General features: G+C 37.9%; 62 protein-coding genes and 1 riboswitch (1 of these 63 cut by a window edge). Of the genes, 38 read left to right on the plus strand and 24 right to left on the minus strand.

The features are described 5' to 3' along the window. Nucleotides 1-527: 527 nt before the first annotated feature. Nucleotides 528-607, plus strand: a riboswitch (cyclic di-GMP riboswitch). A 43-nt stretch (nt 608-650) separates the two neighbouring features. Further along, nucleotides 651-1,670: a DUF5667 domain-containing protein gene (locus IWB18_RS04750; protein ID WP_195682467.1), complete on the plus strand. Its 1,020-nt coding sequence runs from the start codon at nt 651-653 to the stop codon at nt 1,668-1,670. A gap of 64 nt (nt 1,671-1,734) precedes the next feature. Here IWB18_RS04750 and IWB18_RS04755 read toward each other — a convergent pair whose 3' ends face one another. Beyond that, complete coding sequence (locus tag IWB18_RS04755; protein ID WP_195682468.1) at nt 1,735-2,481, minus strand: TIGR03915 family putative DNA repair protein; 747 nt, start codon at nt 2,479-2,481, stop codon at nt 1,735-1,737. A gap of 4 nt (nt 2,482-2,485) precedes the next feature. Then, a complete protein-coding gene (locus tag IWB18_RS04760) occupies nt 2,486-3,721 on the minus strand; it encodes a putative DNA modification/repair radical SAM protein (RefSeq protein WP_195682469.1) in 1,236 nt (411 codons plus the stop codon). A 188-nt stretch (nt 3,722-3,909) separates the two neighbouring features. Here IWB18_RS04760 and IWB18_RS04765 point away from each other — a divergent pair, with 188 nt between their 5' ends. Then, nucleotides 3,910-4,155, plus strand: a complete 246-nt coding sequence (locus IWB18_RS04765; protein WP_195682470.1) for a GlsB/YeaQ/YmgE family stress response membrane protein — start codon at nt 3,910-3,912, stop codon at nt 4,153-4,155. Between the two features lie 11 nt (nt 4,156-4,166). Here IWB18_RS04765 and IWB18_RS04770 read toward each other — a convergent pair whose 3' ends face one another. Further along, entirely contained in the window at nt 4,167-4,832 is a 666-nt protein-coding gene (locus IWB18_RS04770) for a TetR/AcrR family transcriptional regulator (protein ID WP_195682471.1), read from the minus strand. Between the two features lie 170 nt (nt 4,833-5,002). Here IWB18_RS04770 and IWB18_RS04775 point away from each other — a divergent pair, with 170 nt between their 5' ends. The 5 genes from IWB18_RS04775 to IWB18_RS04790 all read left to right on the plus strand — a co-directional run bounded on the left by IWB18_RS04775 (nt 5,003) and on the right by IWB18_RS04790 (nt 9,630). Beyond that, nucleotides 5,003-6,163: a uroporphyrinogen decarboxylase family protein gene (locus IWB18_RS04775; protein WP_195682472.1), complete on the plus strand. Its 1,161-nt coding sequence runs from the start codon at nt 5,003-5,005 to the stop codon at nt 6,161-6,163. Nucleotides 6,164-6,174: 11 nt separating this feature from the next. After that, nucleotides 6,175-6,297 carry a hypothetical protein gene (locus IWB18_RS12580; protein ID WP_269747905.1) on the plus strand — a complete coding sequence of 41 codons (123 nt, stop codon included), beginning with the start codon at nt 6,175-6,177 and terminating at the stop codon, nt 6,295-6,297. 189 nt (nt 6,298-6,486) lie between these two features. Next, on the plus strand, nt 6,487-7,284 hold the full coding sequence (locus tag IWB18_RS04780; protein ID WP_195682473.1) for a MerR family transcriptional regulator: 798 nt from the start codon (nt 6,487-6,489) through the stop codon (nt 7,282-7,284). A gap of 87 nt (nt 7,285-7,371) precedes the next feature. Continuing rightward, complete coding sequence (locus IWB18_RS04785) at nt 7,372-9,279, plus strand: FAD-binding protein (protein ID WP_195682474.1); 1,908 nt, start codon at nt 7,372-7,374, stop codon at nt 9,277-9,279. Nucleotides 9,280-9,288: 9 nt separating this feature from the next. After that, nucleotides 9,289-9,630: an FMN-binding protein gene (locus tag IWB18_RS04790; RefSeq protein ID WP_195682475.1), complete on the plus strand. Its 342-nt coding sequence runs from the start codon at nt 9,289-9,291 to the stop codon at nt 9,628-9,630. Nucleotides 9,631-9,711: 81 nt separating this feature from the next. On the opposite strand, the gene IWB18_RS04795 is transcribed toward IWB18_RS04790, so the two are convergent. Together IWB18_RS04795 and IWB18_RS12585 are read right to left on the minus strand one after the other, a co-directional pair. Beyond that, complete coding sequence (locus IWB18_RS04795; protein WP_195682476.1) at nt 9,712-10,239, minus strand: flavodoxin domain-containing protein; 528 nt, start codon at nt 10,237-10,239, stop codon at nt 9,712-9,714. A gap of 61 nt (nt 10,240-10,300) precedes the next feature. Next, nucleotides 10,301-10,435 (minus strand): TetR/AcrR family transcriptional regulator, encoded by a 135-nt coding sequence (locus IWB18_RS12585; protein WP_195682477.1) that lies wholly within the window; start codon nt 10,433-10,435, stop codon nt 10,301-10,303. Between the two features lie 305 nt (nt 10,436-10,740). Here IWB18_RS12585 and IWB18_RS04805 point away from each other — a divergent pair, with 305 nt between their 5' ends. Beyond that, entirely contained in the window at nt 10,741-11,580 is an 840-nt protein-coding gene (locus IWB18_RS04805) for a formate/nitrite transporter family protein (protein ID WP_195682478.1), read from the plus strand. Between the two features lie 73 nt (nt 11,581-11,653). Here IWB18_RS04805 and IWB18_RS04810 read toward each other — a convergent pair whose 3' ends face one another. The 4 genes from IWB18_RS04810 to IWB18_RS04825 form a co-directional block, all read right to left on the minus strand. After that, nucleotides 11,654-12,004 (minus strand): hypothetical protein, encoded by a 351-nt coding sequence (locus IWB18_RS04810; protein ID WP_195682479.1) that lies wholly within the window; start codon nt 12,002-12,004, stop codon nt 11,654-11,656. Between the two features lie 136 nt (nt 12,005-12,140). Beyond that, the gene (gene tig, locus IWB18_RS04815; RefSeq protein ID WP_195682480.1) at nt 12,141-13,232 is read right to left on the minus strand and encodes a trigger factor; all 1,092 of its coding nucleotides are present in this window, start codon (nt 13,230-13,232) and stop codon (nt 12,141-12,143) included. Between the two features lie 118 nt (nt 13,233-13,350). Beyond that, the gene (locus tag IWB18_RS04820; protein WP_195682481.1) at nt 13,351-13,581 is read right to left on the minus strand and encodes a hypothetical protein; all 231 of its coding nucleotides are present in this window, start codon (nt 13,579-13,581) and stop codon (nt 13,351-13,353) included. A 158-nt stretch (nt 13,582-13,739) separates the two neighbouring features. Continuing rightward, nucleotides 13,740-14,174 carry a universal stress protein gene (locus IWB18_RS04825; protein WP_195682482.1) on the minus strand — a complete coding sequence of 145 codons (435 nt, stop codon included), beginning with the start codon at nt 14,172-14,174 and terminating at the stop codon, nt 13,740-13,742. Nucleotides 14,175-14,497: 323 nt separating this feature from the next. On the opposite strand from IWB18_RS04825, the gene IWB18_RS04830 reads away from it, so the two are divergent. From IWB18_RS04830 to IWB18_RS04860, 7 genes are all read left to right on the plus strand, one after another. After that, nucleotides 14,498-14,716, plus strand: a complete 219-nt coding sequence (locus IWB18_RS04830; protein ID WP_195682483.1) for a YdbC family protein — start codon at nt 14,498-14,500, stop codon at nt 14,714-14,716. Between the two features lie 80 nt (nt 14,717-14,796). Beyond that, entirely contained in the window at nt 14,797-15,978 is a 1,182-nt protein-coding gene (locus IWB18_RS04835) for a mechanosensitive ion channel family protein (protein ID WP_195682484.1), read from the plus strand. 380 nt (nt 15,979-16,358) lie between these two features. Further along, on the plus strand, nt 16,359-17,996 hold the full coding sequence (locus IWB18_RS04840) for a peptide ABC transporter substrate-binding protein (RefSeq protein WP_195682485.1): 1,638 nt from the start codon (nt 16,359-16,361) through the stop codon (nt 17,994-17,996). Nucleotides 17,997-18,153: 157 nt separating this feature from the next. Beyond that, entirely contained in the window at nt 18,154-19,083 is a 930-nt protein-coding gene (locus IWB18_RS04845; protein WP_195682486.1) for an ABC transporter permease, read from the plus strand. Further along, nucleotides 19,083-20,027 carry an ABC transporter permease gene (locus IWB18_RS04850; RefSeq protein WP_195682487.1) on the plus strand — a complete coding sequence of 315 codons (945 nt, stop codon included), beginning with the start codon at nt 19,083-19,085 and terminating at the stop codon, nt 20,025-20,027. Before IWB18_RS04845 ends, IWB18_RS04850 begins: the two co-directional genes overlap by 1 nt. A gap of 17 nt (nt 20,028-20,044) precedes the next feature. Then, nucleotides 20,045-21,046, plus strand: coding sequence for an ABC transporter ATP-binding protein (locus IWB18_RS04855; protein WP_195682488.1), 1,002 nt, complete (start codon nt 20,045-20,047; stop codon nt 21,044-21,046). After that, nucleotides 21,046-22,011, plus strand: a complete 966-nt coding sequence (locus IWB18_RS04860) for an ABC transporter ATP-binding protein (RefSeq protein WP_195682489.1) — start codon at nt 21,046-21,048, stop codon at nt 22,009-22,011. Before IWB18_RS04855 ends, IWB18_RS04860 begins: the two co-directional genes overlap by 1 nt. Nucleotides 22,012-22,170: 159 nt before the next feature. On the opposite strand, the gene IWB18_RS04865 is transcribed toward IWB18_RS04860, so the two are convergent. After that, nucleotides 22,171-23,631 carry a 4Fe-4S binding protein gene (locus IWB18_RS04865; RefSeq protein WP_195682490.1) on the minus strand — a complete coding sequence of 487 codons (1,461 nt, stop codon included), beginning with the start codon at nt 23,629-23,631 and terminating at the stop codon, nt 22,171-22,173. 187 nt (nt 23,632-23,818) lie between these two features. On the opposite strand from IWB18_RS04865, the gene selD reads away from it, so the two are divergent. From selD to IWB18_RS04890, 5 genes are read left to right on the plus strand one after another with little or no spacing between them, the layout of a single operon-like run. Then, nucleotides 23,819-24,838: a selenide, water dikinase SelD gene (selD, locus tag IWB18_RS04870; protein WP_195682491.1), complete on the plus strand. Its 1,020-nt coding sequence runs from the start codon at nt 23,819-23,821 to the stop codon at nt 24,836-24,838. An 11-nt stretch (nt 24,839-24,849) separates the two neighbouring features. Beyond that, complete coding sequence (gene yedF / locus IWB18_RS04875; protein WP_195682492.1) at nt 24,850-25,464, plus strand: sulfurtransferase-like selenium metabolism protein YedF; 615 nt, start codon at nt 24,850-24,852, stop codon at nt 25,462-25,464. Nucleotides 25,465-25,485: 21 nt separating this feature from the next. Next, entirely contained in the window at nt 25,486-26,628 is a 1,143-nt protein-coding gene (locus tag IWB18_RS04880) for an aminotransferase class V-fold PLP-dependent enzyme (RefSeq protein ID WP_195682493.1), read from the plus strand. Continuing rightward, nucleotides 26,625-26,861, plus strand: a complete 237-nt coding sequence (locus IWB18_RS04885) for a DUF3343 domain-containing protein (protein WP_195682494.1) — start codon at nt 26,625-26,627, stop codon at nt 26,859-26,861. The genes IWB18_RS04880 and IWB18_RS04885 overlap by 4 nt, the downstream gene beginning before the upstream one ends. Nucleotides 26,862-26,878: 17 nt before the next feature. Beyond that, nucleotides 26,879-27,364: a GNAT family N-acetyltransferase gene (locus IWB18_RS04890; protein ID WP_195682495.1), complete on the plus strand. Its 486-nt coding sequence runs from the start codon at nt 26,879-26,881 to the stop codon at nt 27,362-27,364. Between the two features lie 20 nt (nt 27,365-27,384). Here the strand turns inward: IWB18_RS04890 and IWB18_RS04895 are convergent, their stop codons facing one another. The 7 genes from IWB18_RS04895 to IWB18_RS04925 all read right to left on the minus strand — a co-directional run bounded on the left by IWB18_RS04895 (nt 27,385) and on the right by IWB18_RS04925 (nt 34,591). After that, nucleotides 27,385-28,569: a pyridoxal phosphate-dependent aminotransferase gene (locus tag IWB18_RS04895; RefSeq protein WP_195682496.1), complete on the minus strand. Its 1,185-nt coding sequence runs from the start codon at nt 28,567-28,569 to the stop codon at nt 27,385-27,387. A gap of 44 nt (nt 28,570-28,613) precedes the next feature. Beyond that, nucleotides 28,614-29,033 (minus strand): ACT domain-containing protein, encoded by a 420-nt coding sequence (locus IWB18_RS04900; RefSeq protein WP_195682497.1) that lies wholly within the window; start codon nt 29,031-29,033, stop codon nt 28,614-28,616. Then, on the minus strand, nt 29,033-30,343 hold the full coding sequence (locus tag IWB18_RS04905; protein ID WP_195682498.1) for a phenylacetate--CoA ligase family protein: 1,311 nt from the start codon (nt 30,341-30,343) through the stop codon (nt 29,033-29,035). The genes IWB18_RS04900 and IWB18_RS04905 overlap by 1 nt, the downstream gene beginning before the upstream one ends. 2 nt (nt 30,344-30,345) lie before the next feature. Beyond that, entirely contained in the window at nt 30,346-30,942 is a 597-nt protein-coding gene (locus IWB18_RS04910; RefSeq protein ID WP_195682499.1) for an indolepyruvate oxidoreductase subunit beta, read from the minus strand. Beyond that, a complete protein-coding gene (iorA, locus tag IWB18_RS04915; protein WP_195682500.1) occupies nt 30,942-32,675 on the minus strand; it encodes an indolepyruvate ferredoxin oxidoreductase subunit alpha in 1,734 nt (577 codons plus the stop codon). The genes IWB18_RS04910 and iorA overlap by 1 nt, the downstream gene beginning before the upstream one ends. Before the next feature lie 28 nt (nt 32,676-32,703). Beyond that, nucleotides 32,704-33,996 carry a phenylacetate--CoA ligase family protein gene (locus IWB18_RS04920; protein WP_195682501.1) on the minus strand — a complete coding sequence of 431 codons (1,293 nt, stop codon included), beginning with the start codon at nt 33,994-33,996 and terminating at the stop codon, nt 32,704-32,706. Between the two features lie 133 nt (nt 33,997-34,129). After that, nucleotides 34,130-34,591, minus strand: a complete 462-nt coding sequence (locus tag IWB18_RS04925) for an acyl-CoA thioesterase (RefSeq protein ID WP_195682502.1) — start codon at nt 34,589-34,591, stop codon at nt 34,130-34,132. 187 nt (nt 34,592-34,778) lie between these two features. On the opposite strand from IWB18_RS04925, the gene IWB18_RS04930 reads away from it, so the two are divergent. The 3 genes from IWB18_RS04930 (at nt 34,779) to IWB18_RS04940 (ending at nt 35,933) form a co-directional block, all read left to right on the plus strand. After that, a complete protein-coding gene (locus IWB18_RS04930; protein WP_195682503.1) occupies nt 34,779-34,991 on the plus strand; it encodes a hypothetical protein in 213 nt (70 codons plus the stop codon). 2 nt (nt 34,992-34,993) lie between these two features. Further along, nucleotides 34,994-35,179, plus strand: coding sequence for a CooT family nickel-binding protein (locus IWB18_RS04935; RefSeq protein ID WP_195682504.1), 186 nt, complete (start codon nt 34,994-34,996; stop codon nt 35,177-35,179). A gap of 268 nt (nt 35,180-35,447) precedes the next feature. Further along, nucleotides 35,448-35,933 (plus strand): hypothetical protein, encoded by a 486-nt coding sequence (locus IWB18_RS04940; protein ID WP_195682505.1) that lies wholly within the window; start codon nt 35,448-35,450, stop codon nt 35,931-35,933. Here the strand turns inward: IWB18_RS04940 and IWB18_RS04945 are convergent. The 4 genes from IWB18_RS04945 to IWB18_RS04960 are packed head-to-tail and all read right to left on the minus strand — an operon-like array spanning nt 35,914 to nt 38,620. Next, a complete protein-coding gene (locus IWB18_RS04945) occupies nt 35,914-36,090 on the minus strand; it encodes a (Fe-S)-binding protein (protein ID WP_225877766.1) in 177 nt (58 codons plus the stop codon). The two genes, IWB18_RS04940 and IWB18_RS04945, sit on opposite strands and share 20 nt — an antisense overlap. A 52-nt stretch (nt 36,091-36,142) precedes the next feature. Beyond that, nucleotides 36,143-37,354, minus strand: a complete 1,212-nt coding sequence (locus tag IWB18_RS04950) for an acetoin utilization protein AcuC (protein WP_195682506.1) — start codon at nt 37,352-37,354, stop codon at nt 36,143-36,145. Beyond that, entirely contained in the window at nt 37,339-37,968 is a 630-nt protein-coding gene (locus tag IWB18_RS04955) for a CBS and ACT domain-containing protein (protein WP_195682507.1), read from the minus strand. Before IWB18_RS04955 ends, IWB18_RS04950 begins: the two co-directional genes overlap by 16 nt. A gap of 19 nt (nt 37,969-37,987) precedes the next feature. After that, on the minus strand, nt 37,988-38,620 hold the full coding sequence (locus tag IWB18_RS04960; RefSeq protein ID WP_195682508.1) for a GNAT family N-acetyltransferase: 633 nt from the start codon (nt 38,618-38,620) through the stop codon (nt 37,988-37,990). A gap of 170 nt (nt 38,621-38,790) precedes the next feature. Between IWB18_RS04960 and acsA the strand changes: the two genes are divergently transcribed. From acsA to IWB18_RS04975, 3 genes are all read left to right on the plus strand, one after another. Then, nucleotides 38,791-40,515: an acetate--CoA ligase gene (gene acsA, locus IWB18_RS04965; protein WP_195682509.1), complete on the plus strand. Its 1,725-nt coding sequence runs from the start codon at nt 38,791-38,793 to the stop codon at nt 40,513-40,515. A 133-nt stretch (nt 40,516-40,648) separates the two neighbouring features. Beyond that, entirely contained in the window at nt 40,649-42,346 is a 1,698-nt protein-coding gene (locus tag IWB18_RS04970) for a 2-oxoacid:acceptor oxidoreductase subunit alpha (RefSeq protein ID WP_195682510.1), read from the plus strand. Continuing rightward, the gene (locus tag IWB18_RS04975) at nt 42,343-43,194 is read left to right on the plus strand and encodes a thiamine pyrophosphate-dependent enzyme (protein ID WP_195682511.1); all 852 of its coding nucleotides are present in this window, start codon (nt 42,343-42,345) and stop codon (nt 43,192-43,194) included. The genes IWB18_RS04970 and IWB18_RS04975 overlap by 4 nt, the downstream gene beginning before the upstream one ends. Nucleotides 43,195-43,232: 38 nt before the next feature. Here IWB18_RS04975 and IWB18_RS04980 read toward each other — a convergent pair whose 3' ends face one another. Next, nucleotides 43,233-44,816, minus strand: a complete 1,584-nt coding sequence (locus IWB18_RS04980) for an ABC-F family ATP-binding cassette domain-containing protein (RefSeq protein ID WP_195682512.1) — start codon at nt 44,814-44,816, stop codon at nt 43,233-43,235. A 215-nt stretch (nt 44,817-45,031) separates the two neighbouring features. Between IWB18_RS04980 and IWB18_RS04985 the strand changes: the two genes are divergently transcribed. From IWB18_RS04985 to IWB18_RS04995, 3 genes are read left to right on the plus strand one after another with little or no spacing between them, the layout of a single operon-like run. Further along, nucleotides 45,032-45,250, plus strand: coding sequence for a FeoA family protein (locus tag IWB18_RS04985; RefSeq protein ID WP_195682513.1), 219 nt, complete (start codon nt 45,032-45,034; stop codon nt 45,248-45,250). 24 nt (nt 45,251-45,274) lie between these two features. Then, nucleotides 45,275-47,284 (plus strand): ferrous iron transport protein B, encoded by a 2,010-nt coding sequence (feoB, locus tag IWB18_RS04990; protein WP_225877767.1) that lies wholly within the window; start codon nt 45,275-45,277, stop codon nt 47,282-47,284. A gap of 12 nt (nt 47,285-47,296) precedes the next feature. Continuing rightward, nucleotides 47,297-47,437: a FeoB-associated Cys-rich membrane protein gene (locus tag IWB18_RS04995; RefSeq protein WP_195682515.1), complete on the plus strand. Its 141-nt coding sequence runs from the start codon at nt 47,297-47,299 to the stop codon at nt 47,435-47,437. Between the two features lie 70 nt (nt 47,438-47,507). Here IWB18_RS04995 and IWB18_RS05000 read toward each other — a convergent pair whose 3' ends face one another. Continuing rightward, nucleotides 47,508-47,762 (minus strand): hypothetical protein, encoded by a 255-nt coding sequence (locus IWB18_RS05000; RefSeq protein ID WP_195682516.1) that lies wholly within the window; start codon nt 47,760-47,762, stop codon nt 47,508-47,510. Between the two features lie 117 nt (nt 47,763-47,879). Here IWB18_RS05000 and uvrC point away from each other — a divergent pair, with 117 nt between their 5' ends. The 6 genes from uvrC to IWB18_RS05030 are packed head-to-tail and all read left to right on the plus strand — an operon-like array spanning nt 47,880 to nt 53,645. After that, nucleotides 47,880-49,745 carry an excinuclease ABC subunit UvrC gene (gene uvrC, locus IWB18_RS05005; protein ID WP_195682517.1) on the plus strand — a complete coding sequence of 622 codons (1,866 nt, stop codon included), beginning with the start codon at nt 47,880-47,882 and terminating at the stop codon, nt 49,743-49,745. Continuing rightward, nucleotides 49,735-50,535, plus strand: a complete 801-nt coding sequence (locus IWB18_RS05010; protein ID WP_195682518.1) for a Cof-type HAD-IIB family hydrolase — start codon at nt 49,735-49,737, stop codon at nt 50,533-50,535. Before uvrC ends, IWB18_RS05010 begins: the two co-directional genes overlap by 11 nt. 3 nt (nt 50,536-50,538) lie before the next feature. Next, nucleotides 50,539-51,462 (plus strand): HPr(Ser) kinase/phosphatase, encoded by a 924-nt coding sequence (gene hprK / locus IWB18_RS05015; protein ID WP_195682519.1) that lies wholly within the window; start codon nt 50,539-50,541, stop codon nt 51,460-51,462. Continuing rightward, nucleotides 51,443-52,231 carry a phosphatase gene (locus IWB18_RS05020; protein ID WP_207740752.1) on the plus strand — a complete coding sequence of 263 codons (789 nt, stop codon included), beginning with the start codon at nt 51,443-51,445 and terminating at the stop codon, nt 52,229-52,231. The genes hprK and IWB18_RS05020 overlap by 20 nt, the downstream gene beginning before the upstream one ends. 13 nt (nt 52,232-52,244) lie before the next feature. After that, nucleotides 52,245-52,766 (plus strand): peptidylprolyl isomerase, encoded by a 522-nt coding sequence (locus IWB18_RS05025; protein WP_195682520.1) that lies wholly within the window; start codon nt 52,245-52,247, stop codon nt 52,764-52,766. Nucleotides 52,767-52,778: 12 nt separating this feature from the next. Then, entirely contained in the window at nt 52,779-53,645 is an 867-nt protein-coding gene (locus IWB18_RS05030) for a DegV family protein (RefSeq protein WP_195682521.1), read from the plus strand. 78 nt (nt 53,646-53,723) lie between these two features. Here the strand turns inward: IWB18_RS05030 and IWB18_RS05035 are convergent, their stop codons facing one another. Then, complete coding sequence (locus tag IWB18_RS05035) at nt 53,724-54,560, minus strand: DegV family protein (RefSeq protein WP_195682522.1); 837 nt, start codon at nt 54,558-54,560, stop codon at nt 53,724-53,726. Between the two features lie 148 nt (nt 54,561-54,708). On the opposite strand from IWB18_RS05035, the gene IWB18_RS05040 reads away from it, so the two are divergent. The 3 genes from IWB18_RS05040 to IWB18_RS05050 form a co-directional block, all read left to right on the plus strand. Further along, complete coding sequence (locus IWB18_RS05040; RefSeq protein ID WP_195682523.1) at nt 54,709-56,037, plus strand: glucose-6-phosphate isomerase; 1,329 nt, start codon at nt 54,709-54,711, stop codon at nt 56,035-56,037. A 125-nt stretch (nt 56,038-56,162) separates the two neighbouring features. Then, nucleotides 56,163-56,696 carry a hypothetical protein gene (locus tag IWB18_RS05045; protein ID WP_195682524.1) on the plus strand — a complete coding sequence of 178 codons (534 nt, stop codon included), beginning with the start codon at nt 56,163-56,165 and terminating at the stop codon, nt 56,694-56,696. Nucleotides 56,697-56,707: 11 nt separating this feature from the next. Next, nucleotides 56,708-57,217: the 5' portion of a response regulator transcription factor gene (locus IWB18_RS05050; RefSeq protein ID WP_195682525.1), read on the plus strand. Its footprint extends 183 nt past the window's final position; the window shows 510 of its 693 coding nt (coding positions 1-510); its start codon is at nt 56,708-56,710; its stop codon lies beyond the right edge, outside the window.

The raw sequence follows: 57,217 nt of genomic DNA on the forward strand, positions 1-57,217 counted from the left end.
CTATGAGAGAAGTGTACGGCATTAAAGAATAATCAATGTTGGTTCCTAGCCGGAACCGTTGGAACCGCTGTCCGGAGCCATTGGCACTAGGCTCCGGACAGCCTGGTTTCTTTTAGTGGAATATTCATCGCCACCAGGGAATAGTTCTTATCAAAGAGCAATTTGGAGCTACGAGATGCCATCAAAAATATTTATTGAAACATGGGTTTGTTCTTGGCGACTCGGCTATATTATAAATGTGGATCTCTGTTGCCCGCTATCTGTTTAGCTATTTTTGCGGGGAGTACAATTTCCACTCTGCATAGTGAAAATTGTAGCCTCTTATTATTTTTGGGTGAAATGCTGTCAAATTGGTCATCGATGTCTAATTTGAGGAATCATAGCCTTTTAGATATTCCGTGGTATTAAGCCGTTTTGCAAGAAAGAGGTTATATAAAAAAATCTGGAAAGTCAATTTTGAATTTGAAAAAAATGAACTGATCATATATTTAATCGATGCAATATGATATACTGAATTTGCAAGTTCTCAACGATAATAGCATACTTATCGAAAGGTAAGGACGCAAAGCCAAGGGCCTAAACAAATGTATGGTAGCCGGTTGCCGAAGGAGAATTCTTTTTATTCTCCAAAATATTGAAAGGAGAATTACATGAAAAAGAAGATCAAAGTTTTGTTTTTAGCAATTTTAATAAGTTGCTTGATTGTTGATCCAGCATTTGCTTCTGATCTAACAATTGAAAAAGACATTGAAGCTGGAATTACACCTGACAGTATCTTTTATACTTTCGATCAGCTAGTGGAAGACTTACAAGTTGCTCTATCTTCCAGTCCAGAAAACGATGCACAATTACTTCTGCAATTTGCTCAAGAACGATTGTCTGAAGCTAAAGTTATGGAATTGGAAGAGAAGGACGAATATATAGAAGAGGCTTTGGAAGATTATCTTGAAAAGTTTGAAGAGGCTCAGGAATTGATTGCTGAATCCTTGGTGTCTTTACCTCAAGACGATGTAAAAATCGAAGAACTGTATACTGAACTTGAAGAAGCGGCAGTAGTAGAAAACGAAGAAATAAGCGACGATTTGGAAGAAGATTTGGATAATGCTTATTTAGTTGCAAATGTAATAAGAGGACTGGAAATAGAAAAAGTTACTGCCATAAGAGAGTTGGGCTTGGGTTATGGTCAAATAGCACAAGCGTTTGCTTTATCTGAATATTCAGGATTAAGTGTTGAAGAAATTGCTGCTCACTTTACAAGTGAAGATATTGGTTTTGGTGATGTTGCTAAGCTGATCGGCTATCATCCAGCAGAAATAAATAAGGATAAAAAAAGTGATAGAGCAGAACAAGAAGACGTAGTAGAAGATCAAGCAGAAATTAAAGAAGACCAAGTAGAAATTAAAGAAGACCAAGTAGAAATTAAAGAAGACCAAGCAGAAATATTTGATAATTTAGACGCAAAAGAAAAAATTCAAGTCGAAAAAATAAAAGTTGAAGAAGAAAAAATAAAAGCACAAGATAAGAAGATTGAAAATCAAGAAAAGAAGGTCAATAATGACAAAGATAAACTTGATTTAGGAAGCAAGAATAACGTTAAGGACAACAGAAAAGTCGTAGAAAAAGACGATTATAGTAATGATGTTGAAGAAAACGATGAAAACGTGGAGTAGTTTTGATTTTAATGAATAAATTGCACCGAAGTTGATAATTGGTATTTCAGAGCAAAAAGAACTGCTAAGGCAGTTCTTTTTGATTTTCCATTTCAACAAGGTCTTTTCTGTACTTGAGAGGAATAAACTTTTGTTGAAGTTTAGGATTGATCCTTGATTCGATTGCAATAGTTTTAACGTATTTTTTCCAAAGTAAAATGAAAGGATCTTCAGGCAAGTCTTTTTCTTGCATGCTCTTAGAATAAGGTATCAGAAGGCTGTCGCCATCGTGTGCGATCAATGCCAGATTTCGTCTTTCATCATGGATTATAATTTTCTCGTTTCGAAATCTGTCTGTGAAATGGTCACTGATTGCAGGTAAGATAAAGTATTCAGGATGAATTTTTGCATAAAGAGTGTATCCAATTTGGCGAAAACGAACAAATCCTTCGTAGCGATGGACTTCACGTTTTACTTTTAGCACAAGAGATTCGAAAGGATAGACCCGATCATGAGAATGAGCATCTTTGAATTTTGCTCCTTCACGAAAACACAAGTCTACAAATGACAACGTAATATCTTCCCAACCATATACTTGTGATAAATAACTGTAGTAGACGTCTTTTGAGGTTTGCAATCCCAGGTGACGATATAGCTTTTTATACATATATTCGGCTTCTTTTTCATTGGTTTTTATTGTTTTGCAGGTAGAGCTCCAACCCATTTGGTAAAAACCGGATTCGGCAATAGTTGATGCCGGTTCATGAGCGAAATGACAATACAGGCAGGTAAGGAATCCTTCAAAGGTGCCGTCGTAAAGATAATCGGTCATCTAATCACCCCCAAATACTGATTTGTTGCACAGCAGGTTTATCTGCTAATACTTTTCTTAGTACGTCTGCTTCTAATTTTTGGCCGTAATATTTTCCTTTCGCCAATACAAAATGTTGTGCTTTTTTTAGCACGCATCCCGTTCTCTTTAGTCCTTCAAAATCCAATGATCGTACCCGACGTTCAGCAATAATTTTTTTTGCCGAAATATCACCGATTCCTGGAACTCGAATCAACATGGAGTAAGGTGCTCTATTTATTTCCAAGGGAAAATACTCCAAGTGCCCCAAAGCCCAGGATAGTTTAGGATCCATTTCAATATCCATATTTTCATTTGCATTTGAAAAAAGTTCCGAAACGGTAAAACCGTAAAACCGAAGCAACCAGTCTGCTTGATAAAGTCTGTGTTCCCTCAACATCGGAGGTTTAGCCCATAAGGAAGGAAGATTAGGACCTTCGTTTACAGGAACATAAGCTGAATAATAAACTCTTTTTAATTGATATTGAGAGTAAAGTTTTTCACTAACGGACAGGATTTTGCGGTCTGTATCCGGAGTAGCGCCGATGATCACCTGTGTGGACTGACCTGCAGGCACAAATTTAGGTGTGTGTGTTAAATATTTTCTATCATCTCTATTATAAATAATGTCCCGGCTGATTTGCTTAATTGGGTTGAGAATCTTATCAAGGTCTTTTTGCGGGGCTAGAAGTGATAACGACCGCTTTGAAGGCAATTCCATATTTACGCTCATTCTGTCAGCCAGCAGACCGCACCTTTGAACCAGATCTTCTTGTGAACCAGGTATAACTTTTATGTGTATGTACCCATTGAAATTATGAACATTGCGTAAAAGATGCAACACTTGATACATTCTTTCCATAGTTTGATCTGCGCTTTTTTCTATTGCGCTACTGAGAAACAGCCCTTCTATATAATTTCTTCGGTAAAACTCCATTGTCAAAGAGGCGATTTCTTCCGGTGATAAACTTGCTCTGGGAATGTCGTTTTCCGCACGATTGACACAATAAGCGCAATTGTATATGCAATTGTTGGTCATAAGAAGTTTCATCAAAGAGATGCACCGTCCGTCAGCCGCCCATGTATGGCATATCCCAAAGGATTGAGAATTTCCAAGCCCGTTGTTTTTGTTTTTTCGAGAGACTCCGCTTGATGAACAGGAAACGTCATATTTTGCACCATCAGCCAGCAAAGTCAGCCTTTCATACATATCAGATTTCATTTCTTTCACCTCATCATAAATATAGCACAAATGCTAAAACAACACAAACATATGTTCGCGTTTAAAGAAAAATTGATTGATCAATATTGCTTATATTTCGAAATATTTTGATTATTTGTATAAAATTATGGGAATTATTCTTATGTGGGTTATTTAAATCTGTAATAACTTTTTAAGGAGGAGAATAAATGAATTTTTTTGGATGGATAATATTTGGTGCGATTGCAGGCTGGTTGACGACAAAACTCCGAAAAGACAGAAAGGGAGGACTTTTTCGCAATATTATAATTGGTGTTATCGGTGCTAATGTCGGAGGATTTTTGTTTGAACAATTCGGTTTTACAGGTGTTACAGGATTCAATCTGTGGAGCATGTTCGTTGCAGTCATTGGAGCAATGATATTGCTTGCCGTTGTTAATGCGTTGACTGGATGATTTTTAATGTTTCAAGACTGCTCGCATTTACCGAGGCTTATGGGATCAAAATCGGAGATGATATCGAGCATCTTATTTTCAAGGATAAAATCTTCAATTTCATTTTCAGTAATGGATAGTCTGAATCCTTCAATGATTTCGAGATTCAGTAGTTTGTGAATTGCTTGCCTGACCTTCAAGACCTTGTTGATGCACAACCTGGTCATCATTAGATCAACGCTGATAAGAATATATAGATCAGCAAGATGAGATTTGTTGCGCAAGTCTACAACCAAGCCGAACATTTCAGTATAGACTTTGGGCACAACAGATTTTGCAGATTCTAGAAATGTATCGGACTCATCCGTAATAAACTCCAAGTAAAATTTGGAAAATTTATCAAAGCTCGTCAGAATGAGATAATGGTAGGACCACCACAATAATTTGTTTGTGTGGTGGTTCTTTTTATCGATGGAAATATTATGTGAAAGTACCATTTCAACCAGAAGTTCAAAATAATTTTTTATAATTATACTGGCCAGGGAAGATTTGCTGGTATAGTGGTATATAACCTGAGTATGAGAAATTCCACTTTCTTGTCCAATCATCCGCATGGAAGTATTTCTGTAACCATGTTCCATGAACAAAATGGTAGATGATTCAATTATTCTTGACTTTAATTCTTCTATTCGGTCCAAACGATCACCCTCAGTAAATTTAATCTAAGTTAATTATAAAGCAAATATATCAGTTTTAAAGAATAAATTCAATATAATAAAAAAGAATTCATTGACAATATTATAAAGAAGAATTATTATATAACATATAATCCAACCATGGTTGGAAATAATCAAAGAGGAGAATCAAAATGGGAGATTCTTATGAAGAAAGAGTTGCAAGGATTTATGATGCACTGAATCACAAAGAACCGGATGTGGTACCTTCACTTGCATGTATGGGAACGTTTACGATAGGGTTCAATAATTGTACTGTAGAGCAGGTTGAGAATGATTGGCAATTATCTGTAGAGAATTTTTTGAATACGCAAAAGGATTTGTATGCTGATGCAGTTTACACAGCCGGAGTAGTGTTTGACTCGAAATTTGCGAAAGCCATAGGTAGCCCTGCGCACTTTGTTTCTGCTGACAAAGAAACGATTCAACATCATCAACAGATCCCAATGGCTGCTGACGAATACGATAAATTGATTGCTGATCCTGAAGGATTTATGATGAATGTTTTGCTTCCAAGAACTGCAAAAAGGCTTAGCGGAGCGTATCCTGAAAAGAAAAAGGCTATCCTTGAATTCATGAGCCACCTTAATGATAAATTAGCTGAATGGACAACAATCGGTCAGAGGCTTAAAGAGGAATACAATAGACCGATCATGGCTCCCGTGGTCAATGCATACCCGCCCCTCGATTTTATTTTTGATTATTTTAGAGGTTTTGAAGGTACAGCAGTTGACATGAGAAGGCAGCCTGAAAAGCTCGTTGAAGCCTGTGAAGCAGTGTTGCCATTCATGTGGAAAAATATGGGAATACCTGATGATGCTACCAGAGTTCCTGAGTTTCCACCTTTTGCGACGATGTTTCACATTCCCACTTTCTTAAGTCCGAAACAATTTGAAAAGTTCTTTCTTCCAACATATCAAAAAATGGTGGATAGAATTTATGAATGTGGCGGTAAAATGATTATGTTTCTGGAAGGTACCTGGGATAATAAAGCTGAATGGCTTAACTCCTTGCCTAAAGATTTCGCATTTGGGATTTGCGAAGCTGATGACATTTTTAAAATGAAAAAATTGGTAGGCGACAATATATGCATTGTCGGTGGCATGCCACTGGATAAATTGAAGTACGGTACCGTCCAGGAAAACGTAGATTATGCCAAATATCTGGTGGATGAATTGGCTCCAGGTGGAGGATACATATTCAGTTCGAGCAGAGAACTTTTGACTAAGACCGATGTAAACTGGGAGAATTACAAAGCAGCTTATAAAACTGTACACGAGTACGGTAAAAAATAGGAGGATAGAAGATGGAAGATAAAACAGTATTGGAAGTCATAAAGGAAATCGAAGAAAATGAGTTAAAAGATTTGCCACCTGAGCAAAGAGAAGCATATATACATGCAATGAAGTTTTTTATGTTGGCGATTTAACAATAAAAAGATAAGTGCAGAACCTGTTGTTGAAATATGACAACAGGTTCTTTTGATTGCCTTAAACCATGTTTAACCTAATACTAGTTTGAGAAATATTATTTATTTCTGAATGTGAATATTGACTTAATCTAAAATTTAGTGTAGGTTTATTGTTAAATAATTATCTAAACAATTAGAGGTGTATAAATGTATAAAATCAGTGAATTTGCTCAAATGACAGGTTTGGCGCCATCGAAAATCAGGTTTTATGAAAAAAATGGTTTGCTCAAAGTTCGTAAGGACAATAGTGGCTATCGATATTTCACAGCAAAGGATGCATTTAGGGTCAACGCTTTTAGAGTGCTTCTTCAATATGGTTTTACTGTCGAAATGTCAATCGAAATGCTTGATGAAAAGCAAAGTGAGGTTTGGTTTGTTGAGAATTTGAAGTTGCAGACAGAGGAGATAAAAAAAGAAATTGAATTGTGCACATGTAGATTGGATCGACTCAATAACGTAATCAACTTGCTAGAGGGAGGTTCGGACAGTAAACTTGAGATAATTTTTATGCCGGATTTTTTGCTCGTTTATGCCTCAGATGGACTTGATTTCAGTATTTCGAAAAAAAATGAGCGAACATTGTCAAAATTTGCTGATCTTCTTTCACTTACAAGTTATGCAAGAATTTTTAAAAAAGAAGAATTCTTGAACCAAAAAACAAAATTGCATCCCAGTTACGCATTTGCCATCCAAGCTTTAAAGGAAGAATATCTGGGAGATTACGATAAAAATCAAGTTGAATATTTGAGTCTTGGAAGGTGTGTCCGGTATCTACGCAAAACTAACAGAAAAAATAGTGAAAAAGCGCACTCTTTTGAAGAGCTGTTCGATTTTCTTGAGAAACATAATTTAGTAATTCGGGGTGATATAATGTTATTGCCAACTTTTCTGAATTTGGATGATGATGAACGAGATTTTGAGATATTATATATACCAATAAGATAAAATCACGTCTTGACCTTAAACAATGTTCATACTTTAGAATGATTTTATAACTACTTGTTATAAATATCACATTTTGGAGGGGAAGTAATGAACAAGAAAGTGAAAAGAAGTTTAAGTGTGCTCATTGTTTTTTTTATGGTAATGGGTTTACTTGCAGGTTGTGGTCAATCAGATACCACGGCAGATGTATCGTATAGTCCTGGGACTTATACAGCTGAGGTTTATGGATATCTTTCATACCTGACAGTTGAGACTACGTTCAATGACTCGGAGATCACCGATGTAAAGGTTGTTGAGCAAAGTGAAACTCCTGAACTGTTCACACTGGTTGAGAACCAGGTTCCAGGTGCAATTGTTGAAAATCAAAGTTTGGGTATCGATACTGTTTCTGGTGCGACAATATCTAGCATGGCAATAATCAATGCCGTCTCAGAGTGTGTCGATCAAGCGGGTGGAGATGCTTCTGTACTAAGAGCTAATAAAATTGAAAAACAACCTGGCGAAGCTGAAGAATACACAACAGATGTTGTCATAATTGGAATGGGAGCTTCAGGATTTATGGCAGCCCACAATGCGGCCATCAATGGTGCGGATGTTATGGCCATAGAAAAAGGTGCCAGTGTTGCTGTATCTAATGGTGTCAAAGTTTCTGGGCCTTTTGCGGTAGACACGCCTGTTTTGCAGGCACAAGATTCAAAGTTGACTGTGGATAAAGCATTTTATCATATGATGGATTATTCACACTGGTCAGTAAATGCCGCTTTAGTTAAAAGAAGCCTTGAAACTTCAAGTGAAGCTGTTACTCAGTTGATGGATATGGGATATGAATTCAAGGAAGCAGATTTCCGATTCGAAACACCTTTTAAAGGAGAATATGGTGGATTCCATTTGATATTAAATCCTCTAGAGGAAAGAGTAAATATTTGGGAGAGTACTCTTGAAAAAGATGGAGTGGAAGTATTATATAATACAGTTGGAGAGAAGCTAATTACTGATGGCGATATGGTAGTAGGGGTAGAAGCTACTAAAAAAGATGGAACTAAGGTGACTATCAATGCAGAAGCGGTAATATTGGCTACCGGAGGTTTTGTTGGTAATAAAGAAATGATTGAGAAATATTTTTCTGGTGCAGAAATAAATCCTGCCGGAGGAAGTTTGAGTACTGGTGATGGAATAAATATGGCACTGGAGGTAGGTGCTGTCATGGATAAAACTTTTGGTATCTGTGGAAGTGAATACGGTGGTACTAATACTAAAGCAAGTAGAAGTGCAAAACAAGACAAATACGACCAAAACACAGCATTTAAATTTGGGGTTTACGGCGGATTATACGTAGATGCTCAAGGTGAAAGGTTTATGAATGAAGGGCAAATGGTAGATTATCCAATGTCATTTGGAAGTGAATCAATAATAAGAAATAGTCCTTATTATGCCATAGTCGATCAAAAATTTGTCGATGCAATGAAAACCCAAGGATTATACGAGTATACTAGAGAAAAAGGTGCTCCTGACGATTGGACAATAGGAAATTACTATAAAGGAAAAATTTTAACCAATTTGGATGCAGATTTAGAAGAAGGTATCAAAGAAGGCTGGATATACAAAGCAGACACGATCGAGGAACTCGCAGAGTATTTTGATACGCCTAATCTTGCGAAAACAGTGGAAACATATAATTCATTTGTAGAGGGTGGAAAAGATCTTCTTTTTGATAAAAATCCAATGTACTTGTCTGAAATAGGTGAGGCGCCTTATTACATAATTGAAAATGAATTTAGCGGTTGGAGTACAATCGGAGGAATTCGTGTGGATGCCTCTTTAAGAGCTCTAAATGATGATAACAAACCGATACCAGGGCTATATGTTATTGGGGCCGATGCAGGAAGTTTATTCTCTACTCCTTATTATGACATACCCGGATCTTTTTATGGTTTAGCCATAGATTCTGGAACAATTGCGGGCAAAGAAACGGCAGCCTATGTTTTAGAAAATTAAGGTGACAACATGAAAAAATTAATGTTAATAATGTTAATTCTAATATCAACTTTGTCTTTCGGCGCATGCTCGGGCAGCAAATATGATGATGGGAAATACACCGCAGAGTCATTTGGAAACGGCGGAGATATTTTGATAGAAGCTAACATCGAAAACGGAAAAATTACAGATATTAAGGTATTGGAAAATGATGAAACACCAGCTATGTTGAAAGCAGTGGAAGAGACTTTGATCCCACAAATAATTTCAAAACAAGGTGTGGAAGAAGTAGATACAGTTTCAGGTGCTACAAAAACTAGCGAAGCTGTTATCGAGGCAGTCGGTGAAATACTAGATCAAGCTTCAAAATAAGATTTTATTAGAAAATTAGTATTTTGATATTTAGAGTTGCATCTTTACGTAGATGCAACTCTAAAATTTTTTGCTAAAAGATCATATCAATGATTCTACAATTGGCATGATGTGTTTTTTGTTGGTGAAATCCACAACTTTTCCGTATGTGGCAAGCATGCCTTTTGAATCGTCATCAAGATCTTCAGGATTTTTTGATTTGATTGATTTAACAGATAAATACATTAAAAATCTGTCGAGCGGGTTCATTTTTTTGTAGTTGAGTCCGCCACGGAGCAAGTGGAATTCTACCTTATCAAGCATTTCAGGAGCAAGATTTTGTTTTTTAAGTTCTTCTTTTGCAGTATCTTTTTTTAAAGTGGCACCAACTGCAACTACAATGATTCGTTTTTGTTTCAATCGTTCAAAATTTCTCTTGATCAAGGAAAAGCCCAGAATACCTCCGGCGTAAAGGCCACCACAATAAACCAAAGTATCGTAAGGAATCAGATCATTGATTTTTATGTCTTTTCTTTTTAACAAATCTGTGTTCAATTCTTCAGAAAGCCATTTGGCATATTTTTCAGTGCTACCATACTTACTTTGATAAACTACAGCAATATCAGACATATTAATGCAACTCCTTAATTTTTTTCTTACAGAACTATCTTAACTTTTGCATGATAAAAATTCAAGAGCAATAATAAGTGATCAAACCTTGGTTGATTCCTGATACTTCTGCTATTTTTTTATTGGTTATCTTATTGTAACCCTCTCGTATGTACAGAATCTTAGCAACTTCGTAGATTATTTGTTTTGTTTGCATGGCAGCTACCTCGTTTATTCGTTGACTTTATATGCAGGAAGTATATCAAAAAGTTGTATAAGAGTAAATTGTTGTATTTACAAAAACTGATGAATTATTTTTTTCAAGTACAAATAAATGTAAAAAAACAAGCAATTACAATAAGTGTTAAAATAATAACAAAATAGTTATTTTGTACTTGACTAAAATTTACTTTGATGATAAAAGTATTATAAGATTATTTATGTTTTGAAGTAAGTGTCTTAAGAAAGATGTTGGAGTGCAAATAAGAATTACATTTATATCAATTAAAGGGGGCACGTGAAATGAATGATAACAGAGATTTGACACCAGCGGAAATTACCAATGCAACGGTTGTTGTTGGTGTCAGAAAAGTAGCCAACAGAAAAATCAATCAATTTATTTTGGCGATACTGGCAGGAGCTTTTATTGCATTTGCAGCAGAAGGTTCAAATATGGCGGCATTTAATTTATTTGCAAAACCTGAAACATACGGCTTGGGAAAAGCGTTAGCCGGATCCATATTTGGAACAGGACTTATGTTGGTGATCATCGCTGGAGGAGAGCTTTTTACCGGTAACTCGCTGATTTTGGCTGGAGTTTTTGCTGGTAAGGTAAAGATAGAAAAAATGCTTGCCAATTGGGGAATCGTTTACATTGGTAATTTTGTAGGATCTATTTTGATAGCTTATATGATGGTCAAATCTGGCCTATTCAATAGTGGAGCAAACGGATTGGCAGCTACCACTTTGAAAATCGCTTCGTATAAGGTGAATCTTAGCTTCATGCAGGCTTTTTATTTAGGAATTATGTGCAATTGGCTAGTGTGTTTGGCTGTGTGGATGTCATTCGGATCAAAAAATATAGTGGGAAAGGTCTTTGCGATATTTTTCCCGATTTGGCTATTTATCACATCGGGTTTTGAACACTCAATTGCAAATATGTACTATATACCTGCAGGCATTCTTTCAAAAACCAACGAGGCATGGGTTGCTGCGTCAGGGCTAACTGCTGAGCAATTGGCAAATTTAAACTGGAGTACTTTTACAATAAACAATTTATTACCCGTGACTTTAGGCAACCTGGTGGGGGGCGGCGTATTTGTTGCTTTATTATATTGGTTTGTTTACGTAAAAAACAACTAAAGTTCACCTTGATTTAAATGTTTAAGTCAAATAAAAAATCGGTACCCTGCTAGAGTACCGATTTTTTTATGTTTTAATCTTCACTTAAAGCAATACCTATTATATCATCTAAATACACTATCAAATGTTTGAGTTTAGTGGTCGTGCCACCGGATTTTAAAGTGGCATTTTCTATTGTGATGAAAGAATTTCTTTGTTGCTCCATAAATGGATCGTCCATATCGTATTCACTTTCATAATACTTTAACATGCCATTGATAAAGTCAGGGAAAATGCCAGAAGAAGATTCATCGATGATCAATATTTTTCCTTCAATCAATCCAGCTGCCGTAAGAAGATTGATCCTCTTCCTTTCAGTTTGAGCCAACTCTACGAATCTTACCAAATATTCAATAGAATAATTTTTTAATCTTTCTGTAGTCACGATACATACCTCCTATCCTTTCATCACCATTATAACATATTTTATAAATATTGTATTTATAAATACAACAGATTCAATATTTTGAATAACTCAAATAGCGTTAGTACCAAGATAAATTATAGTTTTTTCAAGCATGTTATTCCTTGACGGCATTCTCAGTCAAATAGTCAAAAACCGATTGATGTAAAACCGTCATTGTCAAATAAGGAAGTCCATAAGTTTCTTCATATTCAGTGTAGTCTTCAAGTGCCATGGTATCTTTAAAGAAAGTTTCTATATCATCCTCGGAAACTGATATCTCGGCATCCTCGGCTATGGCTTGGACTATCAAATAATAATTTGCAGTTTCGGTGTTAGTCTCCAGATTTGCCTCCATCAACTCTTCTTGTGTTTCAACTCCCAAATAGGTAGTTAAGAAATCTTCAAATTCCATGTCATAGTATTCGACGTATTCCTTGTAGTATAAAAGCATTGACTCTTCTTGGAATTTTAATAATTTATCAGGTAGAGAATTAACAGTGCTCTTCTCAAGCAAATAATCCTGTATATAAATTTGAATTGCCGATTTTTCAAGGTCGTCAGTAATTGCGGCTTTCATTTGATCAACATTTTCCCAACCGTACGGCTCTTTTAAATTTTCAGATACGAAATCATCTGTTAAATCTGGGACAACCGATTCAGAAATATAGTTTACCGTAATGGCGAACTTTGCATCTTTGCCGTTAAGGTCTTCATTGCCGTAATCTTCAGGAAAAGTAACTTCAATATCGAATGATTCTCCTGGAGTATGCCCAATTAGTTGCTCAAGAAAGTCATCTATATAGCTGGTAACGCCGATAGTGACATCAGTACCTGCACCTCCGGTACTTCCTCCTTCAAATTCTACACCGTCTACACTGCCTACGTAGTCGATGTTTACAGTGTCGCCGTCAATGATTTTGCGATCTTTGACTTGATTTTCAGTGGTAAAAGAAGCTAATATGGAGTCCATTTGAGCAATAACATCGTCGTCTGATACTGAATAAATGTCTTCCGATATTTTGATGCCTTTATATTCAGGTAGATCAACATGATCTAAAGCGTCAACATCTATCCACAAACCATTATCATCTAAATCTCTGCTGTACGTAAACTCCTCTTCCGTTTTGTCTGTAGTGCAGCCTGTCAACATTAAGCTGAAAATGGCTATGAAAAGTAACAGACTTAAAATTAATTTTGATTTTTTCATATAATACCTCCAATTTACTTATGATCAGTTGAAATTGATCGAAAAAGTTTGACTCGACCAGTCGCTTTATTATACACGATAAAACTCAAATTAAAAAGATTATTAAGTAAGTCTTAAGTTACGAATGTTTGTTATTTTGATTGGTATTTTCCTCAGTAAAAAAAGTCATGATAAAATATATAACCATCAAAATAATGGAAATCGTTATTTGAAATCTATTATCATCGACAGGGCAGGCTCCGGGAGCCAAATTTTTTCCGGCTAGATATGTTTGTAATAATGTGTAACCCGCAAATAGAATTGCTATGTAGAATACGACATTTGTTATTTTTGGATTGATTTTTTTCATGAATACCTCCAGTTTGCTTTTGATGTTTAGAATATTAACACAAATTCAAATCATGATAAAGTTATAAAAAAATAAAACCAGTATTTTAGAAGTCTTGTCACTAAAAAAGCGATACCGGTTTCTACAATTTCCGGTATCGCTCTTAAAAAATATCCATTTTATTTAACTACAAGAATCGTTATTGGTGTTTCATGAAGTACTTTATTGGTTACGCTTCCAATGAATATTCTTTTGAAGCCGGCTCCCAATCCTTGTGAGCCCATTATTATGAGATCTACGTCATTTTTCTTTGCATACTCGATGATTTGAGTCGCAGTATCCCCTTCGAGCAGTTCAGTTTTTACGTTTTCAGTATTTTTGAATTCCTTTTTTGCCTCATTTAAGATTTTTTCGGAGTCTTCTTTGGATGTTTTAACCAATAAATCGTAAGCATTGGTAAAACCTGCAGTTCCGACTGCAGGAACTGCGAACTTGATGTCAACCACATTCAGCAATATCACTTCACTGTCAAAGGCCTCCGCAATTTTTGCGCCTTTCTGTGCAGCTCTTTTGGAAAAATCTGAACCGTCAACTGGAATTAGAATCTTTTTCATGATGAAACACTCCTTTATTTAAAATCAAACATCATTCATATGTTTATGCGCGACAATAGTGTTAGAGATCATTGAAGTTCATTAGACATGCGTAAACGGTATAATAGAAAAAAGTGTTTAAAAATAACTTGATCTTGTGAGAAGTTTAAAGTGAAAAATCTGGTCAAGTATTTTATACCACATTATTACATTTCTTAAACATGAATCAAAATAGTGTCTGGTGATTGGCAATTCGCAATGAAAAAATTGACTTTACGCCATAATACAGCATAAGAAACCAAAATTTGTTATAATATTGGTAAAAACAACGAGGTGAAAAGTTTATGGCAGCTATAAAATATGATGTCGTAGAGAAAATTGCAGTGCTTTCGCAAAAGGGAGAATGGACTAAAGAATTGAACATGGTCAGTTGGAACGATAGACCTGCAAAATTCGATATAAGAGATTGGAACCATCAAGAGGGAAAAATCGGGAAAGGTGTAACTTTGACTGAAAGCGAAATTAATGAATTGAAAGATGCAATTGAGAAACTCGAAATCTAAATTGGATCGACTCTATGCACACCTTTAACATATCAGCGATAAGGGAGGATTTTAAAATCGATTATTTTAAAAAAATTGTTATGGACAGATATGGTTTAACGGATGCTTATGCAACAATTATCGGATATATTGGGGCATTTGCCATTGTCTTTTTAATTAGTATTTTAGTGTACATCTTGGCAAAAAAAATATTTATCAAAATGGTGATCGGACAAATCAAGAAAAGCAAATTTAAATGGGACGATACACTTCTGAACAGAAAGTTTTTTGACAGGATGATAACGCTGATGCCGTTACTGATCGTTCACAGTGGTTCGACTTACCTGGGGATCTTCAGCGAACCAGTGAAATTTATAGCGTTTATGTTGATTCTGGTCCAAATTGCTAGAATAGCAGGCTGTTTTTTAGAATCAGTCAATGATATATACTCCAGATTTGAAGTGTCGAGAGAAAAACCGATCAAGGGGTTTTTGCAGGTCATAAAAATCATAATTTATGTTCTTGTGGGAATTCTGATTCTGGCAAACCTTATGGGAACCAATCCTTATGTAATGCTTAGTGGACTAGGTGCCGTTGCGGCAATATTCTCTTTTATATTCAAAGACACCATTTTAGGCTTGTTGGCAGGAGTGCTTCTTTCTGTCAACGATATGTTGAGAATTGGAGACTGGATAGAAATGCCGAAGTATGGCGCCAATGGGGATGTCATGGACATAACGATGAACACTGTGAAGGTAAGAAATTTTGACATGACTATAACTACGGTACCTGCATACGCATTGATTTCAGATTCTTTTAAAAATTGGAGAGGTATAGCTCAAATTGGTGGAAGAAGGATAATGAGATCAGTGTACATAGATATTTACAGTGTAAAATTCTGCACAATGGACGAACTTGTTCGATTCAAAGAAATCGAAATGATAAGGGGACCCATTGATACAAAAATCGATGAAATCAGTGCCGGAAAGGAAAATGATATAACCAATTTAGGCGTTTTTCGCATGTACCTTGAAGAGTATTTGGATCGCCATCCCAGTATACATAAAGAAATAACTCACATGGTCAGGGAATTGACACCCACTGAGAAGGGCATTCCACTGGAGGTATATGCTTTCACCAACGATATTGGCTGGGAGTCTTATGAGAATACACAATCGGAAATATTTGAACATATTGTAGCAATGACTGAAAAGTTTGGGTTGACACTTTACCAGCAACCCTCAGGGCTGGATGTGAAGAAATTGCACCGTAAATTTGAATAAAAATTAGTTGTGTCAGAAATGCATATACTTGTATATTTTTCAGGAAGCGAAAGCTTAAAAAACTGAATTATCAAGACCCGATATATCATTGACCCAGTTTTCGATTTGATTAAATTACTTAGTTTTAGGGACTATATGCTCAATCTATGCTTAATTATCGATTCTTAAAACAGTTTTCGGTTGCAAACATAAATAGAAAAGATCATGAAAATCATCGACCAAGTTAATATATATTCATAAAAATGAATTTAAATACTGTAAAACAGACGTCGTTACAAGAAATCTGTAAATTCACACTATTTAAACATTGTTTTTTAAGATGTTCAATGATAAGATTAATTGGTAAAAGATTTATTTTATCTAAGAAAGGGGAATGTTACATGAGTAAGAAAAAAAGGGTAGCGGTTCTTAGTATTCTTCTTGTTTTGGCACTCGTTTTCAGCGCATGCTCAGGCGGCTCTGACGATAACGGTAATGGCGATGATGCTCAACCAAAGATACTTAGAACAAACAATTCAAGTGAACCGGGGTCATTAGATCCTGCGTTGGCACAGGGAACTCATGAGTCTTGGGTACTTGACCACGTATTTGAAGGACTTATGAAAAAGAGCCAAACTGGAGAAGTAGTTCCTGGAATGGCCGAAAGTTATAAGATGTCAGATGATGGACTAACTTATACTTTCAAAATTAGGGACGACGTAAAGTGGTCTAACGGAGAGCCTGTAACTGCTCACGATTTCGAGTATTCTTGGAAAAGAGCTTTGGATCCAGAAACTGCAGCTTACTACTCATATCAGTTCTATTACATCAAAGGTGGCGAAGCGTACAATACCGGAACAGGAACTGTTGAAGATGTTGGAGTAAAAGCTATCGATGACACTACTTTAGAAGTAGTATTGGAAAACCCGGCAGGATTTTTCCTTGAGCTCACTTCATTTTATTGCTACTTCCCAGTAAGCAAGGATGTTGTTGAGGAAAACCCTGATTGGGCAAAAGATCCTTCTACATACGTTTCTAATGGACCTTTCCTTTTGACTGAGTGGGTTCACAATGCCAGCATAACTTTGAGTAAAAACGACGAGTATTACGATGCTGACATGATCAAATTGGATGGGATAGAATTTTCCATTCTTGATGATGAAAATACAGCTTGGCAAAGATACGAAGGTGGAGAGTTCGATTTCTTGACGCCATTGCCACAAACTGTAGTAGCACAAATGACTGCAGACAATAACCCTGAACTGGTCATTGGAACAGATTTGGCTACTTATTACTACAACCTAAATACCGAAGTTAAACCTTTCAATAATCTTAAAGTAAGACAGGCACTTTCCATGGCGATTGACAGGGAATCTATCGTTGTAGACGTTGCACAAGGTGGACAGGCATCAGCAGAAGGGGTAGTTCCATTTGGTATTCCTGATGAAACTGGAGCAGATTTCCGTGATGCATCTGGAAACCATGTCACTTACGATGCCGCAGCTGCAAAGACTCTTCTTGAAGAAGGTTTAGCAGAAGAGGGTATGACTATTGAAGACATGTCAAACGTTACATTGCTTTATAATACCAATGAAGCTCACAAGAAGATAGCTCAAGCTATTCAAGAAATGTGGAGAACTGCATTGGGCGTGGAAATCAACCTTGAGAATGTAGATTTCCAAGTGAAACTTGATAGAGAGAAAGCAGGAGATTATGAAATTTCTCGTGCAGGATGGATTGGAGACTACATAGATCCGTTGACATTTATCGATCTTTGGGTAACAGACGGTCCTTACAACGATGCAAACTTTTCAAATGCTGAATACGATGCATTTGTGAATACTGCAAGAAATTCAACTGATCAGGCAGAGCGTATGGAGGCAATGAGAAATGCAGAAGAACTGTTGATGGGTGAAATGCCGGTTATTCCAATATACTTCTACACTCAACCTTATGCACAAAAATCTTATGTTACCGGAGTCTACAAACCTGTAAACAGATATCCATATTTCATATATGCTGATATCGTTCAGGAATAAGAATATTATTGACAATAAAGAAACTGTTTGATAGTATTTAATAGTTAATTTAGGGAAATCGAAGCTCTATTAATTTATTAATAGAGCTCGGTTTCTTTTATGATAATAACAAGTAAGACATTGGCTGTTATTTGCCAATCTATGAAGGAGAAGAACTATGTCAAAATATCTTTTAAAAAGGCTGTTCATGTCATTGGTAACCATATGGGCTGTAATAACAATTACCTTTGCCTTGATGCATTCAGTTCCCGGTGATCCGTTCAGATCTGAAAGCAAGATGCCACCGGCGGTATATGAAAACCTACTGTCCCAATACGGATTGGACAAACCGGTACCGCAGCAGTATGTAATATACCTAGGTAACCTTTTGCAAGGTGATTTGGGTGCGTCAATGAAATCTCGCGTTGAGACTGTAAACGATATGGTAGAAAGAGGTTTTCCCGTGTCTGCTCAATTGGGAGCCCAGGCATTGTTGATCGCCATTGTTTTTGGACCTGCCTTGGGTAGTTTGGCTGCACTATACCAGAACAAATTTCCAGATTATTTGTCCATGGTAATTGCAATCATAGGAATATCCGTGCCTTCATTTATTATGGGAACGGTGCTCATTCAATTTGTGGCCAGAAATGTGGCTTATTTTCCAATTGGAGGATGGGGCACATGGCAGCATACGTTACTCCCCTCATTTGCATTGGCTTTAATGCCTCTGGCTACCATGGCAAGACTTATGAGATCTTCCATGCTTGAAGTGTTAAATCAAGATTATATCAAAACTGCTAAATCTAAAGGGATTAGAAAATCAGCTGTGATTCTCAAACATGCTGTTAGAAATGCGATTCTTCCGGTTATTTCTATTCTGGGGACTACCATTTCCAATTTATTGGTGGGAAGTTTTGTTATTGAGAAGATTTTTGGGATTCCCGGACTGGGAAGATTCTTTGTTCAATCAATTAGCAACAGGGATTACACCCTTATTATGGGAACTACCATATTCTATGCGATAATACTTGTAGCCATGCTGTTTATAGTTGATATTGCTTATATGCTGATTGATCCGAGAATCAAGCTTGCTAAGGAGGGACGATAATGAAGGCAGATTTGGATTTTAGACCGGAAATGTTTGAAGTTGCAGACAAAACCGATTTGAATGTCGACAAGATTCGTCGCCCCAGTATAAAATTTTGGCCGGATGTTTGGAGAAGGCTGAAAATGAACAAGTTGGCGATGCTTGGACTTACCTTGATCATTGCCATGATTGTCATGGCTTTCATTGGAGTCAAGTTGTCGGGATATACTTATTTTGAACAAAATCTCAAGCTCAGAAACACCCATCCCAATATGGAATTCTGGTTTGGAACAGATGAGCTCGGAAGAGACATGTTTACCAGAGTATGGTATGGAGCCAGATATTCTCTTGCTATAGGCGTTATAGCTGCGTTTATAGATTTTGTAATAGGAATCACATACGGAGGCATTGCCGGCATCAGTTCAAGAAGGGTCGATGCGATCATGATGCGTGTAGCTGAAGTAATATACAGTATTCCCTATTTGTTGATAGTGATACTTCTATCAGTTGTTCTTACTCAGGAGGGAGGCGGAAGTTCTATGTTCGTTCTGATCCTGGCTATGAGTTTGACAGGTTGGGTGCCAATGGCCATTTTAGTCAGAGGGCAGGTTCTTCAACTTAAAGAATCCGAATATTCTTTAGCTTCCGAATCTTTGGGGGCAACAAAAAGCTGGATACTTAAAAAGCATATATTTCCAAATACTCTTGGACCAATTTTAGTAAATGTTACGTTGACAATACCAAGAGCCATTTTTGCAGAAGCAACCCTCGGATTTTTGGGTCTGGGTCTTCAAGCCCCCATGTCGAGTTTAGGTACATTGGCAAATGACGGTCTGGCAGGTTTGGCTGTTGGAAATGCTTATCAAATCATAATACCGGCCATATTTATTTCGTTGATCATGTTTTCATTCAATGTTCTTGGGGACGGTTTGAGAGACGCTTTGGATCCGAGATTACGTAAATAGAGAGAGGTAGTACTGTTATGGAAAAAATATTGGAAGTAAAAGATCTTGCGGTCTCTTTTAAAACTTTTTTCGGAGAAGTAGAGGCAGTTAGAGGAATAAGCTTTGAAGTCGGTAAAAAGGAAACTGTTGCAATAGTAGGCGAATCAGGTTGCGGAAAAAGCGTTACGGCAAATTCTATAATGCAATTACTGCCTATGCCACCTGCATTTTTTAAAAATGGAGAGATACTTTTCAATGGAGAAAATTTGCTAAGCAAGAGCGAGAAGGAAATGCAAAATATTAGAGGAAATCATATTGCTATGATATTCCAGGATCCCATGACATCATTGAATCCTACGATGAAAGTAGGTAAACAGATCGTAGAGGGATTGATCAAGCATCACGGGCTAAAACATCATGATGCAAAGAAAAAAGCAATAGAGATGTTGGATTTGGTGGCTGTACCTCAGCCGGAAAAAAGGATAGAACAATATCCCCACGAATTCTCTGGAGGAATGAGACAAAGGGTCATGATTGCACTGGCCATGATTTCAGACCCGCAACTATTGATTGCGGATGAGCCAACTACGGCTCTCGATGTGACCGTTCAGGCACAGATACTGGATTTGATGAAGAGTCTGCAAGAGCGGCTGGATATGAGTATTATTTTGATTACTCATGATCTGGGAGTGGTTGCAGATACAAGCGACAAGGTAGTAGTAATGTATGCAGGACAAATTGTGGAGCAAGGTCTGACTGATGAAATATTCAAAGAGACCGCTCATCCATACACTCAAAAATTATTGGCATCCGTGCCGAGATTGGATATGAATCGTGATGAGGCTCTGCTTTCGATAGAGGGAACACCACCTGACTTGTACATCCCCCCAAAAGGGTGTGCATTCTATGATCGTTGTGACAAAGCAATGAAAATCTGCAAAGATAACATGCCCGGATTTACAGAACATAGCGCCACGCATGCCAGCAGGTGTTGGTTGAATCATCCTATGGCTAAAACTAATGAAGGGAGTGGAATTTAATGCAGGAGCCCTTGATTTCAGTAAAAAACTTAAAAAAACACTTTGATGTGGGCAAAGATGCCGTGTTAAAGGCTGTGGATGGTATTAGTTTTGATATTTATCCTGGTGAAACATTTGGCCTCGTAGGAGAATCCGGTTGCGGAAAATCGACTGCAGGCAGGACATTGATAAGATTATACGACCCTACAGACGGGGAAGTTATATTTAACGGTAAAAATATATTTACGCTCTCTCGTAATCAAATGAGTGAAGTAAGAAGAAACTTCCAAATGATTTTTCAAGATCCGTATGCATCTTTGAATCCTAGGATGACTGTCTTGGATATAATTTCAGAACCCTTGGAAATACATCAGATATATAAATCAAAAAAGGAAATGAAAGCAAGAGTTATAGAACTTTTGGAGCTGGTTGGCCTCAATGATGAGCACGCGATGAGATTTCCTCATGAATTTTCAGGAGGGCAGAGACAAAGAATCGGTATAGCAAGAGCTTTAGCTCTTAATCCCAAATTTATAGTTTGTGATGAGCCGATTTCTGCGTTGGATGTATCGATTCAGGCACAAGTTGTTAATCTGCTTAAGGATCTGCAAGAGAAATTGGGTCTGACATACATGTTTATTGCCCACGACTTGTCCATGGTAAGATATATTTCAGACAGAGTAGGTGTAATGTATTTAGGTCATATGATGGAGCTTGCTGAATCAGAAGAGTTATATGACAATCCACTTCATCCGTATACCAAGGCATTGCTTTCAGCAATACCAATACCTAATCCTGATATTCAGAGATCAAGACAGAGAATTATTTTAGAGGGCGACGTACCGAGCCCCATCAACCCCAAAGAAGGATGTCGATTTGTAGACAGATGCAGTTATGCCATCGATAAATGCAGGAATGTGACACCTGAATTTGAAGAAGTTAGACCTGGACATTTTGCAGCTTGTCACAGAATCGGCGAAATATAGACATAAAAACACTTTCGGATGTTGGACAAAACTGACAACCGAAAGTGTTTTTTATTAGAATTGGTTCTGAAAGGGTCGATAGGAATATTAAAAAATATCAAAAGACATGAATTTGGAAAAGAAAGTATAAATAAAAAGGTGCATTTCTGCACCTTTTTGTTAAGCACTTTCGTAAGCTATGTCAGTTGTAGGAACGTCCATGGATAAAAGCATTTTTTCTGCTGCCTTAGTCATTGGAGGAGGTCCGCACATGTAAATCTTATTTTCATTAAGATTCATTTCCTTTAGAACATCAGTTACGAAACCTCTGGGCCCTTTAAAATTATCATCAAAGGCTGCAACTTTTACATAATCAAACTTGTCGCTTTTTTCTGCAAAAGATTTAAACTCATCATCAAACATGAATTCATTTTCGTAATTTGCGCCGTAAACCAATGTGAATTTTTCTATATTGCTTTCATTTTCAACCAAATCTTTAACTATTGCTCTGAATGGTGTGATTCCTATTCCACCGGCAACCATCACTACCTCTTTTGCCTCTTTGTCCACGATCAATTCATGACCCATGGGGCCTTGAAGTGTAACTTTGTCGCCTTCTTTGAATGTATCGAAAATAATACCTGTTCCATAACCATTGGGAGCTTTTTTTACATCTATGGTAACAGTTTTGTTTTCGGAATCAAAACCTGAAATTGAGTATGCTCTATACATTTCGGGAATATCCTGGATCTTGACAAGTATAAACTGACCAGATGTGTATTTAATATCATCATCTTCGAATTTAAATACATACTCATTTGTAGTGTCATTTATTGATCTTATATTTTGTATCGTTGCAGGGAATACCTTCTTGTGTTCGTACCCGGTAATAGGAGTGCTTTCCATTATATCTTGGGCTTCTTTTAAATTTCCAAGACTCAGTATGTTTGCTGGACAATTGACTACACAAGTTGAACATCTAATACAGTTTTCAGAACTGAACTGATTGTTTTCGTCAAATTCCAAATAAGGTGTCAATTGCATAGGACATACTCTTGAGCACTTGCCGCATGTATGGCACATATCAGTGCTGGCAGCTGTAATTTTAACATCTGTGTTCTTATTTAGGCCGGTAATTTTTCCAAGCTTGTATGATATTTTTTGCAGTGTACCCATCGGACAAAAATTACACCAGGTTCTTGCACTTATCAAAAGACTTACGACCCCTCCGACTACGGTCACCATTAAATAGCTTGCCACAAAAATAAAGCCCAGTCTTTCCCAGAACATATATGTTCCCCATAAAGCTGATACTTTGACAAATTTTCTAACCAAATTTACACCGAAAAAAGTAAAAAATAAAATACCAAAAGTTTTTGATTTAAAGAATTTCGGTATTTTCCTGTTCCCTGTGAAAGGATAAATTAGGCTGTCGAAAAGGCTTCCGTGGGGACAAATATTCCCACACCAGAATCTGCCGCGCACAAAGGCAACAGTTGTCAATCCAACCATGACAGGTATTACCAGTAGACCTAAAATTGGGAACCACAACCCGCCTATGGCAACGGTAAGTGTGAAAATCCAAGCGTACTTTCGCCAGGGTGAAAAAACTCGATTTGCTTTAATGTAAAAATCAGACATATGTAAACCTCCATCTTAAGTTTATACCCCGGTGGGTATATTGAAGATTATAAAAGATGGAGTCTCTTGTGTCAAGCCATTAAACTAAATTTATAAATATATATGTGGTTTGATTGGATTCTAACGAGCATTGGGTTATAATGTTAAAATAATAGACACTTAAATTTTTGATCGAAGGATGATATAAATGAATGAAGAGATATTATTTTGCAAAGGGGGCGGTTGCACCGCCAAATTGGGAGCAGGCGCCCTTTCATCAGTTTTGAGCAAGTTGCCCAAAAATTATGATCCAAATCTACTTGTGGGTTACGACAGCTCTGACGACGGGGCTGTGTACAAGATAACCGAAGATTTGGCTATCGTACAAACGTTGGATTTTTTTCCGCCTATGGTCGAGGACCCGTATATTTTCGGACAAATTGCTGCTGCTAATGCCTTATCTGATGTGTACGCCATGGGGGGTGAAGTGAAAACAGCTTTAAACATTGTTTGTTTCCCTGAGCAAATGGATTTAAATATTTTGGGGAAAATACTTCAAGGTGGAAATGAAAAAGTTATTGAGGCAGGAGGAGTATTGGTTGGGGGACATTCCATATCTGACAACGATGTTAAGTATGGATTGTCGGTAACCGGGACTGTTGATCCCAAAAAGGTTTTGAAAAATAATGCGTGCAAGCCTGGCGATCATCTTATTCTTACAAAACCTCTGGGGGTGGGAATCATAGCTACTGCACAAAGAGTGGGAGAATGTTCAAGAGAAGCTATGGACGAGGCAATTAAATCGATGACTACCTTGAATAAATACGCTGCAGAAATAATCAGGAAATATCGGGTCAATGCTTGCACCGATATTACAGGTTTTGGATTTTTAGGACATTTACGCGAAATGTTGGGAAATGGCTTTGGAGCAGATATTGACAGTATCAAAATCCCCCACATTCATGAAGCCCTTCATTATGCCAAAAAATTTCTATATACGTCTGCGGGGCAAAAGAATAGAAACCACTTTGGCGATAATGTTATATTCAAGGGAATTCCATTTGCAATGGAAGAAATACTGTTTGATCCACAAACATCAGGTGGATTATTGATAAGCATAGATCCTGATGATGCTGGTCCTGCTTTGAAAGAATTGAGAGAACTGGGTTTGCCATGTGGAATAGTAGGCAGAGTCACTACTGAAATCAGCGAGATAATAGTTAACTGAAAGGTGATAAAATGAAAAGAGAATTGAACGAAATGGGAAAGGCATGTCCGATTCCAGTAATAGAAACAAAAAATATGTTGGCGAGCATGCATGATGGCGATATTTTAACGGTCTTAGTTGATAATTACATTGCTGTTCAGAACATTACTAAAATGGCTGCACAATTAAAACTTGATATTGAATCAAGAAAGATAAACGATAAGGAGTATTCGGTAGATATAACGGTAAAGAAAAATGCAGTTGCAACTGATGACATCGAAGATGTTTTGTGTTTGCCGGACTCAATTAGAAAAAATACGGTGATCATGCTGGGGTCTGACAAATTCGGGGAAGGTGACGATGATCTTGGAAGAATTTTGATGAAGGGATATATTTATGCCTTGACCGAGTTGGAAAAATTACCACAAACAGTAATAATGTATAACAGTGGTGCAAGATTGTCTTCAAAAGCATCAGAAAGCGTTGGAGATCTCAAAATATTAGAGTCTCAGGGAGTCGAAATTTTAACATGCGGAACATGCATAGACTATTTGGGACTGGATAAAGACCCAGAAGTTGGAACTGTTACCAATATGTATGTAATTGCTGAAAAAATTTCTGAAGCGACAAAGCTGATTCGTCCTTAGAAATTAGAAAGAGGTAAATTTATGATATATTTCGATAGTGCGGCAACTTCCCTTCACAAACCACCTGAGGTTGCCAAGGCGGTAGCCCATGCCATTAACAGCATAGGTTCAGGATCGAGAGGCTCACACGATTGTACAATGGCAGCCAACAGGATCGTATATCAAACCAGAAGCATCATTTCAGATATGTTTAATGTCGAAAAACCTGAAAATGTCATATTTACATTCAATGCTACGGAAAGCCTTAATGTGGCCATACAAGGGTTGCTAAATAGAGGCGATCACTGTATAAGCACTTTATTTGAACACAATAGTGTATTGAGACCTCTCTATCATATGGAGAAACTTGGCTTGGAAATCGATTATTTGAGTGGAGACAAAAATGGCATGGTCAACATCAAAGAAATTGAAGGTCTTATTACGAACAAGACCAAGGCAGTCATTATTGGACACGGTTCAAATGTTACCGGAAACCTTGTGGACTTAAAAAAAGTTGGAGATATCTGCAAAGAAAAAGGTTTGTTGTTGATTGTAGATGCAGCTCAAACTGCAGGGTTGGTACACATCGACATGCAAGAGCAAAATATTGACGCATTATGCTTGTCTGCCCACAAAGGCCTGCTTGGACCCCAGGGAGTAGGATTGTTGTGTCTGAAGTCTGGAGTGTTACCCAGACCCCTAAAATTTGGGGGGACGGGCTTCGATAGTTTCTCGCTGGATATGCCAAATTCTCTACCCGAAGTATTGGAGGCGGGAACTATGAATATCCACTCGATTTCTGGGCTTTTAAAAGCTTGTGAGTATATAAAAAAGAAAACGGTTGATGAAATTTACAACGAATCGATGTATTTGGCAAATATGTTCTATGAGGGGATCAATAAACTTGAAAATTTGAAATTTTATGGAGATATGAACAGTAAAATGAGGACTCCAATCGTAAGTTTTAACATCGGAGATGCAGATTCCGCCACGGTCAGCGATGAATTGAATTATAAATTTGAAATTTCTACAAGACCTGGAGCCCACTGCGCACCAGGCGTCCATAGATTTTTTAATACTGTAAAACAGGGAATGGTGCGATTCAGTTTTTCTCATATGAACACTATTGAAGAAGTGGATGTGGCCATAAATGCCGTAAAAGTTTTGGCAGGTGATTTGTCATGAGAAAAAAGGTACAACAAGTCGTAGTTTCTTTTGAAACCACGACTCAGGCTATGGCTTTCGAACTAATGGCAAAAGAGTTCAATATCAAAGGCCGTCTTATACCGGTTCCAAGAGATATCACAGCTGGATGTGGTTTGGCATGGAGGAGCGATCCCGACACTAAAAGTGAAATTGAGGAACTGATAAAACAAAAATCTCTTATAATAGATTGCATATACGAATTGATAATATAAATTTCAAAAGGTGGTGTATGATGGTTTTGCTTAGAGAATACAAAGATATTGATATAGTTGAAATGACTGATATTTGGAATGCCGTGGTTGAAGATGGCATCGCATTTCCCCAAGTGGAATCTTTATCTTACTCAGAGGCTGAAGAATATTTTAGTGATCAAACTTATTGTGGAGTAGCTGAATACAGGGGTGATATTGCAGGCCTATATATTTTACATCCCAACAATGTAGGAAGGTGCGGGCATATCGGAAATACTTCCTATGCAGTAAAAGAAAATTTCCGAGGGAAAAAAATAGGAAGGGCGCTTGTTGAAGATTCCATAAAAAGGGCTAAGGAGTTTGGTTTTAAAATATTGCAATTCAATGCTGTCGTAAAAACAAATTACTCTGCCATACATTTGTATGAGGATATGGGATTTAAAAAACTTGGAATGATACCGAAAGGTTTCTTGCTAAAGAACGGCACTTACGAAGATATAATACTATTCTATTTTGAACTTTAAAAAAACTCCCAAATGGGAGTTTATTTTAATTCATCGATCAGAGCCTTAAAACCGGGAAGAGAGTTTTCAATTGTTTTGTAGGAAACGCAGTATGCAATTCTTATGTAACCGGGGCAACCAAAAGAACTGCCTGGCACTACCAAGATATTTTTATCCTTGGCTTTGCTGCAGAATTCAACATCATCTTCTATAGGCGTTTTAACGAACATGTAAAAGGCTCCTTCGGGCTTTATGCATTCATATCCAAAAGACGTCAAGCTATTGTAAAGAAGCTCGCGATTTTTATTATAGTAGTCTAGATCGACCTTAACGTTCAAACACTTTGCCACAACCTTTTGGAATAATGACGGCGCATTTACAAAACCAAGTATTCGGTTGGCGATGTTTGCTGCTGAGATCAAATCGTCAAAATCCGCCACTGAATCAGGCACGACTATATATCCGATCCTTTCTCCAGGCAAAGATAGAGATTTGCTGAAAGAGTAGCCAATGATCGTGTTGTCGTAGTACTTTGTTGCATAAGGAACTTCAACATCATCATAAACCAGATCCCTGTAGGGCTCGTCAGATATCAGATAAATATCAGTTCCCAATTCATTTTGTTTAGCTACGAGGATTTCGGAAAGCTTCTTTAATGTATTTTCAGAGTAAACTACTCCAGATGGATTGTTGGGAGAATTGATCAGGATAGCCTTAGTTTTGGGTGTTATCATTCCAACGAATTCTTCAAAATTCGGTTGGAAATCTACAGTGTTTGCAGGTACCACAAGTAATTTTGCATCAAAATTACTGACATAGTTGCGATATTCTCCAAAAAATGGTGCGAAGGTTATGACTTCATCTCCTGGATCCAGAATGGTTTTGAAAATCACATTCAATCCACCGCCGGCTCCAACGGTCATCAAAATATTGTCTTTGTCAAAATTAGTTGAAAACTTTTCATTTATGGATTCGGCAATAGCAGTTCTGACTTCTTCATATCCTGAGTTGTTCATATATCCATGAACTGCATTTGGTTCCTCTTTATCAAGTATTTCAATTATCGCATTTTTAACTTCGACGGGGGGAGCTAAATTTGGATTGCCAAGGCTAAAATCATAAACATTGTCTGCGCCATGGATGGCCGCCAGTCTTTTGCCTTCTTCAAACATCGCCCGTATAACTGAGCTGTTTTTTACGTATTCATGCATCTTCTTTGATATCATTTATATCAACCTTTCTGGACTGCTAATAATATTTACAGCCAAATTCACTTGATTTCGTGTGACTTCAGCAGATCTATGTTGTTTTGAGTCAAAATATATATTGCTTCTTTAGCGTCGGAAACCTTCATGATTACGGCTGCATTATCTCCTACGGCATAAGCGTACATGTACTCGATGTCGATGCCGGCGTCTGAAAGGGTTTTTATTGCATCATGCAAGGTGCCAGGCTCATGTTTAACATTCAAACAGATTACATCGGTTAGATTTACGGAAAATCCATTTTTCTTAAGAAGTTCGGTGGCTTTTGCGCCATCGCTGACAATGAGTCTTAGAAGTCCATATTCAGAAGTATCTGCTATGCTCAAAGCTGAAATGTTAATACCATTTTCACCTAATACCCGGGTAACTTCGGAAAGTCGTCCGGACTTATTTTCCAAAAAAACCGTTAATTGCTTGATTATCATTATTGCTCCTCCTTGAATTTTCTGTTGTCTATAACTCTTTTGGCTTTTCCTTCACTTCTGGCGATTGTTTGTGGTTCCACCAACTTTACTTTGACTGATATATTTAAAGTACTTTCAAGCGTATAGGAGATTTTTTTAGTCAGAGTTTCAAGGTGTCTGATTTCGTCTGAAAAAATCTTTTCATCGACCTCAACCAATACTTCCAAGGTATCGAGATTGTTTATCCTGTCCACAATAAGCATGTAGTGAGGACTGGTTTCACCAAGTTCAAGCAGAACGCTTTCCACCTGGGAAGGGAATACATTTACCCCGCGGATGATGAGCATATCGTCGCTTCTTCCAGTACACTTTTTCATTCTGACTGTAGTTCTTCCACAGGCACACGCTTCGTAATTCAAGGTGGTAAGATCTCTGGTCCTATACCTGATTAGAGGCAGGGCTTCTTTGGTGAGAGTGGTAAATACCAGTTCACCTTCTTCTCCTTTTGCGGTAGGCTCCAGAGTTTTCGGATTTATGGTTTCAGGGAAAAAGTGATCCTCAAAAATGTGCAGACCATTTTGTTCCATACATTCAATGGAAACTCCCGGTCCGATGATTTCAGACAAACCGTAGATGTCTATGGCTTTTATGTCCAACCTTTTTTCAATTTCTTTTCGCATGTTTTCAGTCCAAGGTTCAGCTCCAAATATTCCAACCTTAAGATTCAGACTTTTGGGATCTATATCCATTTCTTCCAAGGTTTCTGCCAGATATAGTGCATACGAAGGAGTAAGTGACATGGCGGTCGTACCAAAATCCTGAAGAAATTGAACCTGCTTTTTTGTATTTCCGGCTGAGATGGGGACAACAGTTACCCCCAGTTTTTCAGCTCCGTAGTGTATTCCCAAACCACCTGTAAAAAGTCCATATCCGTAAGCGTTTTGCAGAATATCGTTCTTTCCTATTCCGGCAGCTGAAAGAGACCTGGCAACTACTTCGGAAAAAATTTCTATATCATGGCGAGTATAGCCCACAATAGTTGGTTTTCCGGTAGTACCTGAAGAAGCATGAAGTCGGGTCACATTTTCAAGTGGTGTTGCAAATAGCCCAAAGGGGTAATTGTCTCGAAGGTCATCTTTCGTCGTAAATGGAAGTTTATGGATATCATCGATTCCGTTGATATCTCCAGGCTCCAAGCCTAATGCCTGCATCTTTCTTCTGTAAAACTCAACATTGTAATAAACTCTCTCAACAGTTTTTTTTAAGCGTTCATCTTGCAGTTTTTTTAAAGATTCTCTTGGCATGCACTCATAATGTTCGTTCCAAATCATATTCAAACCTCCCTGTTTAGATTTATGCCATGATAGTATCCTTTTTCAAAAGCTTGAATATTTATGTCGATGGTTTTTTCCGGTACAGTCAATTTTATGGCTTCGATCCATTGATCTTTTGGAATATCCATGCTTTGGGCCAGCAGTCCCAGCAGGATCGTGTTGACGACTCTTATATTGCCCAGTTCCTTGGCTATGGAGACACCGTCGATCTCAATTACCTCTTTACAGTCGGCATAGAGCTTTTCCATTATATCCGTTGGATAGCTCGCTGAACCTGTGATTACGGGCATGGGATCTGATTCTTGGGTATTGACCAGCATTTTACCTTCAGCGCTTAAGAAATGTTTCCATCTAAGAGCTTCCATCTTTTCAAAAGACAAAATGATATCAGCTTCACCCACTTCAACGAGAGGGGAATATACCTTGGTTCCGTAGCGGACGTGAGTTACTACACTGCCACCTCTTTGACTCATTCCGTGAACCTCCGACAATTTAACATCGTATCCTAGATCCACAGCTAAATTTCCCAAAATTCTACTGGTCAACAGAGTGCCTTGTCCACCAACCCCAACTATAAGTATATTTTTTGTATTCATTATTGGACACCTGCCTTTTTGATAGCTTGGAATTTGCATACTCCGATGCACAGATTGCAACCCACACATAGCGTATCGTCTATAACCATGATACCGTGAGATTTCTTTATGGCTGGACAACCTAATTTCAAGCACATTCCGCAATCTTTGCATTTTTCAACATCGATGTAATTTTGTTTTGGGACAGAGTGCTTATCTAAAAGTTGGCATGGAGCTTTTGCAATTATGACTGAAGGCTCTTCGATGGAAGTTTCCTCTGTTATAGCATTTTCTAAATCTTTATACTTGAAAGGATCCACGACCCTGACACGGTTGATTCCCACGCTTTTGCACAACAACGGTAAATCCAGTTGCTTGGTTTTTTCTCCTTTAAGGGTAACGCCAGTTGCAGGATTGTCCTGATGTCCGGTCATGCCTGTAGTAGAGTTGTCCAGAATCATAACAGTCGAGCAGCCTTTATTGTAAACTATGTCAATAAGACCGGTTATTCCGGAATGTACGAAAGTAGAGTCGCCAATGATTGCAACCCAGTCCTTGGTATACTCTCTGCCACGAGCTTTTTCAATACCGTGCAGCATAGGTATGCTTGCACCCATGTCGATGCATGTGTCCAATCCTTTTAGAGGTTCTATGGCACCCAAGGTGTAGCAACCGATGTCGCCTGTGGCATGTTTGCCAAGCTTGTTTAACCTGTAGTATATGCTTCTATGGGGACACCCTGCACATAATACTGGAGGTCGGCCGGGAAGAGTTTCGGCAGCAGCTAAATTCAGATCTTCATTTTTGATCTTTTCTTTTAACAAATTTGCACTGTATTCACCTTGGACGGTCAAAAGATCTTTTCCTATAACTTCGATGCCCCAGGACTTGATCTGCTCTTCGAAAATAGGTTCAAGTTCCTCAATGATGTATACTTTTTTCACTTTGCTGCAAAAATCTTGAATCAATGATTTGGGAAGGGGGTTGACCATCCCTAATTTAAGGACTGATGCATTGGGAAAAACTTCCTTCACATATTGATAGGGGATACCGCTGGTTATGAATCCAACTTCTAAATCATCGTAAGAAGCATCATTTAATACAAACTTAGACGCATCTTCTGTTATTTGATTCATTCTGTTTTCTACAACAACATGACGTTTTATGGCCATTCCGGGCATCATAACGTATTTCGTAGCATCTTTATTGTATTCTTTTAGTGCAACTTCATCAGGTTGTGAGGTTTTTACCAGGCTCTGAGAGTGAGAAAGTCTTGTAGTCAGCCTGATCAGTACAGGAGTATCGTATTTTTCACTGATATTAAAGGCTTCTTTGACAAAATCTTTGGCTTCCTGACTGTCGGATGGTTCCAACATGGGAATGTGAGCAGAACGGGCGTAATACCTTGAATCTTGCTCATTTTGGGAACTGTGCATACCAGGGTCATCTGCAACTATAATGACTAAACCGCCATTAACGCCTGTATAGCTTACGGTAAATAATGGATCTGCTGCTACATTTAATCCTACGTGCTTCATCGCGCATATGGATCGAGCACCGGATATGGAGGAACCTATGGCAACCTCTAAAGCTACTTTTTCGTTCGGAGACCACTGCGCATAAATTTCTTCATATTTGGCGATAAATTCCGTAATTTCGGTACTGGGGGTACCAGGATAAGCTGTTGAAACCTTGACGCCTGATTCATAAGCGCCTCTTGCAACAGCTTCATTGCCCAACATTAATCTTTTCATAGTCAAATCCTCTCTCTTTGAATGTAATTTATCTTAAATCGTATACTCTTTTGGCCTTGCCTTCAAAGCGCTGAAGAGTACGGGGATTAACGATGTTTAGTTTTGGTTCTAGCCCAAGAACAACTCTCAACTCATGCTTGATGTTTTGTTCCAGTCTTTCAAATTCCTGATATGAATCAATTGAAAGATCCTCATTCAATTCGACTTTGATTTCCAAGCTATCCAAATAGTTATGCTTTTCAATGACGATCTCGTAATGGGGACCCAAAGCATCAAACTTGCTTAGAACTTCTTCTACTTGAGTTGGGAACAGGTTCACGCCTTTTACTATGAGCATGTCATCGGATCTTCCTGATATTTTTTCCATACGGACTGTAGTTCGGCCGCAGCTGCAAGGTTCGTAAAATAATCTCGTTATATCTCTAGTTCGATATCTTATCAATGGAAGAGCTTCTTTATTCAAAGTAGTGATTACCAGCTCACCTTTTTCACCAGGGGGCAGCACTTCTCCAGTTTTGGGATTTATGATTTCCGGTAAAAAGAAATCTTCTGAAATATGCATTCCATTAAGATGTGTACATTCACCGGCCACGCCAGGTCCTATGAGCTCGCTCAAACCATAATTTTCAGTTGCGAGCATGCCCCAAACCTTTTGGATTTTTTCTCGTGTTGCTTCGCTGGAACCTTCTCCGCCAAATAGACCGAGACGTATTTTGAGATCAGTTTTAGGATCTATTCCCAATGAATGAGCTATTTCACCCATGTGAAGGGCATAGGATGGAGTGCTGACCAAAATGGTGGTTCCAAAATCTTTCATCAACATAAGTTGCTTTTCCGTATTTCCGCTTGAAGTTGGTATCACGCAAATTCCCGCTTTTTCCAAACCGTAGTGTAGACCAAAAGCACCGGTGAAAAGTCCATATTTGAAAGCGATTTGAACTTTGTCATCCACGGTGGCGCCTGCCATGGTCACTATACGGGCAATGAGTTCGCTCCAATTGTCTATGTCCTTTTGAGTGTATCCGACGACTGTCGGTTTGCCAGTTGTACCGGACGAAGCATGAAGTCTGACAACCTTGTTTTCGGGTACCGCAAAGAGACCAAATGGATAATTTACCCGTAAGTCTTCTTTTGTCGAAAAAGGGAGTTTTTTCAAATCATCAAGAGTTTTAACGTCTTCAGGCCTGACGTTTAGATTCTGCATTTTATTTCTGAAAAATTCCACATTCTGATATACGTGAGCGACAGTATCTTTGAGTTTTTCAACTTGGATTTTTTCCAATTCACTTCTACTAAGACTTTCTTCGTTTGACCAAATCATTTTAGCACCTTCCTGTCTGATTAATTCGCATTGTTCTTGGTGTCATTGATATTTACATGCCGAAATAATAACAAAAACACATTTTAATATGTGTTTTTGTGTATAACAAATTGATTTTGATTTAAAAAATCCATCATAAGTATTTGTCACGAATTTCTCTGTACTTTCTCTCGCCCAGTAAATATAGATCCTTGTCCTCTTCTGTAACCGGAGTGAGTTGCGGTACCGGAGAAGGTTTATCGTCGACAAGATGTACCATGGTAAAAAAAGCTGTGAGCACAACATCGCTTTCAAATGAATTTTTTATGTCGTGCACAACTGTGGTGACCATGATTTGCATGGACGTTTTTCCTACATATGTCAATTGTCCCGTACATGTTAATATATCACCGATGTGCACCGGTTTGTGAAATACTATTTCATCCACACGCGCTGTTACAACGTTGCCCTTTGCATGCTTGAAGGCAGTTATTCCAGCAACATTATCCATTATTTTCATGAGTTCTCCACCGTGGACATTTCCGGCAGAATTGCTGTGCATTGGTTCCATTATGAGGCAAGTTTCTGCCTTGGCAAATGTTACTCCATCATTCATTAAGAAAACCCCTTTATTCACAAGACATAATGCTATTTCTATTATTTTATCTTATATAAGCACTCATTTGCAATGAGAAATTGAATCAATTCATTTGTATTGAAAATTGTCTATCGAAATCGAGATTGCTTATAAATTGACAAACTGAAATAATCTGCTTATACTAAAGTAAAAAGGAGGGTTTGTAATGGCAGATAATAAAGAAAAATTAAAAATTTTATTGGAACATCTAATAGGTCACAATGTGGATCATGCAAAAGAAATCAAGGGTTTGGCCGAAAGTGCCGGCGAATTTGGATTTGAAGATGCAAGAGAATTGCTTTTAAAAGGATCGGAAGAAATGGAAGTGTCCAACAATACATTAAAAGAAGCTCTTGAAATTATAAAAAAGGGGATGTAGTCATGTGTCTCGGTAAGGTGTTTGACGAGAAAGATCCTAAACCGCTAATGGAGGACGTGAAGTCTCTAAGTCAGGAAAACGGTAAGTTGATATTTACCTCTATTTTCGGTGATACTCTGGAAATTGATGGAGAGTTGGGTCAGGTTGATTTCGGAGACTCAAAAATTACTATCAGAAATAAAAAATAGATTTGAACATATCCTTAAATCAAAAGATTTGAGGATTTTTTTTAATATGCGAAATAAAATTTAAGACGTTAAAATTATTGATCTTATTTTAATATTACTGCTTGAAATTATTTTCAAGGATGATATAATTTAGTCAAAGTTTAACATTCCAATTGTTAAACAGAAAATCTAAAATCCTTATGAAAGTAGATACGAAGACCGTCTTTGTGTCTATTTTTATGATTAATGATAAATGTTTGGAGGTATATATCAGTTAATTTAATTTTGGATGGGAGATGAGAATTTGGATCAACAAAATAAAGGGGACAACAAACTTCAAAATTTTTTAAACAGCAACGCTGGCTTGACCGCAAGTGAAATTAAGAAGCTCATTGACGACGATAACCTGCACAAGGATGTAGGTTTTTTGGCCGAGACCGAAATGGGAGGGCAGCTGATCAATCTATATTTTTTTGACATTGTTGAAAAGATAAGATTTTCCAAACTTCAAAAGGAAAGTCTTAGGGATACAAGCACATATAATCGCCATATTGCCAAAGCTCTTACTGAAATAAGAAACGCACTGGCTGTGTTATTCGAATTAAAAACAAGTGACAACGAGCTGAAGGATATTTTGGAAAAATATTTGGAATTCAATATACATGTCAATACTGACAATTGCTGGAAAGAATTTGATTCCCTTCGCGGGTATAATGTCTTTGATTCATTTGTACGTAATAAGGATATTGAAAAATTTAGGAATTACCACAAATGACGCGACAAGCTGTAATTTGTTTGGTACCTTTTTCAACTTCCGCAGCAAAAGCAAGGCACGTATCATAACCGCAACGCCTGCAATTTGTTTTTGGCAACAGATTATAAATTTCGTATAGATCCATTTCATCGATGTTTAAATTTTCGATATTTTTCATTTTTATCCTTTCGTCTGGGCCTCCGAGCATTATTGACAATAACCCGGAGGTTTTAAAGTTTTCTGTTTGAAAAAAAGTCGTTTCCTATGGTCCCCTTGTTGATTGCATACATTGAATCGATAAGGCTTTTTTTATTCTTGTCGTATATTTCGTCTCGTCGAGGTATATGTATATAATTTTTTTTATCATCACCCCAATAACCGAATTGTTCATGATTGAATGTTTGGGCAATGTAATCCAAATATGATACAGGAAGGGGAGTGGACAAATCGGGAAAGTCCAAATTTTGCATTTCTTTCCATATAAGGGCCCAAACCCTTGGCACCACATCAAAAACGTTATATCCACCGCCGCCTGTTGCGACCCATCTTCCCGAACAGTACTCGTGCGAAAGTTTGTGTATCAATTTAGGTATGAATTGGTAACTCTCAATAGTTAGTGAGAGATGGGACATATGATCTTGGAAATGCCCGTCAGCACCGTGTTGAGAGATTATAATGTCCGGTTTGAAATAATCGGCAACGATGTACAGTGCATTTTCCAAAACGTATTTAAAGGAATCATCTTCTGTAAAAGCATCAAGTGGAAGATTGAAGCAAAATCCGTAGCCGTTTCCGCTTCCTCTTTCCCGAACACTTCCTGTACCTGGGAAAAGATATCTCCCTGTTTCGTGGATAGAGAATGTGCAGACTGCTGGATCGTCGTAAAACTGATATTGTACTCCATCGCCGTGATGAGCATCAGTGTCGATATATAATACTTTGTAGCTGGTGTGTTTTCGTATGTAGGATATTGCTACATTTATATCATTGTATACACAAAAACCGGAAGCTTTGCCACTTGTTGCATGATGAAGTCCACCGGATAGATTTAAGGCATGACGATCGGTTCCGTTCAAGACATGTTTCGCCCCAAGAAGTGTCGATCCCGCAACGTATGAAGAAGAAATGTGCATATTGGGGAAAATTGGAGTATCGTCGGTACATAGGCCATATTGATTTGCTTCGCGGCAAGGGCTTTGATTTCCATCTGGACCCTGTTTTTTTACAAAATCAACATAGTCTTTCCTATGAGCCAATAAAAGATCATCCTCTGTGGCCATGACAGGTGGAACGATTTCTTTGGTCGTCAAACAATTGTCTGATTTTAAGAGCTCATATGTAAGTTTGATCCTGAGAGGATCGAACGGGTGATCGTTGGAAAACTTATAGTTTTTAAATTCCGATGAGTATATAAATATATTATTGCTTAAAATGTTGGCCATGCCACTTCATATCCTTTTTCTTTAAGAGTTTTTACAAGTTCAGCAGGATTCATTATTTTGAGTCTGAAAACAAGTAATCTTTGGTATTCGTCATTTCCGGGATAAACGAATATGCTGATTATGTTAATGCCTTTCTTTGCTATCTCTGCCGTCAAATCGCTAAGCATGCCAGCTGAATTGTCAACCAATACTTCCAACCTGGATCCTGGTTGCTGAGCTCCAGTGAGTTCAACGAAGGTTTTGAGCAGATCGCTTTCCGTAATGATTCCTAGCAACTTGTCATTTCTTGTAATTGGAAGACAACTGATTTTGTATTCATAAAACGAAGATGCCACGTCTTCAATAAAATCCAATGGACTTCCGGTTATGACGTTTTCTGTCATTATTTCTGATACAGGTCGCTCAAGGTAACTTCTGTCTTCCGTATTCACAAGGATGGAAGGACTGGCATCACGCAAATCCCTATCGGATATGATACCCAGGATCCTGTTGTTGTCATCGATTACAGGTATGTGTCTTATACGGTTCTTTTGCATCAAAATTATAGCTTCGGAAATCTTAGAATCTTCCCTTAAAGTAATGATGTCTTTTATCATGATATTTTCTACAAACATTTAAAGCCTCCTGACTGATTCAATACATAAAACGATTTTTGAATCTTAGTCTGTCAAATTTCTCAATTGATGAAAAAGGTACGTTCTTGCCAATTCTTGCCATAAGGCAATTTGCGGGATGAGAAGTTATTTCCGGATCATCGGTGGCGTAATACTCCAATCCGCCTGCGGACATTACCTTCTCCATGACGTCACGATACTGCCACACATCCAGACCAGAATTTTTCAGATCCCAGTGCCAATAGTATTCAGTGGTAATGATTATGTAATTTTCCATGTAAGGATCCATCATAGCAACTTCCAGGATAGATTTGCTTATGGACAGATTTCTGTATTCCAACGATACTTCTATGGCGCCAAGTTCCAGCAAATCGTCCATCTCTCCCTCGGCCCAGCGTTCCATTGGGTCGGGATAGAGGATCGTTGCATATCCGATAATCGTATCGTCCTTTCTGGCTATGATGATCCTGCCTTCTTCAAGTTCGGATATTTCAATAATTGCCTGGTGCTGTTCTTCAGGTTCTCTAAATGCATTTAAGCCGGGATGAAATTTGAGTCTTTTGAGTACACTGGACGTCACAGGGCCTTCGATAACGATTTTTTCCGATTTTGAAGGAATCGGCTTGTAGTAGAAAGATTTGATATGATTCATATTTTCCCCCGTTGAGCATATTCTTTTTCTATACATTATATTATAATATACATTTGCAAAACAACATTGAAAGTTAATTAATAAACGATTTATAAATATGAATTATTATTGTTATGAAAACGTTTGTATGATATCATAATCCTTAAAATTATAGCTGGGGGGTTATAAATATGAAAACAGAACCTATCAAGGTTATCGCAGGGGATCACAACCTGAAGGATTACGATCAGACTAGACAAGATTTTGATTGGAAAAGTGTTGAAAAAAATTTCGCATGGTCGGCAATGGAACCGAGAAGAGTCAACATGGCTTACGAAGCCGTTGACAGGCATGTTCATGACGGAAAGGGTGACAAGACAGCCCTTATCTACAAAGATGACAAAAGAGAAGAGATGTACTCGTACAGTGATTTGATGAAGAACTCAAATAAGGCTGCGAATTTGATGAAGGAAAAGATAAAGCTCGAAAAAGGGGATCGAGTATTCGTCTTTATGCCAAGAAGCCCTGAATTGTACTTCGCCATTCTTGGGTTGATCAAGGGTGGAGCTATTGTAGGTCCATTATTTGAGGCCTTCATGGAAGGGGCCGTTAAGGACAGATTGGAAGACTCTGGTGCAAAAGCAATAGTAACAACGCCGGAACTGATGGGCAGGATACCCTTTGAAGAGCTTCCCGAGTTGAAATATCTGATTCTTGTGGGAGATGATATTGAAGAATCCGATTCTGTAATCGATTATAATAAAAATATAGATAACATGTCGGATGAATTTGAAATCGAATGGGTAGGCCTTGAAGGCGGGCTTATATTGCACTACACTTCCGGTTCTACTGGAAAACCCAAAGGCGTATTGCACGCCCATAGGGCGATGATACAGCACTACCAGACAGCAAAGTGGGTACTGGATTTTAAAGATGATGATATTTACTGGTGTACTGCCGATCCCGGCTGGGTTACCGGTACATCTTACGGAATTTTTGGCCCGTGGCTTGCAGGTGTCACAAATGTGATACTTGGCGGAAGATTCAATCCTGAACAATGGTATGAGACTTTGGCGAAATTCAAGGTAACAGTTTGGTACAGTGCACCTACAGCATTTAGAATGCTAATGGGGGCGGGAGACAAACTTGTAGAAAATTATGAACTTGGATCATTGAGACATATTTTAAGTGTAGGGGAACCTTTAAATCCAGAGGTTGTCAAGTGGGGCATGAAAGTATTTGGAAAGCGGATCCATGATACATGGTGGATGACTGAGACAGGTGCCCAGATGATATGCAATTATCCTTCAATGGATATTAAACCTGGCTCCATGGGTAAACCAATTCCAGGTGTAGAGGCGGCTATAGTAGACGACAGAGGAGAGATCCTCCCACCTAATAGAATGGGAAATTTAGCTATCCGAAAGGGTTGGCCTTCCATGATGAAGGAAATTTGGGGAAATCCTGAAAAATACAGGTCGTATTTCATGAACGATACCTGGTACGTATCAGGAGATTCTGCATACATGGACGAAGATGGTTATTTCTGGTTCCAAGGTAGAATAGATGATGTTATTATGACTGCCGGTGAAAGAGTCGGACCATTTGAAGTAGAAAGTAAACTTATAGAACACCCTGCAGTTGCTGAAGCGGGAGTAATAGGCAAACCGGATCCAGTCAGGGGTGAAATCATCAAAGCATTTATAGCTTTGAGAAAAGGTTATGAACCAAGTGACGAGCTTAAGGAAGAAATTAGACTCTTTGTCAAGAATGGACTTGCAGCCCATGCTGCACCAAGAGAGATCGAATTTAAGGATAAACTTCCAAAAACTCGAAGTGGAAAAATCATGAGAAGAGTCCTGAAGGCATGGGAATTGAATCTTCCAACAGGAGATTTGTCAACTTTGGAAAATTGATTTGTTAAGAAATAAAATACAGCAGGGGATGCGAATATTCGCATCCCCTGCTGTATTTGTGATTACATTAATTTATGATGGATATAATAAATAGAAAGGAACTTATATAAAAAATTATACAAGGAGGCACCAAATGAACAATTCATTGACTTTGGTTTTTTCCGGAGAAGCCGGACAGGGAATTCAAACCATAGAAGAATTCTTGGTAGATGTCATCGCCAACAGTTATCATGTTTTTTCCTGCAGTGATGTCATGAGCAGGGTCAGAGGTGGCAACAATACCACGGAAATCAGGATAGCAGACAGTGAAATCAGTGCTTACAAAAGTAAAATCGATATTTTATTTTTATTGAATGACCACAGCCTGAATAGGTTGAAAGAAAGAATTGGAAGTAAAACAGTCATAATTGGAAAGAGAGAGTATGTGGATGAGAATTTTTTGGAAGAATTCAAAGGTGATTTCAGAGATTATGATTTCGAAAAGATAGCTAAAGATGTTGGAGGAGCATTGTTTTTAAATACTGTTGTATTTGGATTTACCGCCGGCAAGTTGAATCTGGACAACAAGAAATGCAAAAAAATGATCGAAGAAAAATTTTCTTCAAAAGGCAAGAAAATCATAGATGATAATCACAAGGCATTTGAAAATGGCTTTGAACTTGGTAAAACTTTCGAGCTGGATTTGCATATGGATAAAACCGAAAGTTTAAAAGAATTTTATAAGGTATTAAATGGAACACAAGCTATAGGCCTTGGAGTCTTGGCAGGAGGGTGCAATTTCATAAGTTCTTATCCAATGTCACCATCAACGGCCTTATTGTCTTTTTTAGCAGAGAATTCCATTGAGTTCGGAGTTTTTGTTGAACAGGCGGAAGACGAGATAGCGGCATTGAATATGGTGTTGGGTGCATGGTATGCAGGAGCCAGGGCGATAGCAACCACTTCAGGAGGAGGATTTTCATTGATGGAAGAGGCAATGAGCCTGTCCGGGATCACAGAAACGCCTTGTGTTGTGCATCTGGCTCAAAGGCCAGGTCCGGCAACCGGGCTGCCTACAAGAACTGAACAAGGAGACCTCATGCAAGCTGTATTTGCCGGACACGGTGATTATCCAAAAATAATTTTGGCACCGGGCACGTACAGGGATGGAGTAGAACTTGGACAGAGAGCTTTTTATCTTGCTGATAAATACCAGGTCCCCGTTATAATAATGACTGATCAGTTTTATCTGGAATCCTTTGGGTTGATGGGCAAATTCACCTTGGATCATGATTACGATGAGGAATTTATAGTTGAGACATCAAAAAATTACAAGAGGTACGATTTAAACACAGGGCCTGTTTCACCAAGAGGCATACCCGGCAATGGTGACGGATTTGTAAAAGTGGACAGTGACGAGCATTTTGAAGATGGAACGATCACAGAGGACTTCGAGACCAGAGTTAAAATGCATGAAAAACGGCTTTCCAAAAAAGATTTAATTGTCGAAGATTACGTTCGCGAAGAGCTCCTTGGAGAAACAGATTATGAGATTTTGATTGTAGGCTGGGGATCTACAAGAGGTGCTATCAAGGAATGTCTTGAGAATGGAAACTTTGGAAACGTTGGATTCTTGACATTGAAACAATTATATCCATTAAGACAAGACTTGAAAGAATACTTCAACAAGGCAAAAAAAATCATAGCGATTGAGAATAATTCTTCCGGTCAACTGGCAAATTTGCTGAAACTTGAGTTGGACGTAAAAATCAATCATAAAATCTTAAAATATAGCGGTGAACCATTCTCCGTTGAAGAAATTGAAAGTCGTTTGAAGGAGGTTTTGAAATGAAAGACTTTGAAATGAACGATGGGATCGACATAGCCTGGTGTCCCGGGTGTGGTAATTTCAACATAAGAGAATCTTTGATAAAAGCCATGCAAGAATTGGAACTCGATCCAAAAAAAGTGGTCTTTTCGTCGGGAATAGGCCAAGCGGCAAAGATGCCGCAATACATAGACACAAATTATTTTAACGGGCTCCACGGACGTGGCTTGCCTGTTGCGGTTGCAATCAAAGCAGCAAATCCGGATTTGACTGTGATAGCCGAGGGCGGAGATGGAGATATGTACGGTGAGGGAGGTAATCACTTTACTCACAACATAAGAAGAAACCCTAACATAACTCATATCGTACATAATAACATGGTTTATGGATTGACTAAGGGGCAGGCATCGCCTACCAGCAGGAAATCATTCAAAACGGGGGTGCAAGTTCAGGGCGTGGTAAATGAACCGTTTAATCCCTTGGCTTCGGCACTGGTTCTTGGCGCCACTTTTGTAGCAAGAGTATTTTCAGGGGACAAAGAAGTGGTGACTGAAGTTATTAAACAGGCGATTCAACACAAAGGGTACGCCCTAGTTGACATTTTTCATCCATGCGTCAGTTTCAACAAGATAAACAATTATTCTTGGTATAAGGAAAACACTTATTACCTTGATGACAAACACAACTCGGATAATTTTGAGGAAGCAATGAAGGCAGCATTGAGATCTGATAAATTCCCTTTGGGAATAATTTACAAAATCGAAGGGAAGGAAACTTTTGAAGACAGTGCCCCTGTATATTATGATGATAAGACACCCATTGTAAAGAGAAAAAGGGACTTGGACAAAATAAACAGCATTATAAATAAATAGTAGATATAAAAAAGATCCGGATTTCCGGATCTTTTTTGTTACATATTGTCAATGAATTCATCAAAGGTCGTTCTTCTATCCACAATTCCTGTGTCTTTTATTTGAATGACTCTGTTTGAAACAGTTTGTAGTAGCTCGTGGTCGTGAGAAGCAATAAGAATATTGCTGGGATAGTTTTCCAAACCTTTATTAAGTGCGGTTATGGATTCCAAATCCAGGTGGTTGGTGGGTTGATCCAAAATCAGCATGTTTGCATTTTGGAGCATCATCCTTGAAAGCATGCATCGAACTTTTTCGCCACCGGAAAGAACGCTGACTTTCTTTAAAGCTTCTTCGCCTGAGAACAACATTTTGCCTAAAAATCCTCTTATATATGATTCAGATTTTTCTTCCGAATACTGTCTTAACCAATCTACCAGGTTAAGCTCGGAACCTTCGAAGTATGAAGCATTGTCTTTTGGAAAATAAGCTTTAGAGATTGTTACGCCCCATTTGAAGGAACCTTCGTCAGGCTCCAATTCGCCTGTCAATATCTTGAACAGAGTAGTCAGGGTTATATCATTGTCGCTTAGAAATGCTATCTTGTCATCTCTTGAAACGGTGAAAGTAACATCATTCAATACCTTGACTCCGTCAATAGTCTTGCTTATTCCTTCTACAAAAAGAATGTCATTACCCGGTTCTCTTTCGGGCTTGAAAACAATAAATGGATATTTTCTTGTTGAAGGTTGAATGTCGTCAAGGGTGATTTTTTCAAGAATTTTCTTTCTTGAAGTCGCTTGCCTTGATTTTGAGGCATTTGCGCTAAACCTTGCAATAAATTCCTGCAACTGTTTGACCTTTTCTTCCTTCTTTTTGTTTTGATCTTTCATCATCTGCAGAGCTAACTGGCTTGATTCGTACCAAAAATCGTAGTTGCCGGAATACAACTTAATTTTACCGAAATCCACATCGGCCATATGGGTGCATACGTTGTTTAAAAAGTGTCTGTCGTGAGATACGACTATTACGGTTCCAGTGAAATTTATCAAGAATTCCTCGAGCCAATTGATTGCTTTTAAATCCAAGTGGTTTGTAGGCTCATCCAGGATCAGGACTCCAGGCTTGCCAAAAAGAGCTTGAGCCAGCAGAACTTTTATTTTTTCGTTTCCGTCCAGTTCCTTTACTTTCTTTTGATGCAATTCTGAAGAAATACCCAAACCTTGAAGCAAATAAGCAGCATCTGATTCAGCATCCCATCCGTCCAAATCGGCAAACTCACCTTCTAATTCAGCAGCTTTAATACCGTCTTCATCACTGAAGTCGGGCTTTGCATATAGCTCGTCTTTCTCTTTCATAATTTCAAAAAGTCTAGGGTTGCCCAATATGACCGTATCAAGAACAGTCATTTCATCGTATTGGTAATGGTCCTGCTTCAAGACGGACATTCTAGTTTCCTTGGCAATGCTTACATCACCTGTATTTGGTTCTATCTCCCCGGATAGAATTCTCAAAAAAGTACTCTTGCCCGCACCATTGGCTCCTATTACTCCGTAGCAATTTCCGGGATTGAACTTTAAATTTACATCTTCAAATAATTTTTGTTCTCCGAATCGGAGACTGACATTGGTTACTGTTATCATTTAATACCTTCCTTTTTAAGTGTTATCAAGCAATTATATCATAACCAGGGTTTAACGAACATATATTTTAAAAATGTTGTATGGTTTATTCAAAATCTATCGGATCCACTTATCAAGATGCAAAAAATAAACGTTTACAGAATTAATTTGAAATACTAATTGATATATATTATCAGTTAGTATATAATATCGTTAGATAACAAGGAGGGGTTAAAATGACTATTGTAGATCTTAAACCAGGTCAGTCCGGCCAGATCCTAGAGCTGAATTTAAGCACCAAGATAAAAAATAAATTGTTGGAACTTGGTTTGACACCCGGAGCATCTGTCATGTTTGTTAGGACCGCGCCGTTGGGAGACCCTATAAATATAAAAGTAAGAGGCTTCAATTTGGGTATTAGGAGAGAGATTGCCCAGGGGATAACCTTAAAATAATTTCGAGCAGAAGAGGTGATGCGTATGGGAAAGACTTACGCTTTGACAGGAAATCCAAATTCAGGTAAAACAACCATCTTTAATGAACTTACAGGTGCTACACAGTATGTTGGAAACTGGAGCGGGGTAACAGTTGAAAAAAAAGAGGGGACTATCAAAAATTCCGATATTCAGGTGGTGGATCTTCCCGGAATATACTCAATGTCATCAAATTCGCTTGACGAAGTGATAGCGTTGAATTACATAACAAAAGACAAGCCAGACGGGATAATAAATGTAGTAAGTGCATCGAACCTGCAACGAAATCTGTACCTTACATTACAGTTGTTGGAAATGAAAGTGCCCGTAACACTGATTTTGAACATGATGGATGAAGTCAAAAGAAGAAAGATAAATATCGATCATTTGAAGTTGGCTCAAATTTTGTCTTTAAGGATAATACCTACAGGTGCGGACGATAGAAAAGAATTGAAAAATATTAAAGACACGTTGACTCTGGATGAAGTATCGAACTTCAACAGATTTTCTTATTTTTCAGAAGATGTTCAAAAGGCCATCAACGAGTTGGCTCAAAAGCTTCGAGAGACAGAGCACCGACTTGAAAACGATATCCATTGGCTGGCACTTAAAATATTGGAACATGACAGGGAGATAATCGAGCGGATCAAAATAATAAACTTGGGTGCTGTAGAACTGGGTTATAAGCTGAGGGATGAAATCCAGAAACAAACAAAAATGGAATTGCCCGAAATATTGGCAAAACAAAGATATGATTATTTAAGAGAAATTTCGGAACAAGTCATTGAAGATTTGGACAAAAGTCTCGTCACAGAAACAGTGACGGATAAAATCGATAAAGTTTTGACTCACAGGATTTTAGCGATACCACTTTTTTTAACAATAATGTTGATGGTTTATTATGTTACCATTACCGGCCTGGGAGATAAAACAATAGCCTTCATGGAGTGGTTGGTGGGAGATGTCATCACTAAAACAGTGATCGCAGGCCTGAATACTGTCGGTGCATCTGAAATGGTTGTATCCTTGGTCGTTGATGGTATTATTGGAGGAGTTGGGGCGGTAGTTGTGTTTGTCCCGCAAATAATGATCCTGTTTTTTTTCATAGCCATACTTGAAGACAGTGGATATATGGCAAGAATTGCCTTTGTAATGGATAAGATATTTAAAAAATTCGGTTTGTCAGGAAAATCAGTAATACCGATGTTGGTCGGGTCGGGATGTTCGGTACCCGGTATAATGGCTACTAGAACTTTGGAGAATGAAAGAGATAGAAAACTAACTATTATACTTACTCCATTTATTAGTTGCGGAGCGAAATTGCCTGTTTACCTTTTATTTGCAGCAGCTTTTTTTCCGTCAAATTCTCATATCATTGTGTTTTCACTTTATTTGTTGGGGATATTGGTAGCAATTTTATCAGGTGTTATTTTGTCAAAATTGAGATACAGGGGTGAAGATTCAGATTTTATATTGGAACTTCCCCCCTATAGGATTCCAAGATTAAAAAATGTTGCGATTAGAATGTGGGATAAAGCAAAAGACTTCTTGTCAAAGGCAGGAACTGTAATATTTGCAGCATCGGTGATTTTGTGGTTTGCCCAGTCATTTGATTTTTCTTTCTCGCGAGTAGTTGAACCTTCCGACAGCATGCTGGCTTCATTTGGCAAATTGATTGCACCTGTCTTTTCGCCTCTCGGGTTTGGAGATTGGATAACATCTGTTGCATTTATAACGGGTTTTGCAGCAAAGGAAATTGTAATTAGCACTCTCAGTGTATTGCACGGTGTTAGTGAGGGAGCCTTGGTTACATCATTGCAAAACATATATTCGCCGTTGTCGGCATATTCGTTTATGGCATTCATACTTCTTGCTTCGCCTTGTTTTGCGGCAATAAGTGTTATGAAAAGAGAGTTGAATTCATGGAGAGAAACGGGCTTTGCGGTTTTATATCAAACCAGCGTCGCATATTTGATTTCCATGCTGATATACCAGGTTGGGAGTCTCATAATCTAAGGAGATGATAAAATGGCGGACTTTTTAATATTAACGCCCATACTGGGATTGACTGTTTATTTTATTGTAAGGCATTTTAGACAAACAAAAGAAGGAAAATGCAGTTCATGTTCTCATGATTGCTCAAGCTGCCCCACAAAGGAAAAAATGTAAAAGCGATGCCCTCAACATTAAAATGGAGGGCATCGCTTTTTAAAAAACGGTTGATCTTTTGATCGTAAGCTTATGTAGCTATTGGGTTGTTGATCCCAAAACCCAAAGTTTTCGTTTTATACTCCTGAGTCAGCAATTCTTTTCCCATTTCGATTGCTTCATCCTCGGAGATATCTACTCTTACATCACGAGATTCAAGTAGATCGAAAATAGAATCGAGAATATATTTTTTCAGGGTATAACCACCAAAAATTTTCTTTTGTATGTGCACTTCGTATTTGTCATCATAAACGACCACGTCTTCATTGCCAAATTTTAATTTCATAATATCACCTCGCATCAAACTTTTTAATGTAATGTAAATATGTTATTATTATATATACCATTTACGGCTTAAAAAAAACTTAGAAAACATAAATTTTAATAAAAATTGGAGAAAATCATGCTGCAGGAAAAATTAAGAGACCTTCCGGATAAACCCGGGGTTTATTTGATGAAGGATTCAAGCGATAAAATCATTTATGTAGGCAAGGCGAAGAATTTGAAGAACAGGGTCAGGCAGTATTTTCAGAAAAATTCTTCACATGGTTTAAAAGTTCTTACCATGGTAAAAAACATTGACGATTTTGAGATTATAATCACTGACAGCGAAGTGGAAGCCCTGATACTTGAGTTCAATCTGATAAAAAAACATTTGCCCAGGTTCAATATAATGCTTAAGGACGACAAGTCCTATCCCTTTATAAAAGTTACATTAAATGAAAATTATCCACGGATTTTAATGACTCGAAAAGTTAAAAAGGACGGAGCCAGATATTTTGGTCCATATACAAATGCAAATGCAGTCAAACAAACGATAGATGCCATAGAAAAAGTGTATAAATTGAAGCATTGCAGTAAGAATTTTAATGGAGAAAAAGCTCTTGAAAGGCCTTGCCTGAATTTTTTCATAGACAGGTGCCCGGGGATTTGTTTGGGCAATGTGGACAAATCCGAGTACAGAAATAAAATATATGAAATAATTGAAATACTCAAAGGAAAAGATAAAAGGATACTCGAAGACTTGACCAATTCCATGGAAAAAGCTTCGAGAGAACTGGATTTTGAAAATGCTGCTATTTTCAGAGACCAGATCCAGGGGATAAAAACAATTGGAGAAAAACAAAAGATTACATCAGACGCATCTTCCGACCAGGATGTGATCAATTTTGCCATGGAATCCAGTGAAATCTGCATTCAGGTTTTCAAAATCAGGGACGGTAAAATGATCGGCAGAGAAACTCATATGCTTGAGTATTATAACAATGAAGATGATTTTTTAAATCAATTTGTAAAGCAATTTTACTACAATCGAGCAATATTTCCGAAGGAGATAATAATTCCACATGAAATTGAAGACAAGGAAGCAATAGAGCTATGGCTAAAAGAAAAAAAGGGGAACAGAGTGACGATTACTGTCCCTGTTAAGGGTGACAAGAAAAAATTATTGTCGATGGTCAAAGAAAATGCGAAGATTTTACTATTCGAACACATGAATAAAAAGTACAATAAGTTGAGACAGGAAAAATTTTGTGATAAGTGGATCTTGGAAAATATGGGAATTGAAAAAAAGCCGATCCGCATAGAATCCTTTGACATTTCCAACATTGGGGGAAAAGATGCAGTCGGAGCAATGGTGGTTTTTACCAACTATAAACCTGATAGAAAAGCGTACCGAAGATTCAGGATCAAATCAGTCGAGGGTCAGGATGATTACGCAAGCACTCAGGAAGTTATATTTAGAAGGATAGAAAGAGGCATGAACGAAATCCAACAGGGCAAGACATCAGGTTCATTTTTGCCACTACCTGATATAATAATGTTGGATGGAGGGATCGGGCATATAAATTCCGTTAAAAAAATTTTGGATATGTACGATCTTGACATCAAAATTTTTGGAATGGTCAAGAATGACAAGCACAAATTGGAGAAGTTGGTTGCCGAATCGAGTACCATGGAAATACCAAAATCAACACCCATATATTATTTTTTGAACAACCTGTCTGAAGAGGTTCACAGATTTGCCGTTGAATATCACAGAAAAATCAGAAATGAAGGAATGAGCAATTCAGTATTGTCGAAAATTGAAGGGATCGGACCCAAGCGTCAACGACTTTTGTTGGATCACTTTAAAAGCATTGACAACATCAGGAATGCAAAGTTGGAAGAATTTAAAAAGGTTCAGGGGATCAACGAGAAGACGGCGAGAATAATTATTGATTATTTCAACGAAAAAAATGAGAAACGGGAGACGATGAATGAAGTATAAATTGATAGCAGTAGATATTGATGGAACTCTATTGAATTCGCAAGGGATCCTAACACAAAAAACAAAAGAACAAATACGGAGGGCTCATGAAGCAGGTGTTATATTTACTATTTCAACTGGAAGGCCCATACAGGGTGTAATGCCTCTAGTTGAGGAAATAGGTTTGGATATCCCTTTGATCACATACAACGGCGCAATGGTATTAAAAGCAAATACCCACGAAATCATATATGAGAAATCTTTGATCAATGAATCGGCTTTAAAAATCTACAAAATGGGACTAAAAATCGATACTACAATGATTCTTTGGTCTGAAAATAAGTTATACTCCAATGTTGACAATGAAAAATCTAGGTTTTATTCCGGATTGACAAATACTCCTATGGAAGTAATTGATGACATTGGCCGGTTAAAAGAAAATATTACCAAGATAATTTGGTATGAAAATGATATCAAGGTTTTGGAATTAATGGACATGCTGGATAGGGAGTTCGAGGACAAGCGAGTTGTTTATCACCCTTCCAGACCTTATTTCCTGGAATTTGTAGATTCGGAAGCTTCAAAGGCCATAGCTATTGCAAAGCTCGGAGAAATTTATGGTATAAGGCGGGAAGAAATTATCGCCGTAGGAGACTCGTACAATGATATTTCGATGATTGAATTTGCGGGATTGGGTGTGGCAATGGATAATGCGCCAAAGATAATAAAAGACAAGGCCGATTATATTACAAAGAGCTGCGATGATGACGGTGTAGCGCATGTAATAGATAAAATTATTTTTGGAGGCTAGAAAATGAAAGAAATTTTAATAGAAGATTTTTGCAGAGATTTGGGATTTGAAATTTTATGCGATGGAGGACACGAAACAATAACCTTGACCAACAGCAGCATAAACAGGCCGGGTCTCCAATTATACGGATTTTACGATCATTTTGATTCAGACAGGGTCCAAATAGTTGGTAAGGTCGAAGAGAGCTATCTTAATTCATTGGATCCGGTGGAAAAATCAAAAAAAATAGAAAAATTCTTCACTTACCATTTTCCTTGCCTGGTGATCGCTTGGGATATGAATGTAGATGGGGACTATGTAAAGTGCGCAAATAAATATGGAAGAATTGTCTTAAAATCAAAAAAGGAGACTACAAAAGTAATCAATAATGTTATCAATTATCTTGATGCGTATATGGCGCCAATAATCAGCATGCATGGAGTTCTGGTGGAAGTTTTTGGGGTCGGAGTACTTATTACCGGATCCAGCGGTGTCGGGAAGAGTGAAACTGCACTTGAATTGGTAAAAAGGGGACACCGGCTCATTACCGATGATGTGGTGGACATAAAAAATGTGGGTGACAGGTTGACCGGTAGCGCACCGGAACTGTTGAAACAGTACATGGAAATCAGAGGTATAGGCATTATAGACATAAGAACCTTGTACGGTATAGGTGCTGTAAAAGAATCGGTCCAGATAGACATGAACATCCACCTGGAGATGTGGGACGCAACCAAATATTATGATAGACTTGGATTGGATGATGAATATACTAATATTTTAAAGGTAGATGTGCCTAAAGTGGTAATTCCTGTAACTACGGGCAGAAATCTGGCTATAATTATTGAAACAGCGGCTCGAAACAATAGATTGAAGTACATGGGAATAAACTCTGCCAAGGATTTTTGTGATAGAATAGCCTTGAGTAATGAACAGAAAACAGACTAAAAAGATAGGGGATGATTTTTTGAAGACAGTGCTGGATACTCATATACATACAGTTGCGTGCAATCACGCTTACAGTACGATCGGTGAAAACGCTGCTTCTGCAAAATCCAAAGGACTTGAGCTGATATGTATAACTGAACACGGGCCCAAACTGCCCGGGGGACCTCACCCTTATTATTTTGCAAACATCAAAGTCGTACCACCTGAGTTGGAAGGTGTGAAAATTCTAAAGGGAATAGAATCAAACATCATGGACACCTCCGGTGGGTTGGATCTACCTCCACAGTACAAGAACAAGATGGAGATAATCCTGGCGGGATTGCACAGTAAATGTTTTTCTCCAGGAAGCAAAAGGGAAAACACAAAAGCGGTGATAAAAGCTATGGAAAATGATTTTGTTGACATCATCGTCCATATAGGAAATCCGGCATATGAGTTGGATTATCCGGATGTTTTGAAGGCGGCGAAAGATACCAATACGTTGATTGAAATAAACAACAGTTCATTCGTACATTCCAGAAAAGGCAGTTATGATAATTGCTTCAATGTGGCAAAAGAATGCATGAAAAGAGAAATCATGATTTCTCTTGGAAGTGATGCGCATATTGCCAGCGATGTGGGTGAATTTGGAGTAGCAAAAAAAATATTGGATGTGATCGAGTTTCCGCAGGAGCTTGTGATAAACACTTCAGTTTCCAAATTAACTAAATATCTTGAGTCAAAGGGTCGAGTTTTGTTTGTAGACCCTAGAGAGAATACCAACCAATAAAGGAGAATGATTTATGAGTAAAAACCCGATAGTAACCATCAAATTGGAAAATGGAAAAGAAATTAAAGCGGAATTGTACCCGGACATAGCACCGGAAAGTGTAAACAATTTTATAAGTTTGATCAAAAAAGGATATTATGATGGATTGATTTTTCACAGAGTGATCAAAAATTTTATGATTCAAGGAGGATGTCCTGAAGGCTCAGGGATGGGTGGCCCCGGTTATACGATAAAAGGAGAGTTTGCTGCCAACGGATTCAAAAACGATTTAAATCATAAAAGAGGAGTCTTGTCCATGGCCAGAGCTATGAACCCAGATTCTGCCGGTTCTCAGTTTTTTATAATGCACAAGGATTCGCCACATTTGGATGGGTCATATGCAGCTTTTGGAGAAGTTATTGAAGGTATCGAAATAGTGGATGAAGTTGCAAATTCAAAAACAGGAATGCAGGATAGACCTGTTGAACCGATAATCATGTCTCAGGTAAGCGTAGAGACTTTTGGAGTGGATTATCAGGAGCCAAATAAACTTTAAAAGGGGTACGATATGACTGTAAAATTTATAACCGATAGTGCATGTGACCTGTCAAGAGATATTCTTGAAAAGGAAAATGTTGATGTGATCCCAATTTATGTAAGTATAGACGGGAAAGACTTCAAAGACGGTTTAGACATAACATCTCAGGAAATTTACGATGGAATGAGACAAGGAAAAGTGTACAAGACAGCACAAATTACAGTTCATGATTTTGAAGAGGTTTTTAAAAAATATGCCCTTGAAGGTCAGGATGTCATCCATATGAGTTTTTCATCGGGCTTGTCGGGAACTTATAATGCTGCTGTTTTGGCATCCAACAACATCAAGGAAAACTATCCAAATGCGAATATTGAAGTTATTGACACAAAAGCAGCCGTAAACGGGTTGGGGCTGATAGTCAAAGATGCTATTGAGGCCAGAAATTCCGGTGCAGGCTACAATGATTTAATTGAACTGATAAAGGAAAGATCATCTAAAATAGAGCACATCTTCACTGTCGCAGATTTGGATTATTTGTTTCGAGGAGGAAGATTAAGCAAGGGAGCGGCAATAGTAGGGAACATGCTGAACATTCAGCCGGTGTTAAAAGTAGATCACGAGGGCAAGCTGCAACAAATTGAAAAGGTCAGAGGCAGAAAGAAACTCTTTAACAAGATATTGGAAATAATGGACGAAAATGCTGACGATCTTGATAAACAAACTGTAGCATTGAGTCATTGTGACGACATTGAAGAAGCCGAAAAATTGATGGAAATGATCAAAGAAAGATTTGGGACTGAGAATTTCATTATAAATATGATGGGATCTGCCATAGGCGCTCATACAGGACCCGGTACGATCTGCGTTTTTTTCTACAACAGCAAAAATCAGTCTTGAAACAATAAATTAAAGACCCTGAATCTCGCAACGCCTACTGGCCGCGCAAGATCCAGGGTCATTTTTTTGTTGAAGGAATCAGTACGAAAGTATTATTCCACCATCGTCCATATAAACGGCACTGAGCCCATTTGCCTCGGTCATGATTATGTCTTTGAAATTATATTTCTCCTTTATCATTTCCCTTACATAGTTGGCTTTTTCAGAATCGTTACAATGTATTATCCCTATTTTTTTGTCTGAGAAATCCGACTTTTCCTTGCCTATCAATTCAACCATTTTTTTAAGGGCCTTTTTAGTTCCTCTGGACTTTTCAACAAGCGTGATCTCTCCGTTACTATCTGCCGCAAGTATTGGTTTAATATGTAAAAACTGAGCAAACATTCCGGTCAATTTACTCATTCTTCCATTTTTGATCAGGTTGTCCAGATTTTCAAGCACGAAAACCGTTTTCATTTCCTTGATGTATTTTTCAGTGTTTTCCACGATTTCCTGCAAAGGTTTATTTTCATCGATCAATTCTTTGATCTTTACAACTATCATCGCCTCTGCGATTGCGGCAGACAGCGAATCGAAAACATGTATGAATTTTTCGCCGAATTGTTCAAAGTACATATCCCTTGCCGTCAAAGCACTATTGTAGGTTCCGCTAAGGCTGGATGAAATCGTTACAACAAAAATGTTCTCGGCCTCTTTGTACTTTTCCAGAAAATGATTTGGAGAAGGACAAGCCGTTCTTATGGAATTTACAGACTTTTTCATTTTACTGATGATGGTTTTTACAGTTAGAGTTTCATCATCAACAAGGTCTTCGTTGTCGATGCTTATGGTAAATGGTACAGTTGCATGATTTATTTCTTTCTTCATATCTTCATTAAAATCACAACTGCTTCCAACTATTATTTTATAATCCATTGCGTACCTCCCGTAATTTTATAATTAATTTTACCATACACCCCATATTTTATAAAGAGATATAAATTTTATAAATGAGTAAAAAGAAAGTAGATTCATTGCTTTATCTGATATAATTATCTTATAGAATATAAGGAGCGTGATCGGGATGAGTATTTATGTTGATTTGACTAAGGCCATGATTTCTGAAGATGAGTTGGTTAACATTTATCCACAGATTGTGACAGCAGAAGAAGCCCTTTCGGAAAGAAGCGGTGCAGGAAAAGATTTTCTTGGCTGGTATGATTATCCAGATACTTATGATAAAGAGGAATTTGAAGCTGTTATGGAGGCGTCAAAGCGAATTAGAAGTACTTGTGAAGCTTTTATAGTCATTGGCATCGGTGGATCATATTTAGGTTCCAAAGCTGTCATTGATGCATTGAATTCATTTTTTGCAAATGAAAAGGATTTGAAAGGTCCGAAAATTTATTTTGCAGGACAAAATATAAGTGGAAAATATCTGAATGATTTATTTGAGTTGGTCAAGGACAAAGATGTAATGATAAATGTAATATCAAAATCAGGGACCACGACAGAGCCGGCCATCGCATTCAGAGTTTTTAAAAATTTGATTGAAAGTAAATATGGGAAAGAAGAATCCCAAAAGAGGATTTTTGTTACTACCGACAAGGAAAAAGGAGCATTGAAGAAGCTTTCTGAAGAAGAAGGATACCAGACATTTGTAATTTCCAACGACGTGGGGGGCAGATATTCCGTGCACACCTCGGTTGGTCTTTTGCCGATAGCTGTTGCAGGGCATGATATAAAAGATTTCATGAAGGGCGCTAAAGATCAAATGGATGAAATAAACGGCGACCGGTCCATGACAAATCCATGTTATCGTTATGCGGCAGTTCGGAATATTCTTAATAGAAAAGGCAAGGATATGGAGATAATGGTAAACTACGAGCCGGAGATGCAGATGTTTGCAGAATGGTGGAAGCAACTTTATGGAGAAAGTGAAGGTAAAGACGGAAAGGGGATATTTCCGGTGTCAGTCAATAATTCCACGGACCTCCATTCTCTCGGTCAAATCATTCAAGAAGGAAAAAGAAATATCTTTGAAACAGTGATAGTTTTCGATCAACATCAAAATGACATGGTCATACCCTACGATGAAGCTGATTTGGATGGACTCAATTACATTTCAGGTAAAGGCATGAATTATGTAAACAAAATGGCTTTTCAAGGAACGCTTTTGGCCCACGTGGAAGGAAATGTTCCGAACGTCGTGATCAATGTCAATGAACTTAGTGCCTACTCATTGGGCAGATTAGTTTACTTTTTTGAAAGAGCTTGCGGAATAAGCGGATACATGCTTGGAGTCAACCCATTTGATCAGCCAGGGGTGGAAAGTTACAAGAAAAACATGTTTGCCTTGCTGGGTAAAAGAGGATACGAAGATTTGGCTGAGATGCTTAAAAAGAATCTATAAATCTATCGACAGGGGACATAAGTCTTCTGTCGATAAATTTTAATAAGGTTTTAATAATTTCTGAATATCCGATTAATGCTGGCAGGTTATGATCATATTATAAAATTCAGACAGGTGGTAAAAATATGAGAATTACATTGCAGCAGGTAGAAAATTTGCGAAAGCGTGTTGACTGTGACTATCAAACAGCTGAAAAAATATTGAGAAAGGTTAAGGGAGATGAAGATCAGGCTGTTCTTTACGTATTGAAACGTAGAAACCATAAGGCTAAAAAAATAGTTGATTTGGCTAGTGAACTTCTGCAGAAATTATTTTCCTACAATCTTTTATTAATAAAAAATGGAAAAAAAATTATAGAAATACCAATGGTATTGTTGATAGCGGCGGTTGCAATATTCCATGTCCCACTTGAGTTCATGCTGATTCTGGTAGTTGCAGCCGTAATTGGGGGCTATGCATTCGAATTGGACACTAAAGAGTCGGGAATCGAAGAGGAAATGACTGGGAAAATGGATCAATCATCACATCGGCACCAAGACATTGACGATCTCATTGAAGAAGAGTCAGACAAGCTGGGAGAGAAAAATAACAACTTTGAAAATGTATTGACTGAAAATGTGGATGAGAATGACGATTATGATGAAATTATAATAGAATAGGGGGAAATGGGGTGAGTGTGAGGATACTTATAGTGGAGGATGAAGTAAAAATTTCACGATTTCTTCAATTGGAGTTGGAACACGAAGGGTACGAAGTCGAAACTGCGTTTGATGGTAGAAAAGGGCTTGAAAAGGCACAAAACAAGGAATTTGATGTAATAATACTTGATATAATGCTTCCGCAGTTGAGTGGTATGGAAGTTTGCAGAAGAGTAAGACATGAAAACAAATCAGTGCCAATAATAATGTTGACTGCAAAGGATGACGTTTCAGACAAAGTAATGGGATTGGATTCCGGTGCGGATGATTATATGACAAAACCTTTTGCCATTGAGGAGCTTTTGGCCAGGATCAGGGTTGCCGTTAAACGGAGAAGCAATGGAGTGGCCGATTCCAACAGAAATACCATTAAATTAGGAGATTTAATTTTAGACAAGGAAAGATACATCGTAACGTTTAAACAGCAAAATATAGATTTGACCAAGAAAGAATTCGACTTATTGGCATACCTCATGGAAAAT

Source organism: Alkalibacter mobilis (assembly GCF_015594845.1).
GTDB lineage: Bacteria > Bacillota > Clostridia > Eubacteriales > Alkalibacteraceae > Alkalibacter > Alkalibacter mobilis.

Coding starts and splice junctions, on each gene's coding strand:
- IWB18_RS04750 (WP_195682467.1), top strand. CDS start 651: ATGAAAAAGAAGATCAAAGTTTTGTTTTTAGCAATTTTAATAAGTTGC.
- IWB18_RS04755 (WP_195682468.1), bottom strand. CDS start 2,481: ATGACCGATTATCTTTACGACGGCACCTTTGAAGGATTCCTTACCTGC.
- IWB18_RS04760 (WP_195682469.1), bottom strand. CDS start 3,721: ATGAAATCTGATATGTATGAAAGGCTGACTTTGCTGGCTGATGGTGCA.
- IWB18_RS04765 (WP_195682470.1), top strand. CDS start 3,910: ATGAATTTTTTTGGATGGATAATATTTGGTGCGATTGCAGGCTGGTTG.
- IWB18_RS04775 (WP_195682472.1), top strand. CDS start 5,003: ATGGGAGATTCTTATGAAGAAAGAGTTGCAAGGATTTATGATGCACTG.
- IWB18_RS12580 (WP_269747905.1), top strand. CDS start 6,175: ATGGAAGATAAAACAGTATTGGAAGTCATAAAGGAAATCGAAGAAAAT.
- IWB18_RS04780 (WP_195682473.1), top strand. CDS start 6,487: ATGTATAAAATCAGTGAATTTGCTCAAATGACAGGTTTGGCGCCATCG.
- IWB18_RS04785 (WP_195682474.1), top strand. CDS start 7,372: ATGAACAAGAAAGTGAAAAGAAGTTTAAGTGTGCTCATTGTTTTTTTT.
- IWB18_RS04790 (WP_195682475.1), top strand. CDS start 9,289: ATGAAAAAATTAATGTTAATAATGTTAATTCTAATATCAACTTTGTCT.
- IWB18_RS04795 (WP_195682476.1), bottom strand. CDS start 10,239: ATGTCTGATATTGCTGTAGTTTATCAAAGTAAGTATGGTAGCACTGAA.
- IWB18_RS12585 (WP_195682477.1), bottom strand. CDS start 10,435: ATGCAAACAAAACAAATAATCTACGAAGTTGCTAAGATTCTGTACATA.
- IWB18_RS04805 (WP_195682478.1), top strand. CDS start 10,741: ATGAATGATAACAGAGATTTGACACCAGCGGAAATTACCAATGCAACG.
- tig (WP_195682480.1), bottom strand. CDS start 13,232: ATGAAAAAATCAAAATTAATTTTAAGTCTGTTACTTTTCATAGCCATT.
- IWB18_RS04820 (WP_195682481.1), bottom strand. CDS start 13,581: ATGAAAAAAATCAATCCAAAAATAACAAATGTCGTATTCTACATAGCA.
- IWB18_RS04825 (WP_195682482.1), bottom strand. CDS start 14,174: ATGAAAAAGATTCTAATTCCAGTTGACGGTTCAGATTTTTCCAAAAGA.
- IWB18_RS04830 (WP_195682483.1), top strand. CDS start 14,498: ATGGCAGCTATAAAATATGATGTCGTAGAGAAAATTGCAGTGCTTTCG.
- IWB18_RS04835 (WP_195682484.1), top strand. CDS start 14,797: ATGGACAGATATGGTTTAACGGATGCTTATGCAACAATTATCGGATAT.
- IWB18_RS04840 (WP_195682485.1), top strand. CDS start 16,359: ATGAGTAAGAAAAAAAGGGTAGCGGTTCTTAGTATTCTTCTTGTTTTG.
- IWB18_RS04845 (WP_195682486.1), top strand. CDS start 18,154: ATGTCAAAATATCTTTTAAAAAGGCTGTTCATGTCATTGGTAACCATA.
- IWB18_RS04850 (WP_195682487.1), top strand. CDS start 19,083: ATGAAGGCAGATTTGGATTTTAGACCGGAAATGTTTGAAGTTGCAGAC.
- IWB18_RS04855 (WP_195682488.1), top strand. CDS start 20,045: ATGGAAAAAATATTGGAAGTAAAAGATCTTGCGGTCTCTTTTAAAACT.
- IWB18_RS04860 (WP_195682489.1), top strand. CDS start 21,046: ATGCAGGAGCCCTTGATTTCAGTAAAAAACTTAAAAAAACACTTTGAT.
- IWB18_RS04865 (WP_195682490.1), bottom strand. CDS start 23,631: ATGTCTGATTTTTACATTAAAGCAAATCGAGTTTTTTCACCCTGGCGA.
- selD (WP_195682491.1), top strand. CDS start 23,819: ATGAATGAAGAGATATTATTTTGCAAAGGGGGCGGTTGCACCGCCAAA.
- yedF (WP_195682492.1), top strand. CDS start 24,850: ATGAAAAGAGAATTGAACGAAATGGGAAAGGCATGTCCGATTCCAGTA.
- IWB18_RS04880 (WP_195682493.1), top strand. CDS start 25,486: ATGATATATTTCGATAGTGCGGCAACTTCCCTTCACAAACCACCTGAG.
- IWB18_RS04885 (WP_195682494.1), top strand. CDS start 26,625: ATGAGAAAAAAGGTACAACAAGTCGTAGTTTCTTTTGAAACCACGACT.
- IWB18_RS04890 (WP_195682495.1), top strand. CDS start 26,879: ATGATGGTTTTGCTTAGAGAATACAAAGATATTGATATAGTTGAAATG.
- IWB18_RS04895 (WP_195682496.1), bottom strand. CDS start 28,569: ATGATATCAAAGAAGATGCATGAATACGTAAAAAACAGCTCAGTTATA.
- IWB18_RS04900 (WP_195682497.1), bottom strand. CDS start 29,033: ATGATAATCAAGCAATTAACGGTTTTTTTGGAAAATAAGTCCGGACGA.
- IWB18_RS04905 (WP_195682498.1), bottom strand. CDS start 30,343: ATGATTTGGAACGAACATTATGAGTGCATGCCAAGAGAATCTTTAAAA.
- IWB18_RS04910 (WP_195682499.1), bottom strand. CDS start 30,942: ATGAATACAAAAAATATACTTATAGTTGGGGTTGGTGGACAAGGCACT.
- iorA (WP_195682500.1), bottom strand. CDS start 32,675: ATGAAAAGATTAATGTTGGGCAATGAAGCTGTTGCAAGAGGCGCTTAT.
- IWB18_RS04920 (WP_195682501.1), bottom strand. CDS start 33,996: ATGATTTGGTCAAACGAAGAAAGTCTTAGTAGAAGTGAATTGGAAAAA.
- IWB18_RS04925 (WP_195682502.1), bottom strand. CDS start 34,591: ATGAATGATGGAGTAACATTTGCCAAGGCAGAAACTTGCCTCATAATG.
- IWB18_RS04930 (WP_195682503.1), top strand. CDS start 34,779: ATGGCAGATAATAAAGAAAAATTAAAAATTTTATTGGAACATCTAATA.
- IWB18_RS04935 (WP_195682504.1), top strand. CDS start 34,994: ATGTGTCTCGGTAAGGTGTTTGACGAGAAAGATCCTAAACCGCTAATG.
- IWB18_RS04940 (WP_195682505.1), top strand. CDS start 35,448: ATGGGAGATGAGAATTTGGATCAACAAAATAAAGGGGACAACAAACTT.
- IWB18_RS04945 (WP_225877766.1), bottom strand. CDS start 36,090: ATGAAAAATATCGAAAATTTAAACATCGATGAAATGGATCTATACGAA.
- IWB18_RS04950 (WP_195682506.1), bottom strand. CDS start 37,354: ATGGCCAACATTTTAAGCAATAATATATTTATATACTCATCGGAATTT.
- IWB18_RS04955 (WP_195682507.1), bottom strand. CDS start 37,968: ATGTTTGTAGAAAATATCATGATAAAAGACATCATTACTTTAAGGGAA.
- IWB18_RS04960 (WP_195682508.1), bottom strand. CDS start 38,620: ATGAATCATATCAAATCTTTCTACTACAAGCCGATTCCTTCAAAATCG.
- acsA (WP_195682509.1), top strand. CDS start 38,791: ATGAAAACAGAACCTATCAAGGTTATCGCAGGGGATCACAACCTGAAG.
- IWB18_RS04970 (WP_195682510.1), top strand. CDS start 40,649: ATGAACAATTCATTGACTTTGGTTTTTTCCGGAGAAGCCGGACAGGGA.
- IWB18_RS04975 (WP_195682511.1), top strand. CDS start 42,343: ATGAAAGACTTTGAAATGAACGATGGGATCGACATAGCCTGGTGTCCC.
- IWB18_RS04980 (WP_195682512.1), bottom strand. CDS start 44,816: ATGATAACAGTAACCAATGTCAGTCTCCGATTCGGAGAACAAAAATTA.
- IWB18_RS04985 (WP_195682513.1), top strand. CDS start 45,032: ATGACTATTGTAGATCTTAAACCAGGTCAGTCCGGCCAGATCCTAGAG.
- feoB (WP_225877767.1), top strand. CDS start 45,275: ATGGGAAAGACTTACGCTTTGACAGGAAATCCAAATTCAGGTAAAACA.
- IWB18_RS04995 (WP_195682515.1), top strand. CDS start 47,297: ATGGCGGACTTTTTAATATTAACGCCCATACTGGGATTGACTGTTTAT.
- IWB18_RS05000 (WP_195682516.1), bottom strand. CDS start 47,762: ATGAAATTAAAATTTGGCAATGAAGACGTGGTCGTTTATGATGACAAA.
- uvrC (WP_195682517.1), top strand. CDS start 47,880: ATGCTGCAGGAAAAATTAAGAGACCTTCCGGATAAACCCGGGGTTTAT.
- IWB18_RS05010 (WP_195682518.1), top strand. CDS start 49,735: ATGAAGTATAAATTGATAGCAGTAGATATTGATGGAACTCTATTGAAT.
- hprK (WP_195682519.1), top strand. CDS start 50,539: ATGAAAGAAATTTTAATAGAAGATTTTTGCAGAGATTTGGGATTTGAA.
- IWB18_RS05020 (WP_207740752.1), top strand. CDS start 51,443: ATGAACAGAAAACAGACTAAAAAGATAGGGGATGATTTTTTGAAGACA.
- IWB18_RS05025 (WP_195682520.1), top strand. CDS start 52,245: ATGAGTAAAAACCCGATAGTAACCATCAAATTGGAAAATGGAAAAGAA.
- IWB18_RS05030 (WP_195682521.1), top strand. CDS start 52,779: ATGACTGTAAAATTTATAACCGATAGTGCATGTGACCTGTCAAGAGAT.
- IWB18_RS05035 (WP_195682522.1), bottom strand. CDS start 54,560: ATGGATTATAAAATAATAGTTGGAAGCAGTTGTGATTTTAATGAAGAT.
- IWB18_RS05040 (WP_195682523.1), top strand. CDS start 54,709: ATGAGTATTTATGTTGATTTGACTAAGGCCATGATTTCTGAAGATGAG.
- IWB18_RS05045 (WP_195682524.1), top strand. CDS start 56,163: ATGAGAATTACATTGCAGCAGGTAGAAAATTTGCGAAAGCGTGTTGAC.